Below are 57,671 nucleotides of genomic sequence, written 5' to 3'. Positions count from 1 at the left end.
GCGGCGTGGCCGGCACCACCGAAACCGGCAACGTAGACCCCCTGGACGCCATGGCCGACATCGCCCGGGAATTCGGCGCCCACTTCCACGTGGACGCCGCCTGGGGCGGGCCAACCCTGTTCTCCCGCACCTACAAACACCTGCTGCGCGGCATCGAGAAGGCCGATTCCGTCACCTTCGACGCCCACAAACAGCTCTACGTCCCAATGGGCGTGGGCCTGGTGGTCTTCCGCGACCCGAGCCTCGCTAGCGCGGTGGAACACCACGCCCAGTACATCATCCGTAAAGGTTCCCGGGATCTGGGCAGCACCACCCTCGAGGGCTCCCGGCCCGGCATGTCCATGCTGATCCACTCCGGCCTGAAAATCCTGGCCCGGGAAGGCTACGAAATCCTGATCGACCAGGGCATCGACAAGGCCAAAACCTTCGCGGACATGATCGAGGCAGAACCTGATTTCGAGCTGGTCACCAGGCCCGAACTGAACATCCTGACCTACCGCTACTGCCCGGAAAACGTCCAGGAAGCCCTTGCCATCGCCGATCCCCTGCAGGCGGAAAAGCTCAACACCTGCCTGAACCGGATTACCAAGTTCATCCAGAAAACCCAGCGGGAACGGGGCAAGGCATTCGTCTCACGGACCCGACTGGAGCCGGCCCGTTACTTCAATTTCCCGTGCATCGTGTTCCGGGTGGTACTGGCCAATCCGCTGACCACCAAAGAAATCCTGGCAGACATCCTTTCGGAACAGAGAGAGTTGTCACGGGACGAGGGTATCGAGGATGAGATCAGCATCCTGCACCAGATGGCAGATGCGGTATTGAAGCAGGCGACGCCAAACGCCAGACAGGCTTGAGTACGGCGGCAAACGCTGGAGCCTGAAGAGTCGGCTGGGGGGACGTTTCAAAAACTGTGCGGAGCCAGGGATGGCGGAGCCAAGCGTACAGGGACGTATTCACAGCGTGTTTTTGAAACGTCCCGCCAGCCGGCTCCTCCCCGAGCTTTCAGGCCATGAACCTGGAGTAGATCAGTAAAGCGCCTCTTCATCATCCAGAACATCATGGATGATATCCAGAAACATCTTGTCCGCCTCACTCCAGTTCTCCGGAATCCGGATATTGGTGCTGGCACTGATCTCCCGTGCAATCAGCTCCTCGGCATTCGGCTGACCGCGATGCTTCCGAGCGATCTCCATGGATTTGACGGCAATGGTCGGATCGCTCAGAACCTTCTTGATAAAGGTCCTCAGCTCATCAATCATCTTCGCCTGACGGCTTTCAACGGATGAACTCATACTTCACTCCATGGACAAATAGGCTTGAGGGGTGAGACACCCCTTTTGAAAGATAGTATGACCAAACTCGGTTTATACAACCAGCCCGGTCAGATCAACAAGCCCCGGAGCGTAAAGAACAGGATGGCGGCCATGATGGCAGACGCCGGCACCGTGATGATCCAGGCAGCCGCAATGCGCACCAGATGCGAACGCTTCACCATTTCTTCCCGATAGATCTTCTTCAGGCGCTTGCGCTCTGACTTGGACAGAGGCACCTGCTTTTTCTTCTTGGCCTGCTTGAGCAGATTTTCCATCTCCTCAACCGAGGCATTGCGGAAATCATCCAGGAAAGGTTTCAGGCGCTCCTGCTCGGCCGGATCATGGTGCTCCATGATCTTGTGCAGTTGGGTTGCGTAGTTGGACTTCAGGTACTCCCTGAGGAAGCCAACACCGAAAACACCGCCAATGGCGATATGGGTGGAGCTGACCGGCAGGCCCAGTTGAGACGCAAGGATTACCGTCAGCGCCGCGGACAGGGCAATACAGAAGGCCCGGGTCTTATCCAGCTCGGTGATTTCACTGCCAACGGTCTTGATCAGGCGGGGCCCGAACAACATCAGGCCAACGGCCAGACCCAGGGCGCCCACCATCATCACCCACATCGGTATGCTCGCCGACATGACAACCGAATCAGCAGAAAGGGCGTCATTGATAGCAGCCAGCGGACCAATGGCGTTAGCCACGTCGTTGGCGCCATGAGCAAAACTCAACAGCGCGGCAGCAAAAATCAGCGGCCAGGTGAACAGGGAATTCACCCCCGCCGAGCTGTTCTCCATGGTCGATGCCATGCGGCCCACCAGGGTGCGCATAATGAAAAAGACGACGGCAGCGGCGGCAAGACCGATCAGTGTGGCCTCAAGAAAATCGACTTTGACGATTTTCTTGACGCCCTTGATCATCAGATAGGTTCCGAAAGCCCAGGCCATGATGGCCACCAGCCAGGGAACAAAGGTCCTGGCCGCAGGAATGACCTCTTTGCGATACAACACGGTCTTCTTGATCGCGAACAGGAACAGGGCTGCCAGGGCACCACCGAGAACCGGCGAGATTACCCAGCTGGCCGCAATCTTGCCCATCACTGCCCAGTCAGCGATACCCCAGCCACCGGCGGCGATACCGGCACCAAGAACGCCACCAACAATGGAGTGGGTGGTAGACACTGGCGCGCCCATCCAGGTAGCAAGGTTGAGCCAGAGCGCGCCAGCGAGCAAGGCGGCAGTCATCAACCAGACGAAAGCCCGACCATCTTCCAGGCTGGAAGGGTCGATGATGCCGCCCTTGATGGTGGAAACCACATCACCACCGGCGATGATCGCACCGCCAGCTTCGAAGATAGCGGCAATAATGACGGCCGCACCCAGCGACAAGGCCCCGGAACCCACCGCTGGGCCGACGTTATTGGCAACGTCATTGGCACCGATATTGATTGCCATGTAACCGCCAATAACCGCAGCGGCCATCAACAGCATACTGTTGGGCAATCCCTGGCTGAATGATCCGACAGTCAGCCATACACCAAGTAAGAAAAGCAGGCTGATGCCGACCCTGTATCGTTCCGTGGTAGGGCTGGTGAGAAGGGTATCCAGTAATCCGCTCGAACGGGCCATAACAGCTCAGGTCTCGTTTAGTCTGTGAGGATTGAGGGCGAACTCTGCCGCGCGGCAACTATAAAATTTTTGACATGAAAATGAAATAAAACGGTTACATTTCGCACAGAGTAAACACATCACAGACGGGACTGCAAAAATTCACTAACTTGACTCATAATTCCGACTAAAAGCGTCAAAATTACAAAAACAGCAAACAAGGTCTCCATGCCTCATTCAACTTCCTCCGGGCAGCTCGCTGCCGGCGAACGGGAAGAAGTCCAGGTCTCGCGACTGCTCACCTGGCTCTCGGCAACCGCTATCGCGTTTCTGATTGGCATCGGCGCCAAGGCCTGGTTCGCCGAGCACACGACCCATGCCTGGGTACTGTGGTCTTTTATCGGCCTGATTGCCCTGAACATGCTGTACTTTGCAATTACCGGCAACCGTGCCCGCCAGAAAGCCGGCATGATTGTTGTTGTCGGACTGCTTTTCACTTACCTGATTGCTTCCGGCGGGGAGAGCAACACCGGGCCACTCTGGTTCTACGTCTTTCCACCGTTGCTGTTCTACCTGACCGATCTGAAAACCGGCACAGCCGTTCTGCTGTTCTGCTACCTGATTGCAGTGGTGGTATTCCAGTTTCCCGGCCTCCCGCTGGTCTCTGCGGAGTACAGCATGGATTTCAAGATCCGTTTTTTCGCCGCCCTGACCTTCGAATCGATTTTCTGTTTCGTGCTTGAAGCCAGCCGCCTGAAGGCGCGCAATGAACTTCTGGCCCTTGCGGAAACCCATGAGCATGCGGCACGGACGGACGAACTCACCGGGCTTGCCAACCGTCGTGAAATGCAAAGCCGCCTGAACATGGAGTTTGCCCGCTACCAGCGCTCCGGGCATCACTTTTCCATTGCCCTGATCGATCTGGACCTTTTCAAACAGATCAACGACCGGTTCGGACACGATGCTGGCGACGATGTCCTGCGCGAGTTCGCTGGATTGATGAGAACAGTGATCCGCCAGGCCGATGTCGCGGCCCGATGGGGCGGCGAAGAATTTCTGGTCTTATTACCGGACACTTCCCTGCTGCAGGCCCTGACGCTTGCTGAAAGGTTGCGTTCTCAAGTTGCCAGGCATTCGTTCCGATTCAGGGATCAGGCGTTACCGGTGACCATCAGCGCCGGCGTCTGCTCAATTGCCAAGGCTCGCTCCCTGGATGACCTGCTCAAACAGGCCGACCTGAACCTCTACAATGCCAAGGAAGCCGGGCGCAACCGCATAGCTCCGCGGGTTCGAAGCCAGGAAACCGATGCCACCCCCACTCCCGCACCTTGAGGCAGGAAAGCACTCCCGCTATGATCTTGCGCCACCGGACAACCCTTCAATCATTGCCTCGGCAACGAGCAGGAAACCTATGACATCAATCAGAATCCTGGTGGGCAGCGTCTACGGTGGCGCGCTCCTGACAGCCAGAGCCATCAAAAAGGAACTGGAAGGCGAGGGTCACCATGTGACCGTGCTTGAAAACCCCGCTGTGGATGACATTACCTCCAGTAACGACCCTCTTCTGGTATGCACATCCACGACCGGGCAGGGTGAAGTGCCAGCGAATCTGCTGCCTTTCTATCTGGCACTGCGCGATCAGCTACCCCAACAACCGGGCCGGCCGTTTGGCATTATCGTCCTGGGCGACAGCTCCTACGGTGACACTTTCTGTGGTGCTGGCGACCTGCTTGAGGAAGCGCTTTACGAAACCGCTGCCCGAAAGGTTGGGGAAACCCTTCGGATTGATGCCCTCGAAACCATGGAGCCGGAAGTCGAAGCGGTGCCCTGGGTCCGGTCATGGCTGGAGCAGATCTGAGCCCCGGCTACAAAAATTTGCCAAACAGTGATTACCGCCGACTTGAGCCGTCAAAGGCGACACGCCATACTCGTTTGGAAAATGACAAGCAAACGGTTCAACGTGGCATCCAACTTCTGGCTTCGTTTTCTGATAACGCTTCTGCTGTTATCGGGCCTGACCACCCCGTCCCTCGGGGCTGAGGTGTCGTATGTTCCGCAGATCGAGTATCTGCGCGTCGCGCCGGATGAAAACCTGACAGCCAGTGAAGCGCTTGCCTCCGACGACTGGCAAACGCTCGAGGAAGAAAGTCCGAATTTCGGTTATATCCGGGATACCGTCTGGCTTCGGTTTCCGGTGGCACACCCTGAAACCATCAATCTGCTGGAAGTTCGCTACTCACAGCTGGACAAGCTCACCTTTCACCTGCTGGAAAACGGACGCATTGCCCGGCGCGTAGCAACCGGGGATCACGTTCCTTTCGATCAACGACCAATACTCCACCGGCACTTTCTTTTTCCGTTTGAGCAGAGTATTGCCAGCCAGTACCGGATCCTGCTCGAAGTACGTACGGAAGGGGCGATGCAGATACCCGTCAAACTGTGGAACGCCCAGGCATTCTTCGAGCATTCCTCCACAGAGGACCAGATGCATGCCGTCTACTACGGCATCCTGATCACGGTCATCTTCTTTAACCTGTTTATCTTTGCCGCGCTGAGGGAACCGGTTTATCTGCTCTATGTGCTGTCAACGCTGGGTTACCTGCTGCTCATCGGCGCGTTGAACGGTGCCACATATCAGTTCCTCTGGCCACAAAACCCCGGCATCCAGAACCAGATCATGTTGATGGCAGTGCCTCTGGCGGTTCTGTTCACCCTGCTGTTCTCGCGCTCGTTCCTGAAGCTGCCTCGAACCGGCCCAACGCTCAACCGGCTGGTTGTTTTCGCAATATCCCTGAACGCAGCCGTTGCCGTGATGACCTTCTTCGTCGATTACAGCACCGGCAGCCGGCTGACCGTGGCCCTGGCCATTCCCAGCTGCCTGCTGCTCACCATCCTCGGACCGATTCAATGGTGGAAAGGAAATCCGCAGGCCGGTTACTACACGGTGGCCTGGGCGGCACTAACCCTCGGCAGTGCAATAACGGGTGCCAACAAGTACGGCTTGCTGCCCAACAATTTTGTGACCACTTACGGCATGCAGATCGGGTCAGCACTGGAGGCCATTCTGCTTACGCTGGCCCTGGCCGCGCGGCTTTACCAGGAAAGACAGGACAAGGTTGACGCCCGGGAAGCGGAGCTGAATGCTTTGGCAGCGCGGCGGTCGGCAGAGCTGAAGCTGATGGATCACGCCCTGCATAACCCCCTCACCGGCCTCCCCAATCGGGGCAGCCTGGAGATGATGCTCAACGATCTGATGCTGCGAAGCCCCGAGCGGCGTTACGGCGTCGCGGTCATCCACCTGAACAACCTGCAGTCGGTCACCAAGACTCTGGGGCACCGCAACAGTGACCGGATTCTGGAACTGGCGTCCAAGCACTACAATGCAGTGGTTCGCGAGCTACCGGGCGCTATGCCTGTGGAGCAGAGTGACCGGAGAAATTTCTACCTGGCATCACTGGACCCGCAGACGTTCGCCTTTGTGGTCGATGCCGATGCCACGGGCTCCGTTCCACGGGCGATACTGAAGTCACTGGAGGGCATACGCTATCCGATCGACTATCTGGGCATGCAGATTCCCCTGGACCCAAGACTCGGAGTGGCCATCTTCCCGGAGCACGGCACCGATGCCAACACCTTGATACGCCGGGCGGTGATCGCCGAAGGTTCGGATTCGGCCCGGGAGCGCGGCATCGCCTACTACAAATCCAAGAAGGACTCCTACAGCGCCGACCGGTTGACCATCGTGTCGGAGTTGCGACACGCCCTGAACACCAACGAGCTTGCTCTGTTCATGCAGCCCAAGCAAAGCCTGAAAACAGGCCGTATCGTCGGGATTGAGGTTCTGATCCGGTGGCCCGGCCGGGCGAAACCGATCCGCGCCGATGAGATTGTCATGCTCGCGGAACAGACCGGGCTGATCAAACCACTGACCCGATGGGTAATCGAGCAGTCACTGGAATTACGCTCACGGCTTTTGGAGCGCGGCTGGCCACTGAACATTTCCATCAATATTTCGCCCAATAACCTGAGGGAGCCGGACTTTCCCATCTTTGTCCAGCGCCTGATGAACAGCTATCACAGTCACCAGGGCAGCATTATTTTTGAGGTGACGGAAACCTCCATGATGCAGGACCCGGCGAACTCCCTTCGGGCGTTGAACTCACTCAGCGCTACCGGTATCCCGGTATCGATCGATGACTTTGGTTCCGGCTATTCATCGCTGTCCTACATCAAGCAGCTACCTGCCAGCGAGGTCAAGATTGATCGTTCACTGGTCACGGAGCTGACCACCGAGGCAGAAGACCGGGTGATTGTGCAGACCACCATTGATATGTGCCACAGCCTTGGCTATCGGGTGGTGGCGGAAGGTGTGGAGGATGAGGTAACCGCCAACCTGCTCAGGGACATGGGCTGCGACATGATTCAGGGTTACCTGCTGACACCGCCATTACCCTTCGATGAACTGATGACCTGGCTGGACCAGAATAACGTTCAGCCGGACCAAAGGAGACTGGGCTAGCCGGCTAGGACCTCTGACGAATCAGGGCTTCCTGGGTGGTGGATGCCACCAGCACGCCGTCCTGATTGAAGAAGTTGCCGCGATTAAATCCCCTTCCTGCCGAAGCGCTGGGGCTGTCCTTGTCGTACAGCAGCCATTCGTCCATGCGAAAATCCCGGTGGAACCAGATGGCGTGGTCCAGGCTGGCCACCTGCAGCCCCTTGCTCATGAAGGTCAGGCCGTGCGGGTTCAGCGACGTACCGAGAAACTGGAAATCCGAGGCGTAAGTCAGCAGGCAGCGGTGCAGCACGGGATCGTCCGGCAGATGCCCCTGGGCCCGGAACCAGCTTTGCTTGTGAGGCGGGCGCTTCTCCGGCTTCAGGGGATTGACCGGGTTCACCGGCCGTATCTCGATCGGGCGGTCGCGGGTCAGGATCGGCCGCATCTTCTCCGGCACCTGGGGCGCCAGCATTTCACCCCATTCCTGTTCCGAGCGCAGTGTTTCCGGGTCCGGCGCATCCGGCATGGCCAGTTGATGCTCGAACCCCCCCTCGGCCACCTGAAACGACATGGAACCGGTCAGGATTTCCTTGCCGTCCTGACGGGCAATCACCCGACGTACCGAGAAACTGCCGCCATCCCTGACGCGCTGGACCTCGTAGTCGATAGGCATACTCTGGTTACCCGGGCGCAGAAAATAGGCATGGAGGGAGTGACACAGGCGCCCTTCAACGGTTCGGCTGGCCGCCATCAACGCCTGGCCAAGAACCTGCCCGCCAAACACATTGGGAAAGCCCAGATCCTCGCTGTCACCCTGGAAATGGTCGTCACCGATGGGTGAAAGATCCAGCAACTCCACCAGTTTCTTGGTTACCTCAAGCATGCCTGCTCCTGTGATTTCGTTAGCACACGACGGAGTTTTCTACCGCAAGCGGCGAAGTTTCGCAACGAAAAGCCGTCGCCGGCTGAAAGAAAACAGCCCCGCGTTACCGGGGCTGTGGGAAGGGAGTCGGATTAATCAGCCGTGTATCGGCGGCACTTCTTTGGACAAGGCCTGCTTCTCCATGGCAAAGCTGCCGGTTACCGCAAACCCAAGGACATCGCCTGAGGGGCTCTTGAACAGCGCCTTGACGCTGGTGCCATCCTGCTCGGTTTCCCAACTGCCCTCGGCTTCGGACGGTGGTGGGCAGACAGCGGTAGGGCAACAAGGCGTCTTGATCATCACCGGCATCGTGCCGTAGCTCACCTCGGTTCGCTCACCAAGCAATGTTTTTGCGAGCGCGCGGGAACAGGCCATTAGCGGCAGGACGTAAAGCAGGACGTGGCCGTCCACTTCAGCGCAATCACCAAGTGCATAGACATCCGGCGCCGACGTCTCCAGCGCACGATTCACCACAATGCCTCTGGCTGTCTCAATGCCCGCAGCCTTTGCCAAATCGGTTCTCGGGCGCAGGCCGACAGCCGACAACACCAGATCGGCCTCCAGGGTCTCGCCATTGGAGAGGGTCAGGCTGACGCCGCCACCCTTGCGGTCGACCCGATTGACAACAGTGCCGAGATGAAAACCAACCCCCAGATTCTCCAGTTCCTGCTGGACGGCATTGGCGGCCGTCTCTGGTAGCAATCCAGGCATCACCTCCTCGGAGGGCGCGATGACATCAACCTCGTAACCGCCATTGCGAAGGTCGTTGGCAAACTCACACCCAATCAGACCGGCCCCCATGATCGCCACCCGTTTGCCATCGCCCAGGGCATTACGGAAGGCGCGGTAATCCATCAGGTCATTGATCGAAAACACATGCTCCTGACCATCACCATCGAGGCTAAGCCGGATCACATCGGCGCCCCAGGCCAGGACCAGCTTGCTGTAGGCAAGGCGTTCATCACCGAGAATCAGTTCGTGGGCGTCGGCATCAATGCCGGTGACCGTGGCAAAGGTCCGGATCTGGACATTCAACTGCTCCGCCATGGCGTCGGTACCGCCCTGGGCCAGCCCGTCGGCATCCTTACCCTTGGTAAAGCCGGTGGACAACATGGGTTTGGAGTAACTCACGCCATCGTCGGCGGTCACCATCAGAACCGGAGTATCCTTGTCCTGCTTCCGGATTTCCCGTGCCAGGGAATAGCCGGATAAACCGGAGCCAACGATAACGATGGGGGCTTGTTCAGTCATAACCGCGTTCCTGTACTTGACTAACCTTGGCGGGGGTCAACCTGCCGTGCCGGGTAATATCAGCCGATCTCGATCATCTCGAAGTCTTCCTTGCCGACACCGCAATCGGGGCAGACCCAGTCTTCCGGAACGTCTTCCCACTTGGTGCCCGGCTCAATGCCGTCCTCGGGCCAGCCTTCAGCTTCATCGTAAATCAGACCACAAACCACGCACTGCCACTTCTTCATAGGTTTTCTCCCAAAATCATACGGGCGCAATAGTAATTGTCGGACAATCATGCGCGCAAGTGTTTCGTTCGCATTACAGATACGAACGACTGTCGAATCAGGCCATCATACCCATCGCTCCGGAATTGACCAATGCCATTGCCGACGCCCCGGTTCCGGGTTTTCTGCCAATAGCCACAATTACAGATCTGACAGCAGGGATGGCCCCTCCCTTCTGCCGCCCCTCTCCGGTATAATCGCCGGTTTTACGACAGGACCGACCGATATGACCGATACCGTCGCCGAAATGAACCAGGTAATGGCCGAAGCCGACTGCCTGGTCGATGAACAGCAGGTACAGACTGCAATCGGCAACCTGGCCGACGATATTACCGCCCGACTGAAAGACCGTAACCCCCTGTTATTCTGCGTGATGAACGGCGGACTCATCCTCACCGGACAGTTGTTACCCCGGCTCCGGTTTCCGGTCCAGGCCGAATACCTGCACGCTACCCGCTACCGCCAGGAGACCACCGGCGGTATCCTCGAGTGGAAACTGCAGCCCGAAGCGGATATGAACGGCCGCACCGTTCTGATTATCGATGACATCCTGGATGAGGGCACCACCCTGTGCGCCATCGCCGACTACTGCCGAGCCCACGGTGCCAGTGAGGTACTGACGGCCGTACTTGTCGACAAGCAGCACGACCGCAAAGCCCGCCCGGATCTGAAAGCCGATTTCACCGGCCTGAACGTGGAGGACCGGTTCCTGTTCGGCTACGGCATGGACTACAAGGGCTACTGGCGCAATGCCCCTGGCATCTATGCAGTCAAGGGTCTCTGATATCGACAGCCGCCTGACCATCCCCCCGACGGACTGGTACCAATCGCTGACGGCCGCCGGCCTTCGCAACCCGGAGGTTCATGGGCCTGCCCGATATTGGCTGCAGGTAGAGGGCTCGTTTACACGGGCCCTGCAAAAACAATGCAGCCGCTCCTTTCACGTTGAGGTCCGCCGCGAGGGTTTTGCAGCGCCCACGCAGGAGGAGGCCCGACATCTCGGCATCCCACACCGCCAGTTCGCGTGGATACGGGAAGTCAGCCTGTGTGGTGATAACCAGCCCTGGGTGTTGGCCAGAACGGTCATTCCCCTGAACTGCCTGGAAGGTGAGGGGCGACGACTGTTGCACCTCGGAAACCGGCCATTGGGCGCCTACCTGTTTACCAGCCCCCACTGGCAACGGGGACCGCTGGAAACCGGCCTCTGCAAACCGGTCACACCTGGCCAGCCAGAACTGGCCCGGCGCTCCCTGTTCAGCGGCCACAACAGCTCCCTGCTGGTTGGCGAATACCTGCTACCAGCGCTGTTTCAGCGGAACACGCTTTAACCGGCCTCCTGCGACTGGCTATAATCGCTGTTCTCATTCAATTCCCAGAACACCAGACGGACGCACGCCATGCTGCCTGACGCTGTGCCAGAACCTATCCAGCGCCGACTGGCCGATTATGCCAGCCTACTCAGAATAGACCGCCCGATCGGAACCCTGCTCCTGCTGTGGCCGACTTACTGGGCCCTCTGGCTCGCTGGCGATGGCAGCCCCGGTCTCGGCAATGTCATTGTTTTCACCCTGGGCGTCTTCTTCATGCGCGCGGCTGGCTGCGCTATAAATGATTTTGCCGACCGCGACTGGGACAAACACGTCAAACGCACCAGGGACCGCCCGCTCACCGCCGGTCGGGTTAAACCCTGGGAAGCGGTAGCGCTGTTCGCCGGTCTGTGTCTGGTTTCCTTCCTGATGGTGGTTCTGTTCACCAACCCGCTGACTCTGTACCTGTCCTTCGGCGGTGCAGTGCTGGCGTTCATTTACCCGTTCATGAAGCGTTACACCCACCTGCCACAGCTGTTCCTGGGTGCGGCCTTTTCCTGGGCCATCCCCATGGCCTGGGCGGCGGAAGCGGGTGAACTGAGCCAGCTCACCTGGCTCCTGTTCACGGCCAACGTGCTCTGGACCGTGGCCTACGACACCCTGTACGCCATGGTGGACCGGGACGACGACCTGAAAGTGGGCATCAAATCGACGGCCATCCTGTTCGGCGATGCTGACAAGGCGATCATTGGCATGCTGCAAGCCATGGTGGTGCTGATTCTGGTGATGGTGGGCCACCGCGCCGAACTGGGCACGTTCTATTATCTGGGTGTCGTGGCCATGGCATGCCTGTTCGTCTACCACCAGTACCTCGCCCGCGAACGTGAGCGGGATGGCTGTTTCAAGGCCTTCCTGAACAACAACTGGGCCGGCTTTGCGGTATTTGCGGGCCTGGTGATTGATCTGATAGTGGGCTGAACCTGTCATATACTTGTAATACTCGGACGTTGTAATAGGGCAGCAACAAATCAAGGTCTGAAACAGGTTAACGCCCATGAATGGAAAAACTGTCCTGATCGTCGATGACGAGGCCCCGATCCGCGAGATGATAGCGGTGGCGCTCGAAATGGCGGATTATGACTATCTGGAGGCAGCGGACGCCCGGGAAGCCCATGCCCTGATTGTCGACAAACACCCGGATCTCGTGCTCCTCGACTGGATGCTGCCCGGCACCAGCGGAGTGGAGCTGGCGCGTCGTCTCAAGAAAGAGGAAGCGACCGCCGACATTCCCATCATCATGCTCACCGCCAAAGTTGAAGAAGACAACAAAATCCAGGGTCTGGAAGTGGGTGCTGACGATTACATCACCAAACCGTTCAGCCCACGGGAACTGGTTGCCCGCCTGAAGGCGGTCCTGCGGCGTGCGACACCACCGGGCGTGGACAGCCCAATCGAAGTGGAAGGCCTGACTCTGGACCCGGTCGGTCATCGCGTCACCACCGAGGAGGGAGCCCTGACCATGGGTCCCACCGAATACCGATTGCTTCAGTTCTTCATGACGCACCAGGAACGGGTATATACTCGCTCCCAGCTCTTGGACCAGGTCTGGGGTGGCAACGTCTATGTTGAGGAACGAACCGTCGATGTTCACATCCGCCGGCTCCGCAAGGCTCTTGGCGACCAGTACGATCATCTGATCCAGACGGTACGGGGAACCGGCTACCGTTTCTCGACCAGAGCCGCGTAAGTAACTCCGGCCAGCTGAGCATCAGCCCCGGAACGGACACAAGGCAGTTTTTGATGCAGCACAACTGGTCACGATACCTGCGCTACATTATCGGTGGCCTGATTGGCTCCACCCTGGTTGGTCTTTACTTCGGAGAGCCCGTCTACGGCCTTACCTTCGGGCTGATTGTGTACCTGTGGTGGACGCTGGTTCAGGCCCGGCGCCTCTACCAGTGGCTGGCCAACCCGAGCGCTACCGACGAGGCGCCACAAAGCATCGGGCTCTGGGGGGATATCTTCGACAACCTCCACAAACTGCACCAGAATCACCTGAGAACCCAGGACCGGTTAAGGGCCCAGATCAACCGGGTGCAGGAGTCCACCAACGCCATGCGCGATGGTGTGATCATGACCGACTCCCGGGGTGCCATGGAATGGTGGAACGGCTCTGCCGAATACCTGCTGGGCTTTAGACGCAATACCGACCAGGGGCAGTACATCCACAACCTGATACGCACCCCGGCTTTCAAGACCTACTTCGATTCCCGGAATTACCGGGAGCCCCTGGAGATCCATTCCCCGGCCAAGCCCCACATTCACCTGCAGATCCAGATCAGCCTGTTCGGTGATGATGACCGCCTGATCGTCGCCAAGGATGTGACCCGGCTATACCAGCTCGAACAGATGCGCCGGGACTTTGTCGGCAACGTTTCCCACGAGATGCGCACGCCCCTTACGGTGATCAGCGGCTACCTGGAAACCCTGGTGGACAACGCCGGGGATCTTCCACCGAAGTGGCGCCGCGCCATTAACACCATGGCCGCCCAGTCATCCCGGATGGAAGCCCTGATCACTGACCTGATCCTGCTGTCACGCATCGAAACCGGGGAACAGACAGTCAACGACACGCTGACCGACGTAGACCAGCTGCTGGCTCAGATCTGCCACGACGCCCGCGCGCTCAGCGGCGAAAAACAGCACGAGATTACGGTTCACATCGGCGACCACCGGCTACTGAAAGGCGATGAGAGCCAGCTGCGCAGCGCATTCTCGAACCTGATCTTCAATGCGGTGAAATACACGCCGGCGAATGGCCAGATCCACGTAGCCTGGTCCACCAACCGTGAAGGTGCTCACCTGTCGGTGAAGGACACCGGCATCGGCATTGATCCGGTCCACATACCCCGCCTGACGGAGCGCTTCTACCGGGCCGATCCCAGCCGGCACAAGGATACCGGCGGTACCGGACTTGGCCTGGCAATCGTCAAACACGTGCTGCTCAACCACGATGGCAACCTGGAGATTCGCAGCCGGATTGGCGAGGGCAGTGAGTTCATCTGTCACTTCCCTCGGGAACGACTGGTCGAGCGGGTACCGGAAAAGGCAGAGAGTTAGCGCATCCCGGCGCGGAAGCGTGCGACAAACCTCGACAGGTCTTCGAGTTTTTTCGGATCTTCATCAACAAAACGGATGGTGACGCTGACAAAATCCGTGTCCTGGCGTTTGTCCACCGCCTGCAACTGGTGCACGTAGCCATTGAGGCGGGCCATCTGGCCCTCGCCGGTCTCGATGTCCACTACCGCCTGGTCGAGAATCCCCGGAAACACCTGATCCCGCTTCGCGATGACCCGCACCTCGGTCAGGTTGATATCCTTGACCACCGATTTCAGGGTGCTTTCCGCAAAGCGCACCGATGCCATACTCATCGGACCACGGGACGGGGCCTGTTTGGGAGTTGCGGCAGGAGCGGCCTGTGAGGGTGATGAAGGGGTTGAAGCGGCGGGGCTATCCGCCACAGTTTCCGGCTTGCGGGTAAGCAGATTGGCCGACTCCTTGAAGGCATCGGCCGGACTGGCCATGGACTTGCCGCTCCGATCCATGGCCTCTTTCAGTTTGCGGCCCATTACCTTGATGATCTTCTTGCTCAACCCCTCGGGGCTGAACGGTTTGCCCAGATATTCGGAAACACCCCCCTTGACCGCTTCGATCACATGATCCTTGTCACCCCGGCTGGTGATCATGATAAAGGGAACATTTTCGTACTGGGGCTGCTGACGCATCCATTGCAACAACTCCAGCCCTGACATCTCGGGCATTTCCCAGTCGCACAGGATCAGGTCAAACGCGGTACGGGACATCAGCGACTGGGCCCGCCGGCCATTCTGGGCATCGGTTGTTTCAATCACCGGAAAACGCTGGCGAACGGTTCGTTTGACCAGATCACGTACAAAGCTGGCGTCATCCACCACCAGCGCTTTCAGCATTGCCATAGTTCAGACCTTCCCCTATCCACAACCCGATTCTATGGACCAACTATAGAACAAACACCCACGCCAGGAACCTGTCGGCAACAAAAAGACGACAATCCGCCGTTCCCGGGAACCGTCAGGTTAAAGAATTGTCACTCCACCGGGCCCCGGACAGTGTTTCTCCGGCTGGAAAACGCGCTAACATGGGCTCAGGACTATTCCACCACCATCAGCCTGATAGAGGTTTTGTGTGCTGACCAGACCTGCAAGGATTCTTCACCAGGGCGGCCTTACCCGCGGCTTGTTGTTTTCCGGTTTTCTGTCACTACTGTCACTGCCTGCCTTCGCCCAGGACAACGCTGAGGTCGAGCCGGCGGGGTTCGCTGAATGCAAGGCCCGGCTTCAGGAACAGGCCATTGCCGCCGGGGTCAGCAGCAAGACAGCCAGCGAGGTGATGTCCGGAGTCCAGCATCTGGCACGGGTAATCGAGCTGGACCGTCGTCAACCGGAGTTTACCACCACCTTCGCTGACTACCTGAACCGGCGGGTTAACGACGCCCGCGTCAGCAAGGGCCGCGAACTGCTGAAGGAACACCAGGACCTGCTCGCCCGGGTCACCCGCGAAACCGGCGTGCCAGCACCCTATCTGGTATCGTTCTGGGGCCTGGAAACCAACTTCGGTAGCTATTTCGGCAAGATGCCGGTGCCCAGCTCCCTGACAACCCTGGCCTGCGACCCCCGCCGCAGCACCTTCTTTACCGAGCAGCTGATCGCGGCCCTGCGCATCATTGATGAGGGCGCCATACCGGCTGACCAGATGGAAGGGTCCTGGGCCGGTGCCATGGGCCACGTGCAGTTCATGCCCACCGTTTTCCTGAAGCACGCTGTCGATGCCGATGGCGATGGTCGACGGGATCTGTGGAACAGCCTGCCGGATGCCATGATGTCTGCGGGCCGGTTCCTGGAATCCATGAACTGGAACGGCGACTATCGCTGGGGGCGCGAGGTGCTGCTGCCCGACAATTTCGATTATTCCCTGGCCGACGGGCGCCGCCTGCCGCTGGAAGAATGGCGAAACATGGGGATCACCGATGCCTTCGGCAATGCCCTGGCCCGCGAACCGATTGATGCCGCTCTGGTGGTGCCCGCAGGCCACCGTGGCCCGGCGTTTCTCGCCTATCACAATTTCCGTGTGATCATGGGCTGGAACCGCTCCGAGTTCTACGCCATCGCGGTGGGCCACCTGGCGGACCGGATTGCCGGTGCAGGCAAGTTGCAGAACCCACCACCGGAGGATGCGCCGGCACTGTCCCGCGACAACATCATCAGTCTTCAGCAAGCGCTTCAGCAACGGGGCTATGAGCCCGGCAAGCCCGATGGCATCATGGGCCCGGCCACCCGGTCAGCCATCCGGCAGTTCCAAACCGCCAACAACCTGGTGGCCGATGGTTATCCTGGTGAATCGGTTCTGTCGGAGCTCGGGGTACCTGCAAGCCAGTGATCCATTGCAGTGTCGGCGGCCTACTATTGCTGGTAACGAATTTGAAGCGAGACTGATCTGACATGGATTCCATCACCCAGGCCGCCCTGGGCGCCTCCCTGGCCGGCGCCGTAGCCGGCAAGACCCTAGGCCGCTCGGTTTTGCTGACGGGTGCCGTGCTGGGCACCCTGCCGGATCTGGATGTGGTGATCGACTACGGGACGGCGGTGGCCAACTTCACCCAGCACCGTGGGTTCAGCCACTCTCTGTTCATTCTGGCCCCACTGGCGGTGGCCCTTGCATGGCTACTCTGGCGCTGGAAACCGCAACTGAGTTTCCAGCGATGGCTTGCCCTGACGGGCCTGATCCTGATCACTCACCCGCTGCTGGACGCTTTTACCACCTATGGTACCCAGCTTTTCTGGCCCATCGGGCCACCGGTGGCCATCAGCAGCATCTTTATAATCGACCCGTTCTATACCCTGCCCCTGCTGGCCGGCTGTCTGTTTTTCCTTGCCCGGCCGCCGGCCAAGTCCGCAGTGATTGCGGGACTGGCTGTGTCCACCCTGTACCTGGGCTGGAGTGTCCTGGCCCAACAGGTCATTACCCAGCGAGTACAACCCGCGCTCGCGGAAGCGGGACTTGAAAGCCCCGACCTGCTGGTTCAACCCATGCCGTTCAACACCCTGTTGTGGCGTGCCACGGCTCTGCAGGGGGATCAGCGGGTGGAAATTGTCACTGGCTTCCTCGACGGTGATGCACCGTTGAATCTTGAATATTTCCCGCGCCGCCCCGATCTGGCGAAGGCAGTGTCGGACCTGCCCGAGGCTCAGCGTCTGGAATGGTTTACCCGGGGCTTTCTGGATTACGATCAGGTCGGCGACCGCATCACCGCCACCGACATCCGACTGGGCATCCCTGGCGCTCACCCTTTTACCTTCGTTCTCGCAACCCGCAATGGCAGCGGCATAGAACCTACGGCAAGCTTCCGGACTCCCCGACCCGATGTGAACACCGAAGCGCTGGGCGTACTCTGGTCCCGGATGACGGGAGAAACCCCGGTGCTCTGCCTGGCCAGCCTGAGCTCACCGGCACCGGGCAAACATTGCTGAATACCATGCGACTGGACCAGTTTATTGCCAACAGTACCGAACTCTCCCGAAAAGACGCCAAGCGTTCGATCAGCCGCGGGGAGGTGACGGTAAATGAACAAACCTGCAAGAGCGCCAACACACAATTAACCGGCGGTGAGCGGGTGGCATTGGCGGGAGCCCTGCTGGCTCTGCCGGGCGACCGCTACCTGATGATGCACAAACCGGCAGGCGTGGTAAGCGCGACAACCGACAGCGACCACCCCACCGCGCTCGACCTGTTGCCTGCAGACATCGCCCGGAACCTCCACATTGCCGGCCGCCTGGACGCAGACACCACCGGGTTACTGTTGCTCACCACCGATGGCCAGTGGTCCCACCGGGTTACCTCACCGCGGACCGATTGTCCCAAGACTTACAGGGTAACGCTGAGCGAACCACTGACCGACGCGGCGGCACAAAAACTGGAACTTGGGGTGGATTTGCACAACGACCCCAAGCCAACGCGACCGGCCCGGGTGAAGCTTCTGGAAGACCGGATCATTGAGCTTACGATTTCGGAAGGGCGCTACCATCAGGTCAAGCGCATGCTTGCAGCCGTTGGCAACCACGTTGAGGCACTGCATCGACTGCGGATCGGGCAGGTTGAACTGGATAAAACGTTGAGACCCGGTGAATACCGGGAGCTGACCAACGAAGAAAAAGACAGCCTGGCGTGACGTTCAGGTGCGTTCGAACCGCTGCGCCTTGAGATTCTTGCGCACTGCACCAGCCTCGAACACCTCACCATTCATGGCTATGTAGACTCCCGGCGGCAACAACTGCACCGCGGCCCAGGCAAACCCGACATTGAACACCGCATCGGTGCGGCGCATGCGGGCCGGCTGCATGGCGCCGGTCAACACGATGGTCTTGTCCTTGAGGCTGGCCAATACCGCAGCCGTATCTGCCATGGTATCGGTACCATGGGTAATAACGATTCGGTTACAGTCACATTCCCTGGCCGCCGCCAGTACCTGCTGGCGATCCTCATCATTCATCTCCAGACTGTCCTTGCGCATCAACTCCCGCAGTCGATAGCCCTCGTGGATATTCGACTCGGACAGCAACTCCGGCAGCAGGCTGTGCCCCACCTCGAATTCGCTGTTGGCATCGAAGTACACCTTGTCGATGGTGCCACCGGTGGTGAAAATCTGGATCATGGCGGGATTCCTTTCAGGGTCAGTTCACACTGACTGTGCTGTTACCTGCGGTCGCGTAGGCCGCGTTCTTTTCCTGTTCGTAGCGCCGGGCCGCAGCCGCCACGGAACCGCGGGCTCCGGTATCAAGCCAGCGCTTGATACGCCCGGCATCGCCAAGGGGCGAGCGGGTACCCAGCGAATCCAGCAGTACAGTCACCACTTCCTTGCCGTTCATCTTCGAAATCATCACCAGACAACGGCCGGCTTCGGACAGATAGCCGGTTTTGCTCAGCCCTACGCCCCAGCTATCGCGATGCACCAGGGCATTGGTGTTGCCAAACGACAGGCTGTAGCGGGGCTGGCGGAACTGCCCACGGAAATAACCCGTGGTGGAGTATTCCCGGATTTCCGGATAGTCAGCTGCGGCGTTTACCAGCTTCACGAGGTCCGCCGCTGTTGACAGATTTTCCGACGACAGCCCGGTTGGATCAACAAACCGGGTGCCAGTCATTCCCAAGGCCACGGCCTTGGCATTCATTGCCTTGATAAAGGCATCGAATCCGCCCGGGTGGCTGCGGGCCAGGGTGTAGGCGGCAAAATTCTCGGAGGACATCAGCGCAATGCGCAGTACATCTTTACGACGCATTTCCGAGTCGATGCGGATCCGACTGTAAGCGTTGGCGGCGGCGGGCGTATGCCGCTTCTTGAAGGTCAGCCATTCGTCCAGTGGCTCTCCGGATTCCAGAACAACCAGAGCAGTCATCACTTTTGTAACAGAGGCAATGGGTACGGACCGGTCGGCATTCTTGCCGAAAATCAGCTCGTTATCGCCAGCCATGGCAACCGCAGCATTCACTGATGCCAGGTTTGGACCAGCCTCTTTCGACGACGCTGAAGCGTTGATCGATGCCTCCTGCTGGTGAGCCTGGGACACCCCGGGCAGCAGCGCCAGCAAAAACACCCACCCGATGGTCAAACTCCGGATACCCATGCTTCAAAGCCCCTTCACTTGTTAACTGTCCGGGCAATCAGTGCCCCGTCAGCGGCGAATTATAGCAGCGATTGCCCGGCGCCATCGGATCATGGCAGATCGGTAATGGCCCCGTTGGAGGCAGAGCCCACGGTGCGAGCGTATTTTGCCAGAACGCCGCGAGTGAAGCGGGGCTTGGGCGCCTGCCAGGCCTGGCGCCGACGTTCCAGCTCTTCATCGGAGACATCCAGCTCGATCTGGTTACTGACGGCATCAATGGTAATGGTGTCGCCATCCTCGACCAGCGCAATCGGGCCGCCCTCAGCCGCCTCCGGCGTGATGTGACCAACCACAAACCCGTGGCTGCCCCCCGAGAACCGGCCATCGGTAATCAACGCGACATCACTGCCCAGGCCCTTGCCCATAATCGCGGAGGTGGGGCTGAGCATCTCCCGCATGCCCGGCCCGCCTTTGGGGCCCTCGTAGCGGATGACCAGCACGTCGCCGGCCACCACCGTGCCGTCGAGGATCCGCTCCTGGGCTTCCTCTTCCGAATGGAATACCCGGGCACGGCCGGTAAAGTGCGTACCTTCCTTGCCGGTAATCTTCGCCACCGCACCCGTTGGTGCGAGATTGCCGAACAGGATACGCAGATGGCTGTCGGCCTTGATCGGGTTATCGAAGGCATGAATGATGTCCTGCCCTTCCGGATAGGGCGCCACGTCGGCCAGGTTCTCCGCCAGAGTCTGGCCGGTTACGGTCAGACAGTCGCCATGGAGCAGCCCGCGGTCCAGCAGCATTTTCATCAGCGGCTGGATACCCCCGATGGCGACCAGTTCCGACATCATGTAATGGCCACTGGGGCGAAGATCCGCCAGCACCGGCACCCGCTTGCCAATCTCGACAAAATCTTCCAGCTCCAGGTCCACACCGACGGTGCTGGCCATGGCCAGCAGGTGCAGCACCGCATTGGTGGAGCCGCCCAGGGCGATCACCACGGTGATTGCATTCTCGAAGGCTTTCCGGGTCATGATGTCGCTGGGTTTGATGTCTTTCTCCAGCAGATTCAGCACGGCAGCCCCGGCACCACGACAGTCCGCAGCTTTAGTGTCTGATATAGCATTCTGGGCGGAGCTGCCCGGCAGGCTCATGCCCATGGCTTCAATGGCCGACGCCATGGTGTTGGCGGTATACATGCCGCCACAGGAGCCCGGGCCCGGAATCGCGGTTTCCTCGATCTGCTTCACTTCGATCAGATCCAGGTCACCACGGGCATGCGCACCCACGGCCTCGAAAACAGAAATGATATCGGTGTGGTTCTCACCGGGCATAATGGTGCCGCCGTAGACAAACACCGACGGCCGGTTCAGGCGCGCCAACCCCATCATGCATCCGGGCATGTTCTTGTCACAGCCACCGATCGCCACCAGGCCATCGAATCCCTCACAGCCGGCAACCGTTTCAATGGAATCGGCGATCACTTCCCGGGATACCAGCGAATACTTCATGCCCTCGGTCCCGTTGGCAATGCCATCCGATATGGTAATGGTATTGAAGATCAGCGACTTGCCGCCGGCCTCATCGGCACCGGCCGCCGACTCCTCGGCCAGTTGATTGATGTGCATATTGCAGGGCGTGAGGTTACTCCAGGTAGACGCAATGCCGATCTGTGGCTTTCTGAAATCCTCGTCAGTAAACCCGACTGCCCGAAGCATGGCGCGACTGGCTGATTTGCCAATGCCATCAACAACGGGGGCCGAATATTTCCGGCGCTTGTCCTGATTCTTGTCTTGCGTCATGAGAGTCTCCTTTTCAGATGCCTTATCCGACCAGACTCTCAGAAACCATGGCATTCGGCAACGTGCACGCAAGCGGTTGGGTGGAAGGCCTTGCCAAAATACGCTGTAAATACGTCCCTGTAAGCTCGGCTCCGCCATCCATGGCTTCGCACGATTTTGGCAAGGCCTTCCACCCAACCGCTTACCCCAAAATGGCTCACGGAAATATGCAGTTTCGACTGACCTGCATCAATGGCAGTGAACAGCAGTGGCTTTAAAATTCCGGGACACACTGACGCCATGGAGGCATCTAATGCCATTACCCATTCAAACAGCAGCGGTTAATCACGCCGCTTCGGACTGCCCGGATTTCCGGCGCTGGTGCGATGGTTATGGCGTCATCCAGCACAGTGAAGCCACGCAACATCAGGTCAGCGTACTGGCCGAGCACCTGGTTGCTGCCGGCCATCAGCCCGATGCTGCCACGGTCTATCGCAAGCTCGCCGACCTGGACAGGCTGACCAGTGCCGGTCTCTGGCTGGTGGTTCATATGACTTACGCCCGCAAGGTCGATGTATCCGGTCAGCCACTGGCATCCCAGGACTTCAAGACCAATCCGGAAGGCCACACCGGCGGCGCGCTGAACATGGTGCCGGCCTATGCCGGCTATCTGGCACTGAACAATCTGACCGGGCGCACCAGGAGCTGGCTGATGGGCCAGGGGCATTGTGTGGCAGCGGTGGATGCCCTGAATGTGCTCACCGGGAACCTTCACCCGGAGCAGGCTGAACGTTATCGGGGGCCTGACGGGCTCTCTACTCTGGTTTCCGATTTTTACAGTTACCGGCAGAAGCCGGACGGGACCATGGCCGCGCCCCTCGGTAGCCATGTCAATCCGCACACCGCAGGAGGCATTCTTGAAGGCGGTTACCTGGGTTTTGCCGAACTCCAGTATGCCCACATGCCCTTGCCCGGCGAGTCTCTGGTCGCCTTCCTCTCTGACGGAGCCTCCGAGGAACAGCGCGGGAGCGACTGGATCCCTCGCTGGTGGCGCGCCGAGGATTGCGGAGCCGTCATGCCGGTCATGATTGCCAACGGCCGGCGTATTGAACAGCGAACAGAGCTGGGCACCCGCGAAGGTCTCGAGCGTTTCGAAGCACACCTTGAGCATCGGGGATTTGTGCCCTTCCGTTTTGATGGCCGCGATCCTGCGGCCTTCGTCTGTGCCCTCTATGAAATGGAGCAGGCGCTTGTCACCAATGGCGAGGCGGCACTGCGGGGTGAAAGCAGCTATCCCGTTCGGGTGCCTTATGGCATTGCGGAAGCCCCCAAAGGGTATGGTTTCTACGGCGCCAGCAGCAATGCGGCCCACAACCTGCCACTGCCCGGGAACCCGCGCATGCACGCCCGCGCGAGGGAGCTGTTCAATGAACATGCAGCCAGGCTGTGGGTGGCTCCAAACGAGCTCCAGAACTGTGTCGCTCAGCTTAACCAGCACGCCAGGCAATCACGCCCCCTTGAGAGGGACCATGCCCTTGCAACCCGTAATCCGCCGGATCCGGTGATCCCCAGGTTACCGGCCAATCCGGACAGCTCTTCGCCAATGAAGGCAGTGGATGACTTTTTCCGGGCACTGGTGGCTGAAAATCCCGGGCTCAGGCCACGCGTGGGCAATCCGGACGAGCTGGCCAGCAATCGTCTCGCGGGTGTCCTTGAAGATCTGAAGCACCGGGTAAACGATCCCGAAAACGACCAGGAATCGGTTCACGGCAAGATCATCACCGCGCTCAACGAGGAAGCCGTGGTATCGGCCTGCCTGGCCAACAAGGCGGGCCTGAACCTGGTCGCCAGCTATGAGGCTTTCTGCGTGAAGATGCTTGGCGCCATTCGCCAGGAGCTGATTTTTGCCCGGCACCAGAAAGAAGTGGGCCGCCCCGCCCGCTGGCTTGGGCTTCCGGTTATTGCTACCTCACACACCTGGGAGAACGGCAAGAACGAGCAGTCCCACCAGGACACCACCTTCTGCGAGAGCATGCTGGCCGAGATGAACGACGTGTCCCGCGTCCTGTTTCCGGCGGACTACAACAGCACCCTGGCGGCACTGCCCTCGGTGTTCAGTGAAAGAGGCAAGATTACCTGCATGGTGGTTCCGAAACGGGAGCGCCCCTGTGTCTTTGACAAAGGGGAAGCGGAGCTCTTGGCCCGCCATGGCGCGCTCGTAGTAGACGAAGACACCTCCGCAGGCGAGCCTTTGCTGCTCATGGCCAACGGCGCCTATCAGTTATCCGAAGCCATACGGGCGTGCGAACGTCTGCGGGAGACCGGCACACCCTTCCGGCTGGTTTATATCCAGGAACCCGGCAGATTCCGCCAGCCAAGGGACACGATGGAGGCCCAGGCATGCCTTTCGGAATTCGAGAGGGAGCGACTTTTCCCCCATCGCATTCACCGACGGGTTGCCTTAACACACATGCGCCCTGAGATATTCCGGGGCCATCTCTACCCACTGTTCCCGGAACCATCACAGGCCCGGGTTCTGGGTTACATCAACCGCGGCGGCACCCTGAATGAGGCCGGCATGCTGTTCGCCAACGGTTGTTCCTGGGGCCATGCCCTGGCCGCTTGCGCCAGCGTCATGGACAAGCCACCCGGACAATGGCTCTCCAGTGCCGAACTGGCAGCGGTGGAGGGCAGGGGCGATCCCGCTGTCATTACCCGGGGGCTGCCCTGAGCAGGCGTCTTCTCAACGCCGTCTCGACTTCCAGAATCACCAGCACAGCCACCCCTGCTGCAGCTGCGAATCCCAGCATTTCAAGGCTAAGTGCCTGGGTGCCAAAGGTATCGTTAAACCAGGGCATATAGGTAAACAGCAGCTGTAACGCGATCACCATGGCAACTGCCAACAGCACGATCGGCGTGCCGAGCACCCCGCGCAGCGTGATCGATGCCGAATCCAGGTAACGCACCGCAAACAGATAGAACATTTCCATCGCAACCAGTGTATTGACCGCCAGCGTTCGGGCCGTGCTCTCATCGCCGTAGTGGTGGATGGCCCAGTACCAGGCGGCAAAGATCCCCATCAGAAACAGCAGGGACACAAACACCACGCGCCAGACAACAAACCCTTTCAACAGTGACTCCTCCCGGGCTCTGGGCATGCGTTTCATCACATCCGGTTCCGCGGGCTCAAATGCCAGCGTCATCGCCAGAACCACCGAACTCACCATATTGACCCAGAGAATCTGCAAGGCGGAAATTGGCAACGTAAGCCCCAACAACAGGGCCGTGATCAGGCTAATGGATTCGCCACCATTTATCGGCAGCATGAAGGCTATGCCTTTTTTCAGGTTGGTGTAGACCGTTCTGCCCTCACGTACGGCTGCGGCGATACTGGCAAAATTGTCATCCAGCAACACCACGGAAGACGCCTCCCGGGCCGCTTCCGAGCCCTTCACCCCCATGGCGATCCCGACATCTGCCCGCTTCAGTGCCGGGGCATCATTCACCCCGTCACCGGTCATGGCCACCACCCCGTGCAATGCCTGAAGTGCGGTCACCAGCCGCAACTTGTGTTCCGGGCTGGTCCGGGCAAAAACATCCACCTCGCCAACGAGATCGCGGAGCTGGTCATCATCCAACTGGTCCAGTTCCTTGCCAGTCAGCACCTGTTCGGTATTTTTCAGGCCCAGCTTGCGGGCAATAGCGCCAGCTGTAATGCCATGATCACCGGTAATCATTTTGACCCGGATTCCGGCATCGTGGCACTCTGCAATCGCCCGGATGGCTTCCTGCCGGGGCGGATCCAAAAGCCCGACCAGGCCAAGCAGCTCGGCGCCCTGTTCCAGATCCTCAATGGCCAATTCGCTGGTGCCCCGCTCTGCCGGTTTCCGGGCCAGGGCCAGCACTCTGAGACCATCCGATGCCATTTCTGTGATGACCTGCTCCCAGAAATCCCGGCGCAGCTCCCGGGCTTCTCCGGATTCGGCAACCTCGCCGACACACATATCCAGGATTCTCTCCGGCGCCCCCTTCAGGTAGACCAAGCTATGCCCGTGGTGATCATGGTTCAGGGTGGCCATGAAGCGATTTTCAGTATCAAAAGGAATTTCATCTTTCCGGGGCCAGTCGGCGGCACTGTTTTCAACATCAAAACCTGCTTTACGGGCGAACACGGACAGCGCCGCCTCCATAGGATCGCCAGCAATCCTGACCCTGCCTGAATCATGGTGTACGTGGGCGTCGTTACACAGGGCCGCCGCCCGGGCAAATTCGTCCAGCAGCGCACAGTCCGACGGCTGTCCCTGTTCGTCGTTCACCGCACCATCAAAGCTGTAGCCCTCGCCGGTCACCTCCAGCCGGGTCCCGGACAACACCGCCCGGGTGACCATCATTTCGTTCCTGGTGAGGGTTCCGGTTTTATCCGAACAGATCACCGACACCGCACCCAGGGTTTCGATAACCGGCATTCGCCGAACCACGGCCTGACGACGGGCCATCTGGCGCACACCAATCGCCAGGGTAATGGTGAGAATCGCTGGCAACCCCTCGGGAATGGCTGCAACCGTAAGGCCAACCACAGCCATGAAAAGTTCACGGAATGGCAGTCCGCTGAACACAGAGCCGCCAACAAAAATGGCAATGCCAGCAATAATAACGACGATCGACAGAATGCGAGCGAACCTGTCCATCTGTTCCAGCAAGGGGGTTTTCAGTGAGGTTGTCTGGGCAAGCAGGCCAGAAATCCGACCGATCTCAGTCCGGGCGCCTGTACGAACCACCACGCCGCGGCCAGTGCCGGTCGCAACCATGGTGCCGGAGAACGCCATCCCGGCCTGGTCCCCCAGGGGGGAATCGGAAGTCACCGCCTCTGTCGATTTTTCAACAGCCTCGGACTCACCCGTGAGAATGGCTTCATCGATTTTCAGGTTGTGGGATTTCTCCAGACGAAGATCGGCAGGCACCCGGTCGCCCGGTTCCAGCAATACCGTATCACCCGGTACCAGGTTCGCAGCGTCTATCTGATGCTGGCCATCGGACCGCACCACCCTGGCTTTGGGGGCAAGCATGTGGCGAATGGCCGACAGAGCCTGCTCGGCCTTTCCTTCCTGGATAAAGCCCACCAGGGTCTGGATAACAACGACGGCAATAATAACGCCCGCATCCACCCAATGGCCCAGGCTCGCGGTAATGACAGCAGCCGCTGCCAACACATAAATCAGGAAATTTTTGAGTTGCCGGCCCAACCTCGCCAAGGGCCCTTTTGCCCGGGCCTCCGGCAATGCGTTGGGGCCGTGACCGGCAAGACGCTGGCGAACCTCGTCATCAGACAGAGGCTCCTTTGCCTTCAGCCTTTGCCGGGCATCAGCAGGCTGAAGCACATGCCATTCAGGCTCCAGCTGCTGGTGTTCGCTGCCTTTCAGTTCCACCGATCCGGACATACCCCAAGAGCTCCCTGCCTCTCCAACAATGCCATTTAACCCCGGAAATCGCCGGGAATGACTTGCGCTGCATCAAGGACAGGATAGCTAATGGCCGGTCCGTCACCCTACACGGCGGTTACGGGCTCCACAGTGCGATTGCCCTGCCCGGGCAACACCTTGCGGGAGGCAGTGCGGGCCGCATCGATCTGGTAATCCTTTGACTTGATGGTGTCAACGAAATACCAGTCTGCTCTCGCCTCTTCCGGAGTGAAGGTAACCAGCATGTAGCCACGTTGATTCACATTCAGGTAGTCAAGATCATCCACCAGCAGACCGATGGCTTGTTCCGCACCCTGAATCATCTCATCCGGAATGCCCAGATACTCCTCCAGACCGGGTGATGTCACCGAGGCCGTGGCGAATTCCACGCCAATCTGGTCTCCATTAATGTCTTTCAGATTGTTGGCCCAGGCGTTATGGGTATCCCCCGCCAGCACCACGAGGTTCTTGTTCAGCGCCTTGGCAGTCCCCAGAACCACTTCCCGTTCGTACTGGTAGCCATCCCAGGCATCCAGGTTGTAGGGGGCAACAGTGTTGATGCGTGCCAGTTCCTCGTCAGTCAGGGACGGATCCCCCTGGAGCGCCCGGCCTTTGAGCTGGGCCAGTTCCGCCAGCTTTGCCGGCAGCCCGTCGAACTGCTCATTAGCAATCGCCACCAACAGCTCCGCGGGCAGATTCATTCGGCCCATCAGTACCTGTTGCCCCAGCACCTGCCAGGTCGCAGTGGAGAAGTTCAGGGAAGACTGCAGCCAGAGCAGCTGCTCCGCGCCCAGCAGCGTGCGGTTCTGACTGCCGACATCCGCAGTAAAGCGGGCGGCATCGAGGCCTTCTCCCGTGAAATAGTCCATGTAGTCCAGTTGCTGGTCACGCCCGATAATACGGGTATCCAGCATGTGCAGGTCCACCAGATTGCCGAACCGGAAGGTCCGGAAAATGGCTTCGTCGCTGCCCTCGATTACCGGGCGGATAGGCATCCACTCGAAATAGGCCTTGAGGGCATTGAGCTTGCGTTCTGTGAAATCGCCTTCGCCGTCATTATGATTTTCGGCGCCCTCCTCCCAGGTGTCGTTGGCCACCTCATGGTCGTCCCACACCACGATAAATGGCACTCTGGCATGGAGTGACTGGAGATCCGGGTCTGCCCGGTAAGCAGCGTAACGCCTGCGATAATCCACCAGCTCAATCAGCTCAAGGTTGTTGTTCTCCGGGAAGGTGCGGCCCAGCCCCTGTGCATCCTCTGCCGCATAGCTGCTGCTGTCGGAGCTGTATTCGTAGATGTAATCCCCCAGGTGCACCACGGCATCCAGATCGGTTTGGTTACTGATTTCCCGGTAGACGTTGAAGTAACCGGCCGGGTAGTTCGAACAGGACACCACGGCCAGTCTGACCGCATCAATACTGCCCTCCGGCAGTGTCCGGGTTACGCCTACCGGTGACTGACGATCGGTCGTCTGGAAGCGGTAATAGTAGGTTTGCCCCGGCGCCAGCCCACGCACATCCACCTTGACGGTGAAATCATGGGCTTCCGCGGCCTCCGCCGTGCCGGAATGCACCAGGTTTTCGAAATCTTCATCCGTCGACACCTCCCAGGCCACGCCCACAGGAGCGCCACCGTTCGCCGGCGCTGCCCTGGTCCAGAGCATGACACCGTCGGCAAGTGGATCACCACTGGCCACACCGTGAGTGAAGCTGATTGTTCGCTCGTCGGAGCTATCCAGCACACAACCTGCCAGGCCGGTGGAGACCACCACCGCGCCCATACCCATGGCTGATGCCTTCAGAAAATCCCGCCGTGTCAATCGTTTCATTGTTATGTCTTCCCCTGCGTTCATCCTTTGTAGCCTCGGCGTCCCGCAACCTTTGCCGCTACTACTCCAACTGAAGAACCTAGTCGGGCTTCGTTAAGAACGCATTGCCAAATTGCGACAGAGGGATGGCAAATCACGACAAGCGCCCGGTAATTGCCAGAATTCATAAAAAAGGGGAGCTCGTGGCTCCCCCTTGGCAGTCCGTTTGGTTTCGACCTATCCGCTTATAAATACAGGCCCGACGCCAAAGTTCCAGAGAATGACCGAGCCGACACGTGTGGATACCAGAATCACCAGAGCGACCGTCAGCAACGCCCCGGCGTACATGACAGCCCGTTCTTTCTCGATACCCATGACAATGGGCAGCCCGTCATACATGAGGTATGCCCCGTAACAGGCCGCCACCAGAAAGACGACGGCATTGAACCAGGGTACCGGATACAGCAGGGCGAAGCCCGCCAGGAAAAGAGGCGTGCAAGAGTATGCGGCCAAGGCAATGCCGTTTGAGGGCACATGCTCTTCCTTCGCGCCATAGGTTTTCGCCATCCAGTTAATGGCATAGCCCAGTGCGAAGACGCCGACCAGCATCGCCAGGTAGGTGAGCACGCTCAGCTGCATTGCACTGATCTCGGTTAACTTGATCAGCCTCTCATTGCCGACCGTCCAGCCAAAATAAGCCGTCGATATGTAAGCGCAGACAGGTGCAATGGCCGCCAGAATCAGGACATAGGCGACATAGACCCGGCGTGGTGTTTCATGTTCTTTTCGTATGGAAGCCCACTCTTCATCAGGATGGGTGAAGAGACCGAACGCATGTGACAGGAGCATGGACAACCCCCTTATTTGCTGTTGTTGGTATTGTGAAATACGGGATCCGGTGACTGTCAGATCAGCAACCGTTCCTTACACTTAACTATAGTCAAGAACAGCGATCAGGAAAGGGAAATTGATCAAAATCCAGTCCGACCTTTGAGGAGCCCAGTCACAGATCCTGGAAATCAGCGATTGACGGCAAGGCATCGAAAGCTCCGAACCGGGTTGCAGCAATGGCACCACACCGGGCTGCGAACTTCAGTGCCCGGTCGAGACTGGCCGGCTGGGCAAGCCACGTGTTGAGCCGTTCAGCCGTCACCCCATGACGGGCCAACTGAAAAAGAAGGCCGGCCACAAAGGCATCACCGGCGGCGGTAGTATCCACCGCCCGCACCTGCGGTGGAACGATTGTGAGCCGTCGTTGCTGCGTCCAGGCCTGAAGAGCGCCAGGGCCGTCAGAAACCAGGACCAACTGAACACCCTGATCACAAAGCTCTTCAACGAGGGCATCCTCCTGGTCACCGTAGAGCGCTGTCAGCTCTTCCCGGCTGAACTTGACGAGGTCCGCCTCCAGGGCAAGGGCCCGAATCTGCTCCGGTGCGCGTTCCGGATCCGGCCAGAGTGGTTTTCGGTAATTGACATCAAAACTCACCAGGCAGCCCGCCCCTCGCGCCCGCGCCACCAGGGCCAGGGTCGTTTCCGCAATGACCGGCTCAGTCAGGGTATTTGAACAGATGTGAAAGATGGGCTGGCCGGCGAGAGCACTGTCCGGCAGTTGTTCCGGCTCATACAGCAGATCCGCCGTGGCATTCCGGTAGAAGGAAAAGCTGCGTTCGCCGGCTTCATCCAGGGCGACCATGGCCAGCGCCGTATTGGCACTCTGGGTTTGCAGCAGTAGCGACGTGTCCACCCCGAACCCGGACAGGGAGCGAAGAATCTGGTTGCCAAAAAGGTCGGCACCGACCTGACCGGCGAACCCGGACCTGCCACCAAGCCGGGCCACACCGACAGCAACATTAGCAGGGGCGCCACCGGGCTGGGGAACAAAACGGAGTTGCCCGTCGACGTCTTCACCACGCATGTCGATCAGGGCTTCACCGAAGCAGAGTACGTCAAATGGCATCATGGCAGGCTCTTGTTCTGTATGGAGTGAGCGGATATCAGGGGCAGCTTTCACGTACCAGCAAACAGGTGGGCAGCAACACGTTGGCATCTTCCTGCTCACCCAGGAAAATCCGGGCGGCAATACGTCCCTTCTCGGCACTCTGCTGATAGACCGTAGTCAGCGACGGATGGATGTTGGCGCCCTCGGGAATACCATCGAAACCGACGATCCGGACGTCCTCTGGCACTCTCAGCCCCATCTGCAGTGCGGCCTGAATGGCGGCCAGTGCGATCCGGTCACTCATGCACAGCAACAAGTCCGGCCTGGGGCTGCTGGTCAGCGCTTCCCGGGCGGCCTGGTAGGCGTCCTCGTGGGTATTGGTGGGCGTGGACCAGATGCGTTCGGCGGGTACCTGGTATCCGGCGGCCTCCAGGGCATCGGTGTAGCCATGAAGCCGGCGCACGGAAATCGCCCTTGCCTCGTTGAACAGTTCCCGGTCGCGGATCCGGCAAACACGGTCGGTATCCACCAGACGAAGACCCAGAATAGCAATGTTTTCAGGGGGCTGCCGGAGCGCATGCTCGGCGCTTCGGCGGGCACCCTCATAGTTGTCAATGTTGACCCAGGTGCAGCCTTCGAGATCAAAATCCACCGCGACCATGGGCTTACCATGCTGGAGCAGGCGCTCGTAGGTGCGTCCCTTCTTCAGCCAGCCATAAACAATGAAGCCGTCCACCATGGATTCCTGCAGTCGACTCCGGTGTTCATCGTCGTCCTGACTGGAAAGCAGCAGCATGTTCATGTGGCGACGATCGAGGACCTCCGCGAGGCCATGCAGGAACTCGCTGGCCACCGGGTCCGTCAAACTGTAGGCCAGGTTATCTGCCAGCATCACGCCAACGTTGCCGGTCCGGCCGGTGCGCAGGCTTCGGGCGGCAGCGTTGGGTCCCATGTAGCCCAGACGCTTGCACTCTTCCAGAATCCAGCGGCGACGGCCTTCGGACAGCTGATCCGGCCGATTGAAAGCATTGGAGATGGTGGCTGTGGAAACATTCAGTTTCTCCGCCATCAGCTTTACTGTCAGACGCCTGGGCTTCTCCGTCACACTCGCTTCTCCCGCCCCCGGTTCTCAGATTTCACTGGGTTGCAGCCAACCGTTCGGCCGACTCCGCTTCTGCCTTGAAAGGGCCCAGGGCCCGCCCGCTGGCATCGAACACATGCACCAGCTCCGGCTCGGTGGCCAGCGACACCCGCTGCCCGGTCTGAACCTCGCAGGGCACCGGCTGGCGCACCACCATGAGCTCTTGCATACCGGGCAGCTCGACATAGACATAGGCCTCGTTGCCGAGATACTCAACGTTTACCACTTCCAGCCCGTGATCGGGTCCCGACAACGCCAGGGTGAAGTGTTCCGGGCGAACACCCACGGTCACCGCATCGCCATCTTTCAGGCTAGAGGTTTCGCGGTTGACAGTCACTTTGCCCAAACCCCGAATATTGATGGCAGTTGTCGGTGCACCGACTTCTCCGTCAATGCTGCCAGGCATCAGATTCATTTTCGGAGATCCGATGAATCCTGCCACAAACAGACTGGCCGGGGTCTCGTAAAGCTCGTAGGGCGTACCGACCTGTTCGATATTGCCGCCGTTGAGTACCACTATCTTGTCGGCCAGGGTCATGGCTTCTACCTGATCGTGGGTCACGTAGATCATGGTGGACTGCAAGCGGTCGTGCAGCTTGGCGATTTCCGTGCGCATCTGAACCCGCAGGCTGGCATCCAGATTGGACAACGGCTCATCAAACAGCATGATCTTGGGTTCCCGGGCCATGGCCCGGCCAATGGCCACCCGCTGGCGTTGGCCACCGGATAACTCCCGGGGTTTACGATCCAGCAACTTCTCCAGTTGCAGGACTTCGGCGGTTTTTTCCACCCATTCGCGGATCTTGTTCTTCCTGGCCTTGCCCAGCTTGAGGCCAAAGGCGATGTTCTCATACACCGACATGTGGGGATACAGGGCATAGGACTGGAACACCATGCCCACACCACGCTCCTTTGGTGACTGATCGGTGACCACTTCGCCGTCGATCTCGATATCGCCACTGGTGGGGTCCTCCAGCCCGGCGATCAGCCGGAGCATGGTCGACTTACCACAACCCGAAGGGCCGACAAAAACCACAAATTCGCCGTCTTCGATGCGCAGGTTCACGCACGGCAGAATCTCAATCTGTCCAAAGGTCTTGTTTATATTTTTCAGTTCCACGCAAGCCATGGTGGAGACTCCTCTGTTAGTCGCCCGGTCAGGGCCGGGCGCCGCGACGTTTTACAACTCTGCAAATAAAGCCTGATAGGGCGGCAGGACCAGGTCGCCGCCATCGATATAACCGGTGAAACCGTGGCCGGTTGCAACCCGGTCAATATCACAGGGCACCGGAGTGCGAAGTTCCCGGCCGGTGACATTGAGCGCAACCAGCATGGACTGTTCCTCTGTCTTTCGGACCCAGCAAAGCGCATCGCCGGTGTTCTCGATCAGCTCCAGCTCGCCCTGCACCAGTGCCGGCTGGTTCTGACGCCAGCGGATCAGACGCCGACTGCTGTTCAGGGTGGAGTCCGGGTTGTCTTCCTGACTCTGCACCGACAGCTCAAGGTGGTGGCGGTCGACTGGAAGCCAGGGCGTCCCGGTGGTGAACCCTCCATTGGCTTCCGGGGTCCAGGGCATGGGAGTACGGCAACCATCCCGGCCCTTGAACTCCGGCCAGAACTCAATGCCGTAGGGGTCCTGCAGTGCCTCGAACGGCACCCAGGCTTCCGGCAGGCCAAGCTCCTCGCCCTGATAAATACACACGCTGCCGCGAAGCGAGAGCAGCAGTGCCATAAGAACCCGGGCGTAGGCGTGGGGATCCTCCGCATGCTCACCCCAACGCGACACCACCCGTACCACATCATGATTGCTCAGGGCCCAACAGGCCCAGCCATCACTGAGGCCATTCTGGAACCGGCGCACCACATCGCGAACCCAGTCCGGACCATGCTGGTCTGAGAGCAAGTCAAATGAGTAAGCCATATGCAGACGGTGGCTGCCGTGGGTGTACTCCGCCATGCGTTCCAGCGGCCGGTCGTCACCGATCTCACCCACCAGGGTGGTGTCAGGAAACTCATCCATCAGCGCGCGGAGGTCTTCGAGAAACGCCAGGTTCTCCGGCTGACTGAGATCGTAGACGTGGCGTTGATAGGTATAAGGGTTCACACCCTTGGCCACGAACGTCTTGTTCTCACCGGCGGGAACGGCCGGGTTATTCTCCAGCCCCTGGCTGTGGTAGTAGAAGTTCACCGTGTCCAGGCGGAACCCGTCCGCGCCCAGCTCCAGCCAGAACCGCATATTATCCAGTTGGGCCTGGCGCACCGCCGGGTTGTGGAAGTTCAAGTCCGGCTGGCTGGCCAGGAAGTTGTGCAGGTAGTACTGGCCCCGGCGACTGTCCCAGGCCCAGGCACTGCCACCAAAAATGGACAGCCAGTTGTTGGGCGGGGTGCCGTCAGGCTTCGGGTCGGCCCAGACAAACCAGTCGGCTTTGGCATTGTCCCGGCTGGACCGGCTTTCCTCGAACCAGGGATGGTTTTCAGCGGTGTGGCTTAGCACCTGGTCAATGATCACCTTCAGACCCAGACGATGGGCTTCGGCCACCAGCGCCCGATAGTCGTCCATGTCCCCGAAGATCGGGTCGACCCCGCGGTAGTCAGAGACGTCGTAGCCGAAGTCTTTCATGGGCGAGGTGAAGAACGGAGACAGCCAGATAGCGTCCACGCCCAGGGAGGCGACGTAGGGCAGTTTCCGGGTAACGCCCTTGAGATCGCCAATTCCATCCCCGTTGCTGTCCAGAAAGCTGCGGGGATAGATCTGGTAGATAATGCCACCCTTCCACCAGGGCTGTGACTGGGTCATAAATACTCCTTGGTTAACCTTTCACCGCACCCGCCGTGAGGCCAGATACGATACGACGTTGGAAAATCAGCACCAGCAACACCAGCGGCACCGTAACGATGACCGACGCCGCCATCAGGTTGCCCCAGGGCAGCTCGTACTGTGAGCCACCGGTCAGCAGGGCAATGGCGACAGGCACGGTCCGCTGGTCATCGGTGAGAGTGAAGGTGAGTGCAAACAGGAACTCGTTCCAGGCGGCGATAAACGCCAGCAGGCCTGTTGTGGCCATGGCCGGCCACATCAGCGGGATAAACACCTTGAAAAGCGTGGTCATGGGCGAGGCACCGTCGACAATGGCGGCCTCCTCCAATTCCTTCGGCAGCTGCCGCATGAAGGTAGTCAGAATCCAGACCGTGAACGGCAGCGTGAAGATGGTGTAGGAGAAGATCAGCGCCAGCGGGTTGTTGTACAGGTCCAGCGCCCGGATCACCTCGAACAGCCCGGAAAGCACCGCCACCTGGGGAAACATCGAGACCCCGAGCACAATCATCAGTACCGCACTTCGGCCCCGGAACTGCACCCTGCCAAGGGCGTAGGCGGCGGTCAGGCCAAAGGCCATGGCAATGATTACCGTGGCGAAGGACACCAGTACCGAATTCCAGATGCTGCCCACGAAGGAGCCGTCACCGATTACCGACGCATAGTTGGAGAAATCAAAGGCGCTTACCCACCAGGTCACATCGAACAGCTCGGAACCGCTCTTGAACGAGGTCACGATCGCGTAATAGAACGGGAACACCGTAAACAACAGGATCCCTGCCAGCAGGATAGCGAAACCGGTTTTCGCGGCGATTTTCTTCAGCAGTTTGCGGTTCATGCCTCACCCCCGATCTGTTTGCGGCCGAGATAGAGATAGCTGATGGTCAGCAAAGCAATGATGAGGAACAGCACCGTGGAAGCCGCCGAGCCGTATCCGACATCCTGGAATTCCACCAGCTGCTGACGGGCGTACACTGACATGGACATGGTGTCCGCACTGTTGGATGTCAGCACGTAGATCACATCGAATACCCGCAGCGCATCAAGCACCCGGAAAATGATCGCGACCATCAAGGCTGGCAGGATCAGCGGCAGGGTCACCTTAAAGAACACCCGTACCGGATGAATACCGTCCACCTTTGCCGCCTCATAGCAGTCCGAGGGCAGCATCTGCAGGGCTGCCAGCGTTAGCAGTGCCATGAAGGGCGTGGTTTTCCAGACATCGACCATAATGACGGCCCACATGGACAGGTCGGCATTGGCCGTCCAGTTCAGTGGTTCGGCAATCAGGCCGAGGCCCATCAGCATTTCGTTGATGATCCCGAACTGATCGTGGAGCATCCATCCCCACATCTTGGCGGAGACGATGGTCGGCACCGCCCAGGGAATCAGGGTGGCGGCCCGGACCCAGCCCCGGCCACGGAACTGGGCGTTCAGGGTCAGCGCGATGATCAGACCCAGAACGGTTTCCATACCCACCGACACCACCGTGAAGAACAGCGTGTTCCAAACCGCATTCCACCAGGTCGGATCTGCCAATACGCCGTACCAGGCGCCATTGTCGTAGACCAGGTAGTTCTCGAAACCCACCAGGCCGTACTCGCTGATATTGGCGAAACTGGCATCGGTGAAGCTGAACCAGATGGTTCGCATCAGTGGCCAGCCCGCCACGGCAGCCAGCACCACCAGCATGGGGATCAGGAACAACCATGCTGCCCGCAGGCGCTGGCGGCGCACCCGGCTGGCTTGCCGTTTGGCGGGCATTGCACGGGCCGGCGAGTTGCCGCCCGCGGCCGTTTCTGCAGGTGCCGGTGTGGTATGAGCCATGGCCAGTTACCAGCCCCGGCGGCCAAGACGCTGAAGCTGACGCTCCAGAGCGTTCAACGCCTGCTCCGGCTCCGCCTCGCCAGAGAGCACCTGATGGGTGGCATTGAAGAACGCATTACTGACTCGACCGTAGCTTTCACCGGTCACAGAGGATGGCCTGGGCACGCCGTTCTTGAAGGTTTCGAACAGCTCACCAAAGAAGGGTACCGCCGCCAGCACATCCTCATCTTCATAGAGGTCGGGAATCGTGGGGTTATAGCTACCCTGAATCGCCCGGCGTTTCTGCTCCTCGTAGCTGGTCAGGAACCGGACCAGATCTGCCGCCTCGTCCTTATTGGCCGAGTAACGGGAGACAGCCAGTTGCCAGCCTCCCAGGGTTCCGGCATGGGTGCCCTGCTCGCCACCCCTGGGCAGCGCTACAACGCCGACCTTGTCCTTGACCGGGCTGTCATCGCTTTGCGCCAGGCTCCAGGCGTAAGGCCAGTTACGCATGTACAGCGCATTGCCGGACTGGAATACGCCCCGGGCCTCTTCCTCGGTGTAGTTCAGAACGCTGCGGGGGGAAATATCGTCAATCCAGGTACTGGCCAGCGCGAGCGCTTCCCGGGCCTGGGGATTGTTGATGGTGACATTGCCTTCGCCATCGACCACCGTGCCACCGTTATGGGAGGCAACCCACTCAAGTGCGTTGCAGGTGAGACCTTCATAAGCCCTGCCCTGCCAGACAAAGCCCCAGAAGCGGTCATTGCCCGCTTCACGCTCACCGGCCATCACCACGCGAGCGGAATCGGTCAATTGCTGCCAGGTTTTCGGAACATTCTGGTCATATTTATCCAGGAGATCCTTGCGGTAATAGAGCACGCCCGCATCGGTAAACCAGGGCATGGCCACCAGCCGGCCATCCACTGTGTTGTTCTGGACCAGGGATTCAAAATGGCTATCCTCGGCACCATTGGTGTACTCCGCAAGGTCCACCAGATGCTGGGCCAGCATGCCCGGCCAGACCACGTCAATCTGGAAGATATCAACGTCTTCGGACTGGGCAGCCAGCAGCTGTTGGTAGAGCGAAAGGCGTTCAGTCGCCGAGTTGGGCGTGGAAACCACTTTTACCTCATGACCGGTCTGATCCGCCCAGGCCTGGGTGCCTTCCTCACAAAGCTGCTTCTCGGCACCCACGGCGCCGCAGGAGATGGTGATGGTCTTGGCCTGCACGGTGCCGGCAAAAGCAAAAGCCGCCAGGCTGCCGGCCATCCACAGGTTACGATTGAATCTGGACATGTTAATCACCTCGGTTTGTTATTGTCGGTCTCAGAACCAGATTTCCATTTGCGTACCAAAGGTCCATTGACCACTGGTAAAGTCTGTTTCCGCATCACCCAGTGCGTCACCGCTGGCATAGCCATCGAGTTCGTCATCCCAGGTGGAGTAGCTGGCGAACACCCGGATCTCCGGTCGGTTCCAGAAGCCGCCAACCTGGGGTTTGAAGGTGGGGGCTACGGTAAACCGGGAATAGTCACCATCGACCGCATTGCGACCGGCATAGCCCAGCGGCGTGATATCCATGGTCTGCCAGGAAGCCTCGTACTGCATCTCGAAGTTGCTGCCGATCTCGTGGGCCAGCCGGGTATTGAACGTCAGCCACTGATACTCATCACCCTTGATGTAGCGGTCTTCGCTGGTTTCCGCCAGGATCGCGGGGGCAATGCGCCAGTTCTCGCTCAGGTAGGTCGTGCCGTAAATCCCGACTCGGGTACTGACCGCATCCTCATGCAAATCACCGTCGGCACCGATGTTCTTGGCCTCGGCGCCCAGGCCCTGGCCATGCATCACGGCTACTTTGAAGTTGCCGTCAGAAAGGCCGAAGAAGTCACCGCCATGGTAGGCCAGCATGGTATGAAAACCTGTGTCTGCTGCTTCCTGTACGCCACCCACAACACGGGTCTCGTTATCCTGGGCGTTGATACCGTTGAGCATCAGCTGGACATTGCCGAAATAGTTGTTGGCGGTAAGGATCAGGCTGTCAGTACTTGAGGTTTCAGTGGCTGTCTGCGGGTCGGACGGGAAGTCAATGAAGCTTCTGCCATAAAGCGAGAAATTGGATTTCACCGATTCGGTGAACTTCACATCGTAAACACCCGCACCAAGGCCAGCGAGAAAGATAAAGTCGCTGTCGAGCCAATGGATATCGAAGTTATCGCGATCAAACCGCTTACCGGCCCAGATGGCCGAATCCCGGAAGATCCCGGAAAAACCGGCAACATCGCTGAATTCTACATAGGCCTGGCGCACATTCAGGGCACCGTCACCGGCGGTCCAGTCGTTGCTGGAGGTGGTGGAGTCGGCAATCATCAGGCGGTAATGGGATTTGGTACCGTTTTCGGCTTCCTGCTTGTAGTTGAGTATTGCCTCAAGATAGGTGTCTGGCTCATTGCCAAGGCGACCCACTGCACCACCAACGGAACCGGCAGGTGTGAGGTAGGGTCCGCCCGGGGCACTCTGAAGGTCGCCATTCAGCAGCAGACCGGAGCGTGCGTAGGTGTTGAAAGAGAACCCCTCGGCACCTGTTGCCTGGGGCTCGACTTCGGCGAGTTTTTCTTCCAGCGCGGCAAGGCGTTCTTCCACACTGTCCTGGGCCTGTGCAGCCAGGGGCATCGAGGCCAGCAGGCCCAGAGAGACTGCAGCGGCCAGGGGATTACGGATTAGTGTCTTACCAGAATTCATCTGTCGGAACCTCGTATTGTTTTTGTAAGGTCTGTTTTTGATGCAAATTATCTGAAACTTAATGCATTAAGACAGCAACTCAAAAAAAATCGGACCTGGGTCCGGAAAGAGTACTTAAATGATTAAGTAGTGACCAAAGATAAAAGCACAGAATAGCTTCTGCAACCTTTCAGAAGACTTAATTTCAACTTAATTTACGAGGTTGGCGGCCGGCGGTTGCCGGCCGCCCGGAATCAGGAGTTGCGGGGATCAGTCTCGGCAACCCAGGGGTAATCCCTGCGGCTGTCACGATATGACAGAAGGCTTTCCACACCCGAGAAGTCCACCAGATCCCTGAAGTCCAGCCAGTCCACGAGACAGTACAGACAGATCGCCGGGTAATTCCAGGTTTCAAACTGAGCGTCCTCCACCATCGCCGCCAGGGTACGCAAGGTGGTCATGATCCGCTCACGCTGAAGGTTATAGAACATCCGGTCCTCACCGGTATCAATACCCGACTTCTCCGAGAGCAGCATGGTGACCGCCGAGTCATTGGCGCCATCAACCATCGTAAGCTGGTTTTCCTGGTCCCAGGTCAGCGGATCCCGGCCCTGCTTGGCACTGATGTAACGGGCGATGATCCGGGAGTCATAGATCTCCTGGCCGCCGTCTTCGAGCACGGGAATTTTCAGGGTCGGATTGTTGCGCCGCAGTTCATCCCGACCTTCACCATAGATATTGAGGTTGACGAACTCATAAGGCTCTTCATCCAGCAGGATACGAATGCGCCGAACGTAAGGTGAAGTGGTGGATCCAATCAGTTTCATGGTTTCTCCGAGGGTTTCACACTCAGGATCCCAGCAGGGATTCAGGGTTTGTGTATGGGTGCCCGGTTGCTTCTGCCACTTCCCTGTAGGTCACCTTGCCGGCAGCCACGTTAAGCCCGGCCCTGAGGTGTGGATCTTCCTTCATCGCACGGTCAGGCCCCTTATTGGCCAGGGCCGCCACAAACGGCAAAGTAACGTTATTCAACGCCAGTGTCGACGTACGTGCCACCGCACCCGGCATGTTCGCCACGCAGTAATGTACCACACCATCCACAATATACGTGGGGTCGTCATGAGTTGTGGCCCGGGAGGTCTCCGCACAGCCACCCTGATCAATGGCAACGTCTACAATCACACTTCCCTCCGGCATCCGGCGGATCATGTCTCGGGTAATCAGTTTGGGGGCCGAAGCTCCGGGAATGAGCACGCTACCGACAACCAGATCCGACTCTGTCACCGCCTGATCAAGGGTCTGGGCGGTAGAAAACAGTGTGGTGATGCGGTTGCCATAAAGATGGTCCAGCTGCCGCAATACGTCCATGTTGCGGTCCAGCACCGTTACCTGGGCGCCAAGACCCACCGCCATGGCAACGGCGTTCTGGCCAACAACCCCACCGCCAACCACCGCGACCCGGGCCGGGCTGACACCGGGCACACCGCCCAGGAGGACGCCGCGCCCACCCATGGCTTTCTCAAGACAGTGGGCACCAGCCTGGATCGACATACGCCCCGCCACTTCCGACATCGGCGCCAACAGGGGTAAGTGGCCCGCACGATCAGTGACCGTTTCATAGGCTATACAGGTGGCGCCAGACTTCACCAGATCATCGGTCTGCGCCTTGTCCGGAGCGAGATGCAGATAGGTGAAGAGTGTGTGTTCCGGCTTCAGCAGTGCCCGTTCCTCGGCCTGGGGCTCCTTGACCTTGACGATAAGCTCGGCAGTGTCGAAAACCTCCCTCGCAGTATCAAGAATGCTGGCCCCGGCCTGGCGATAGTCTTCATCGGAAAACCCGATGGCAACGCCTGCCCCGGTTTCCACGAAAACCTCATGATTGTGACCACACAGCTCGTGAACGGCAGCCGGCGTCATGCCTACACGGTATTCGCGGTTCTTGATTTCCCTGGGCACGCCGATTTTCATAGACAACCTCCAAGACAGTCCGGATTCATGAGTCATTGGATGTAGTGTAGTCAAAAGGTCCTATACTGGATTGGCAACTGATTGCATCGGTTTACCGGTTCCGGGCGTAGATTTCCGGACAAAAAGACAATCCGACCCAAAAGGAGCAGGACAGATTATGACAACCCTGAAAGCAACAGCGGCCGCAGCCACCCTCTCACTCACTCTGGCAAGCACGCAGGTAATGGCAGAAATGCAAACCAAGACCGTCGAATACAAGGTCGGTGAAACCACCTTCACCGGTTACATGGCCTGGGATGATGAGTTTGAAGAGAAACGTCCGGGCGTTCTGGTGGTTCATGAGTGGTGGGGCCACAATGAATTCGCCCGGGATCAGGCAGAGCGGCTGGCCGCTTCCGGCTACACGGCGTTTGCCCTGGACATGTATGGCTCCGGCAAGCAGGCGGACCATCCCGATACCGCCCAGAAGTTCATGCAGGAAGCGACCAAGGATATGGATCAGGTCAAGGCACGCTTCCTGAAGGCGATGGAAATCCTGCAGAATCATGAAAGTGTCGATGCTTCCCGCATTGCTGCACAAGGCTACTGCTTTGGCGGTGCGGTGGTCCTGAATATGGCACGTATGGGCGTGGACCTGGACGGCGTGGTCAGTTACCACGGCGCGCTCGGCAGCCCCATTACCGCGGAAGCCGGAACCGTTAAGGCCCGGGTCCAGGTATACACCGGTGGTGCCGACAAGATGGTTCCCTCAGACCAGGTCGCAGGCCTGGTGAAAGAGATGCAGGACGCGGAAGTCGACCTCACGCTGGTCAGTTTCCCGGGAGTGCTGCACTCATTTACCAATCCCGGTGCTGACAAGGTCGCCGAGGAGTTCGGTATGCCGATTGGCTATGACGAAGAAGCCGCAAACCGTTCCTGGGAGGGCACCATGCGTTTCTACGAGGCCATTTTCGCCGAATAAAACAGACAGCAGCCCTGAGTCACAGACCCGGCCTGACCGCCGGGTTTTTCTTTTTCAGAGGGAAGACGCGATGCTGTTCCGAACGTCCGTCATCAAATCGTCCAGCGGCAAAGCACCGGAAGCCATCGGAGGATGGATGACGATTTCAATCTCACCAGGGCTGAACGCCGCACTGCCCTTGGGCAAGCGCTGGTGAGAACCACAGATAGTTACGGGAAGAATGGGAAGCTGACCATCCTGGGCAATGACAAAGCCACCCTTCTTGAAGGGTAACAGCTTGCCATCCCACGAACGGGTACCTTCAGGGAAAATCAGTATGCTGGTGCCATCCGGAAGCTGGTCAACACCTCGCTTGATGCTCTCCAGCGCGTCGCTGCCCTTTGCCCGGTCAATAAAAAGGTTCCGGGAAGTCTCCAGAGCCAATCCGAACAGGGGCACCTTGCGCAACTCCTTCTTGATCACCCAGCGATATTGCAAACCAAGGGCAAGCACCAGCGCGGGCGGATCAAAATAGGAAGCATGATTGCTCAGAATCACATAACGTTGGCCCGGCGTGATATTTTCCTTACCACGCACTCTCAGACGGATGCCGCAGACTTTCAGGATGATCCAGGCGTAGATCTTGGTACCGTAAAATGCGGCGTCCCCCCGCTTTCCAAGCAGCGCAGCAATCACAATCGGGAAAAACAGAATCAGGGTGAGCAGTATGGCCCAGAACAGGATCCAGGCAGCTTTCAGCAGTCGGAGCATGTAATGATTCCTGGAGATCTCGACGTCAGGTTAAACGAGCAGCAGGCCGGTAAAGATTACACAAAGAGGGGATAATGACAAAAGCGGAGCATCATCCGATGCTTTTTCAGGCATTAAAAAAGGCAGCCGAAGCTGCCTTTTTGGCGGTTATTGCCGAATCCATCAGGGATTACAGGGCAACAACGTTCTCCGCCTGGGGACCTTTCTGGCCCTGGGTAACGGTGAACTCGACCTGCTGGCCTTCAGCCAGAGTCTTGAAACCGCTGCCCTGAATAGCGCTGTAGTGAACAAAAACGTCCGGGCCGCCTTCACGAGTGATAAAGCCAAAGCCTTTTGCTTCGTTGAAGAACTTAACAGTACCGGTAGTAGTAGACATACTTAAACTTCCTGAAATCAATCATATTATCTGCCGCCCGCACCTTCATGGTGTCAGGTCAGCGTTTTGCGGAAATACAGAACTCGCGGAATCAAAAACAGGACGGTCACTACTAACTGCGGAGGTACGTCTTATTCATGAAATGCTTTACTGAATCTTTCCTACGCCCTTCACTCTACTCCTGAATCCGAAGCTTGCCAAGGGTAATTTCGAGAATTTATGTAGGTAGTGGTACCCATCATCCCCGCACCAGGCCGAAGGTATAAATTCCCAGTGCAGTCATGAGGATGGAGCCGACAACGTGAGCCAGAATACCGGTGATCGCCATGGCCCATTTGCCTTCCTGGATTGCAGCAAACATCTCGAGGGAGAATGTCGAAAAGGTGGTCAGGGCACCGCACAATCCGGTTATGGCAAAGAGCCGCCATTCCGGTGCCAGCGTGGTGCCATGGCTGAAATAGCCGATCAGCAGTCCGACAAGCCAACCACCACTGAGGTTGGCAACCAGCGTCCCATAGGGAACGGCATGGTAGGTGGTGTTCAGCCACAAACCCAGGGCCCAACGCAGGTTGGCGCCGATCACGGCGCCAACGCTGACTGCTACAAAGGACAACCACATTTCAGGACAGTTCCCTGTCAGGCGGGGTTGTGATCAATCACAGACTCCTTGTTCAGGGCAAAGGCATTAAAGGCAAAGTCATCGACCGTCAGCATTTCCAGCACCACGTTTTCGTACTGGCGCATGAAATCGGCCTCTTCCTTGGTGTAAACACCGGCCTCGAGCGCGGCCTCGAAACGCTCTTCCGGATGCAATGCGGTCATCGGCAGCTCGCCCTTGGCGTAGGCCTTGGTTACCTTACGGTACAACTGCTCCGCCTTGTCGTAGTCTTTCAGCAGACCGTTGTAGCGGGCCACCGGATTCTCCACGGTACCCTCTCCGTCGGTGGTCCATACACTGGCGATCAGCTTGTTGCGAATCGGTGTGTCAGTAGAGATCGCACGGGCCAGCTTACGGGCCAAATCGTCATGGGGGCTGTCCCAACGGCGACCCAATGGCATGGTCACACCGCGCAGAACCAGTGCGACAGCACGGTTTGGCAGGTTCTGCAGGAATTCATCCAGTGCGTTCTCTGTACGATGCAGCAACAGGCTCAGGCTGTATTCCATCACTTCCTTCTCGCCCTCTACCGGCTGGGTCTCGTGCCAGTTCTTCAGCACCATGGAAGCAAGATACAGGTTAGACAGCATATCCCCCAACCGCGCGGAGATCAGCTCTCGCATTTTCAGCTCGCTGCCGAGCGTGGTCATCGCAGCATCAGAGCACAGACCAAAGGCCGCGCTGAAGCGGGCGACAGCCTGGGCATACCTGCGGCTGGCACTGTCGAAAGGCACGTCGGCCCGACCAAGCCCCAGGGCCTGGGTAAAGGCCCGGGCGGCATTACCAAAGATCAGTCCGGCATGGCCGAAGAAGGCATCGTCAAAAGCCTTGATGTCATCGTTATCCTTGGCCGCCAGCTCTTTGAGCACATAGGGATGACAGCGGATCGCACCCTGACCGAAGATCATCAGGCTGCGGGTCATGATGTTGGCACCCTCAACCGTGATCGAAACCGCCGCGCCGCTGTAGCCAATGCCCAGATAGTTGCGCGGGCCGAGTGTCACCGTCTTGCCACCGTGAACATCCATGGCATCGGTCAGCACGCCGCGCTGGAACTCGGTCAGGTGGTACTTCAGGATGGCCGATGGAACGGCAGGCTTCTCACCTTTGTCAATCATGTTGGCCGTGTGGTTGACGGCCGCCTGAGCGATATAGGTCTTGGCGCCGATCCGGGCCAGAGGCTCCTGCACGCCTTCCATGTCCGCAACCGGGGTATTGAACTGGCGGCGGATGCGGGTAAAGCCACCGGCGGTGCCAACGGAGTAGGCAGCTGCGCCGGCCGCGCCTGAAGGCAGCGTGATGCAGCGCCCCACGGACAGGCACTCAACCAGCATGCGCCAGCCTTGGCCGGCCATATCGACACCACCAATAATGTAATCCAGAGGAATAAAGACGTCTTTGCCCTTGATCGGACCGTTCAAAAACGGACTGCCAATCGGGCAGTGTCGACGGCCGATTTCCATGCCTTTGGTGTCCCGCGGGATGAGGGCACAGGTGATGCCGTAATCTTCGGTGTCACCCAACAGCTTGTCCGGATCGAACATCCGGAAGGCCAGGCCCACTACGGTGGCAATGGGCGCCAGGGTTATCCAGCGCTTCTCGAAGTTGAGCCGGATACCGACTACTTCCTTGCCATCCACCTTCTGTTTGCACACGATCCCGGTGTCTGGCAGCGAGGTTGCATCGGAACCGGCGCGAGGCCCGGTCAGCCCGAAACACGGGATCTCACGACCATCCGCCAGACGAGGCAGGTAATGGTTCTTCTGGTCTTCGGTACCATATTTGACCAGAAGCTCACCCGGGCCGAGTGAGTTGGGCACACCGACAGACACCATCAGTGATTCATTGGCAGCCAGTTTCTGCAGCACCGCGGTCTGGGCCTTGGCAGAAAACTCCAGGCCACCGTATTCCTTCGGGATAATCATGCCGAAGAACTTCTCTTTCTTCAGGAAGTCCCAAAGCTCTTTTGGAAGGTCCGCCCGCTCAACGGCAACGTCCCAGGCGTTGCACATGGAGATTGCCTGGGTGCACTGATTGTCCACGAAAGCCTGTTCTTCTTCGCTCAGGCCGGTATTGCGATTAATGAGCAGGTTATGCCAGTCCGGGCGACCGGTAAACAGTTCGCCATCCCAGCCAACAGTGCCCGCTTCCAACGCAACTTTCTCAGTATCCGAAACCTTGGGAGCGACTTTCTTGAACATCGAAAAGACGCGGGGAGTCAGCCAGCTCTGGCGGAAGCCCGGAAGCCCCGCAGCTGCCGTGACTGCGGCACCAATAAAGAGCAGCAGAGCCAGCCAGCCGGAGGCAAAGATCAGGGACAGCAGCCCGGTGACGGCCATTACGCCAATGGCGGAGGCGGCACCTGACTCGCGCCGCATCACAATCAGCAAGCCAGCCAGTGCCACTACAAACAGAATGAAAGTCATCATAGGTTCTCTCTGTCATCCATGGTTCGGAAAATTCGAAGACTACAATTCGTTACGTTTACGGTACCGCATCAGATGAGGGCTGACCAGCAAATGCCGCACAGTCAGCCAGTTACGACCATCACACCTTGTGTTATGCGGTCACGATCACACGAATGCCTTCCAGAGCCAGGCTGGCATGATCGATGGCCTCTTTCGCTGCCTTGAACTGATCGCGGAAGAAATCGATTTCTTCCTCACGAATCGCGGGGTTCACTTTCTGCAACGCTTCCAGCCTACGGATCTCCGGTTCAAAACTCGCCTTTAGCTGCTCAAGCGCCTGGACCCTCAAGGGCTCCAGGTGAGGCGCTGAAAGCCGCTCCGCGTGATCCACCATGGTTTCGACCTGCGGACGGATCTGCGGAACGATGGCCTGGGCCGTACGCCGGCGGATATTCGAGCACATCTCATTCAGCCGGTCGTGAGGAAGAGCACCCGACAGCTCCTTGCCATTGACGTCCACCAATAGACGCAACGGGGAGACCGGCAGGAAGCGGGTAAGCTGCAGGGCTTCCGGCGCCGGGCAGTGCACGGTGAACAGGGCCTCCATCAACAGCGTTCCGGCAGGCAGCGCCTTCACCGAGAGGCTGGCCAGCGCAGCCTTGCCAAGACCGGAACTGGTGACCGAGTCCATCACCCCGGTAACCATCGGATGCTCCCAGCTCATGAACGCCAGATCCTCCCGCTCCAGGGCATTGTTCCGATCCCAGGTAACGGTTATGCCGTCTTCCGGCAATTCGGCGACATGTCCGGCCTGATATTGTTCGCCGGGCCTCAGAATGTCGGAGTGATCGGCATGGTCTTCGACATCCACGCCCAGGATGTCAAAAGCTTCCATCATGTAATCCCGAACCCGGGCCTCGGCCTCTTCGTCTTCAATGGCGGCAATCAGGTTCTCTGCCACGTCCGGGCGACAGGAATTCAGTTCGATCAGGGCATCACGGCCGTTTTGCAGCAGCGTTTTCAGGCGCTTCGATTCGTCTGCGGAGGCTGTAACCAGCTCATCAGCCACATCAAGGTCGCCATCAATGGCCTGCTGCCACTGGGCCTGCAAAGTTTCCTGAACCGCGACACCTACGGCGCAGCTTTCGGCAAAGGCATTCAGGCCCTCGTGGAACCAGCGGAACTGCACCTCCTGACTGGTGCCACACAGGTAGGGAATATGAATATCAATGGCTTCTGTCTGACCGATCCGGTCCAGCCGTCCGATACGCTGCTCGAGCAGGTCCGGGTTGGCGGGCAGATCGAAGAGCACAAGGTGATGGGCAAACTGGAAATTACGGCCCTCGCTGCCAATTTCAGAACAGATCAGTGCCTGGGCACCCTGCTCAGTGTCGGCAAAGTAGGCGGCAGCCCTGTCTCGCTCGATCAGGCTCAGATGTTCATGAAAGGCGGCACTGCGAATACCTGCACGCAGCTGGAGATAATGCTCCAGGGCCATAGCGGTCTGGGCACTGGCACAGATAACAACGACCTTTGCTGGACGCAGGCCCACCAGCTTTTTCTCAAGCCACTCCACCCTCGGATCGTCCGCCAGCCACTGCTCCTCGGGCACCAGTTGCTCAGGGGTCAACCCCTGAATACCCGAGGCATGCCCTTGGTACATGGCCGGGCAAGGTAACGGCTCGGGTTCGGGACGGCGTTCGGGAAATCCCTGGATAGCCGCCCGGGTATTACGGAACAGCACGCGACCGGTACCGTGCCGATCCAGCAGAGCATCGATCACCGATTGCCGTGGGTTATCTCCGGCCAGCAACTGGTCCAGCTCTTCGCCCAACCATTCTCGCAACAGTTTCCGGTCTTCGGCGCTGATGTCGGATTTCTCGTCCAGGAGCCGACGGACCACAGCGTTGATCGTCTCGTACTGCTGCTCCTCTTCCCGGAAGGCATCCAGATCATGGAATCGGGCCGGGTCCAGCAGCCGCAAGCGGGCGAAGTGACTGGCAACACCCACCTGCTCCGGCGTCGCCGTCAACAACAGCAGGCCCCGGCTGACCGCCGACAGTTCCTCAACGATCCGGTATTCCCGACTGGCTTCCTCCGGGCTCCACTCAAGGTGGTGGGCCTCGTCCACGATCATCAGGTCCCACTCGGCCTTTCGGGCATCGTCCTGCGCCTTCCGGCTGTTCTTGAGGAAATCGAGACTGCAGAGCACCAGCTGCTCGCTCTCGAAGGGATTGACTGCATCCTCGTCGCCAAAAATATGGTTGACCAGGGCATCAACATCGCTTTCCTCATCTTTCAGGGCATCGTAGCGACCCTGATCCACAATCGAGAAACGCAGGTTAAAGCGGCGAAGCATTTCCACCAGCCATTGATGGGTGAGGGAGTCCGGCACCACGATGAGCGCGCGCCTTGCGCGCCCGGTGTGCAGCTGATAGTGCAGGATCAGCCCCGCCTCAATGGTTTTGCCCAGGCCGACTTCATCGGCCAGAAGTACACGGGGCGCATGACGCCGGGCAACCTCATGGGCAATATAGATCTGGTGCGGCAGGTGTTGGGTGCGAGCGCCGATCAGTCCCTGTGCAGGGGACGCCCGCAGGCGATTCATGTGCTGGAGGGTGGCATACCTCAGACGAAAGGCACCGTTGCGATCGAACTGGCCTGCGAACAGCCGCTGGTGCGGTGCGGAAAAGTTCACCGAGCCTGCGAGTTTCACCTCGGAAATTTCATGTAGATCGGTGCCATCGTCTGCGTGGTACATGAGCACACCACCAAGATCCTCGACCGCGCGAACGATGTACCGCTTGCCATCGAAGGTCTCGATCTCCTCGCCCAGTTGATAGATGATTCGGGACAGAGGTGCGTTATCAATCGCGTAGGTGCGCTCCTCATCGGCGGCGGGAAACCCGAGGGTCACCCGGCGCCCGGAGATGTCCGTGACGATCCCAAGCCCCAGGCCAGTATCACTGTGGCTGACCCAACGCTGACCAATACCAAATTCCGATGTATCCAAGAAACCTCCAGACAAATTACGTTCTTGTGGCGCCGTTCTCACGCACCCAGTAAGCCGTTGCACCGCAAACCGCTGCCGGCACCACAATCAGATTCAGCACGGGAACCATGGCGGCCAACGCCACCGGCAGACCAAAGCCGAACGCGGACAACCTCGTGTCACCGAGCAACCGACGCAAGGCCGGAAAACTGACCTTGTGGTTGTCAGCCGGATAGTCCACGTACTGCAGGGCCATCATCCAGCTGTTGAAAAGAAACCACAGAACAGCAGCAACCAGGTTAACAACCGGTATCAGGCCGATAATCAGCAGGCCGATGGCCCGGGGCAGGTAATACAGGATTTTCTGAACCTCACGCCAGAGCGCGCGGGGTATGTCCTTGATAATGGAAGCCCAGCTGTCGTCAGTGTTTACCTCCTGGCCGGTCAGGTGCTTTTCGGTCAGTTCGGCAAGGTAGCCGTAGAATGGAGAGCCAATGAGGTTGGCAACGATGACAAAGCCATAGGCGAGCATCAACACGATGACCGCACCGTAGAGAATCCAGAACAGCCAATCCAGCGCCTGGAGCCAGGCCCAGTCCGGCAGCCAGGCCATGGCGGCGGCGATCAGGCCGGCAAAGAGTTCCCCCAGGAAGAAGAACAGCAATCCGAAGAGCAGAATATTGATAACCAGTGGAATAATGACAAACAGCCGCAGACCGGGCTGACGAATCAGGCGGAACCCCTCACCCAGATAGCCCAGTCCACGAAAAAAATTTCCCTTGAGCATCGCTGGCAGGTCCTCCGCTTCAATGACAATGACGGGGCGCAAAGCATATCATGTTGATAACATTCCCACAGCCCGAGAACGCTCAGGGACTTCCCCGATGGATTCACTGAAACAACAACTGACCAGCCTGATGCAGTATCGCCCCCTCTGGCGAACAGCTTTTGTAGTTTCGGTGCTGGCGATCGGATTTCTTGCGACAACCGATAACCCTTACCCCATCCCTTCTTCTTCCAGCGACAAGGTAAACCACGTGCTTGCCTTTGTTGAGCTCACCATCCTGACCCGACTGGCCTGGCCGGACCTGCGGGCGATCTGGTTTGCGCCGGCACTGTTGGGTTTTGGCTTGGGCATCGAACTCATCCAGGCAAACCTGCCCTACCGGGAATTTTCCATGGCGGATCTGGCTGCAGACGGCATAGGCATTGCCATTGGTCTCCTTCCGTGGCCCGGCGTTCGCAAAATCGGCAAACCGGATCTGAGAAATTCGCCAGGATCTCTGTGAGATATCTCTTACAACAGCGTGAGATCTTGCGGTGATATCACGTGCGCATGGGTGCGAAACCCCCTTAGAAAAAACCTAACTCGCTGATAATTATATTTTATTGGGAAAGCCGACACTGACATCAAACGCAACGCGTGCACAGTTCACACGTTTGTCAGAATCCAATTGGTATAGTGTTTACATCAAGGATGACAGGGAAAGGGACGACGCACTGGATGCACCCCGGCATGGAATGCAGGGAGAGGCAAGGATACAGGGACGCCTCGCTTAAGGGATAACTATTCGGATAGCCGGCTCGGATGCCGGCACCACGGAGTGGCTCAAGGATCTCGCAACATGGCTGTTGCCCAATGCGCAAGGATGCGCCGACCTGTTCCGAGAAAGGGTAACCGTCTGGTTGCCCTTTATTTTTTTATAACCATCTCGCTCACCTCCCAGTCCTTTACTGGCCTCCTTCAGCCAGATAGATACGCACCTTGTTGAACTCCTCGAATTCGTTCAGATCCGGCCAGGTCCTGGCTTCAATCGTTGCCTGCCTCTGATAGGTGCTGTCACCCAACACTTTCATCCGGGAGTCGGCAAGCAAAACCCGCGGTGCCGCCTGTCGGAACACTTTGAGCAGCGGCCGGTTCTCGGGGTCATAGAGCACGTCTGCCGCTGTTACCACGTCCAGATCTTTCGGGCGATCTGCCCAGTCATGGCAAAGGCCAACGGACACACCGTTAAGGGCCGCGTTGGCACTCGCTGCATCCAGGGCCGCCGGGTCAATGTCACAGGCAATGGCTTCCCGAGCGCCGGCCATCGCCGCCGCCACGGCCACTATCCCGGATCCGGAACCAAAGTCCAGGACCCGCCTGCCCTCTACGTACCTGGGGTTGTCCAGGATCCAGCTGGCGAGCACCTGGCCGCTGGCCCAGCAAAAGGACCAGTATGCCGGCTCGGCAACCACCGCCTGAGCCTCCTCGTGGGATAACGGCCCCTCAAGCACCGTCGGATCAAACAGGTACAGGGCAATGCGTTTACAGCCGGCAGGACGGGAAACGGCCACCCGCCCCCTGGCCAGGGTTTTGCTCAGGTTCTTATTCAGGTAGTCCGCTGACATGGGTTATCCAGACTCTAATTTCGCGAAGGCGCCATTGTACCCCTGACCAACCCGGGAAACAGGCGAAGGTAAGCAGAAAAACCCCATTTCCGCTATACTGCCGCCTCCATCTGACAACTGGTTTAGCGTTGAAATGGCAAGCAGACCCGACACCGACGACTACCTTTCCCTGTTCCTGAACGATGTTCCGCTGATGGACGTCCGGGCACCGGTGGAGTTCAGCCGTGGCAGCTTCCCGAATACTGAAAATGCGCCACTGATGAACGATGAGGAACGCCACCGGGTCGGCATCTGTTACAAGGAAAAAGGCCAGGACAAGGCCATTGAACTGGGCCATCAGTTGGTGTCTGGCGACATCAAGGCCCAGCGCATCGAAGCCTGGAAGCGCTTTGTTGCCCGGCATCCCGAAGGTTATCTGTTCTGCTTCCGCGGTGGCCTGCGGTCCCGGCTTACCCAGCAGTGGATTCGCGACGCCGGCATTGACTACCCGCTGGTCAAAGGCGGCTACAAGGCACTGCGCCGGTTTCTGATCGATAGCCTCGAAGCGCAGATCGAATCCGGCGAATTCCGTATTCTCAGCGGTCGCACCGGTACCGGCAAAACACGTGTTCTGAAACGGCTCCCCAATCCCGTGGATCTTGAGGGCCTGGCTAACCACCGGGGCTCCAGTTTCGGGCGCCAGGTAACACCCCAACCCTCACAGATCGATTTCGAGAACCGGCTGGCCGTCGCCATGCTCAAAGCCCGTCATTTGAACGATGGCCCGGTATATCTGGAAGATGAAAGCCGCCTTGTAGGGCGTTGCGCCCTGCCCGAGTCGCTCAAGAATCGCATGGCCGAGTCGCCGCTGCTGATTCTGGAGCAACCCATGGAAGAGCGTGTGGCCATTATCCGGGAAGACTATGTTGAGGGCATGTTTGCGGATTATGTAAGCCGCGACGGAACCGACGCAGGCTGGCTGAATTTCCGGGACTATCTGCTCAGCGCCATTGACCGCATCCGAAAACGCCTCGGCGGTGAACGCCACAAGCAACTCCGCAGGCTGATGGAAGAGGCGCTCGAGCAGCAGGAGACCACCGGACGAACCGGCGCTCACGACGCGTGGATCCAGGCGCTGCTCGAAGACTATTACGACCCCATGTACGACTACCAGCTTAGCCAGAAAGAGGGCCGGATTCTTGTCCGTGGAGGCCCTGGAACCATTCTCGATTGGGCCAGTGAACGCTCAGTTGCGTAAACGACTGTCGGAATATTTTTCCTGCAATACACACCCCTGACATTTGTCTGCTATATAGAGAAGTAGACGAATCACGTTGTTGCAGGATTTTGTCCGTTAATCCGATACTTATGAAAAATACCAACGAACAAGGAGTCCTTTATGGAAGACCTATTTGGCGCTGAGGGCGGTGCCTCGGAACTCATGAATCAGGCCATGGCCCTGATCATGACATACGCACCGAAAGTCGTGCTGGCCATTGTCACATTGATCGTGGGCATGTGGCTGATCAATCGTTTTGTCGGAGTCCTCGACAACAAGCTGGGCAAGAAAGATCCCACCCTGAACAAGTTCCTCTGCGGCCTGATCAGTGCAATTCTCAAAATCCTGCTTCTGATCTCCGTTGCTTCCATGGTTGGCATCGCAACCACGTCCTTCATTGCCATTATCGGTGCGGCCGGTCTGGCCGTCGGCCTGGCACTGCAGGGCAGCCTGGCCAACTTTGCCGGCGGCGTGCTGATCCTGATTTTCAAACCGTTCAAGGTCGGCGACGTCATCGACGCCCAGGGCTACCTTGGCTCTGTCCGGGAAATCTCCATTCTCTACACCATTGTCGACACCTTCGATAACCGCCGGATCGTGATTCCTAACGGTCAGTTGGCTAACGCCAGCCTCACCAACCTGAGCGCCTATGAAACCCGGCGTTGCGACATGAGCTTCGGGATTGGCTACGGCGATGACATCGACAAGGCCAAGGCCGTCTGCAAGCGACTCATTGAGGAAGACGAGCGCGCGCTGAAAGATCCCGAGCCTCTTATCGTTGTTGGTGCGCTGGGTGAAAGTTCCGTTGATCTGACCGTTCGGGCCTGGACCAAGTCCGCTGACCTGTGGCCCTTCTACTGGGACATGCACGAGAAGGTGAAGAAGGCATTCGACGCCGAGGGCATCAGCATTCCGTTCCCCCAGCGCGATGTGCATATGTATAAAACCGACTGAGATTCGCGATCGGTTTCTCATTGATACATCCGGTTACTCGCAAACTGCGTAACCTCAACTAAGCTGACCATTAATGGCGGGGTTTAGCGACCCCGCCAAGCCATCGGGGCCAGGTAATCTGTCCTACACAGGCTCCGGAACGCTGTCATTGCTGGTAGGAGGTTGTCACTATGCCGGTACAGCAGTTGAAGGAATTCCTCGATGAGGCAGGTGTGGAATACATGTGCCTTTCTCACCCCCCTGCGTTTACCGCCCAGGAACTGGCCCACCACGTCAAGATTGCCGGCGACCGCGTCGTAAAAACGGTGATCATCGAACTGGATGGCAAAATGGCGATGCTGGTGATGCCGGCAACCTGGCGAATCCGCTGGGACAGACTGTCCCGCATTCTGGACACTGACTTTATTGACCTCGCGGATGAACAGGAATTCAAGGACCGCTTTCCGGATTGTGAAGTAGGCGCCATGCCTCCCTTCGGTAATCTGTTCGGCATGACGGTGTATTGCGCGGAGGCACTGACCGAACAGCCCGAGCTGGCCTTCGCCGCGGGCAGTCACAGCGAATCTGTCCACATGAAGACCGCCGATTTCCTGACCCTGGTCCAGCCGATGGTACTGAACCAGGGCTTCAACAAACCCGGGGCCCAGAAACCCGCCTGGCTGGTTAAGGGCCGTCGCCGGCCGGACGAGACCACCGAGCCTCGGATATCCGGAATGGCAGGGTACTAAGGGTTTTCCTGCTGGCTTGATCCCGGTCTCTTGTCTGGTTGCCGTCATCGCGTAAACTGGGGGCATCAGACAGGAAACCGATATGACTCAAGCCTTTGATATTGTGGTAGTTGGTGCCGGCATGGTCGGCGCTGCCCTGGCCACTGGCCTCGGCCAGAATGGCTTTCGCGTTGCCCTCGTTGACCGGGCCCCGCCGCCTGTATTCGACCCCGACAGCGCACCGGACATCCGGGTCTCTGCTCTGAGCGCCGGCAGCGAGCGCTACCTCCAGAGCCTGGGTGCCTGGGACCACATTCTCGGGATGCGCGCCACGCCCTATAAACGACTGGCCGTGTGGGATGAAACCCGCTACCCATTACAGAACCTGGTGCCCCGGAAACTGGCCGAAGTTCAATTCGACGCCAACGAACTTGGCGCCCCCCATCTGGGACACATCGTCGAAAACTCGGTCACCCAGCAAGCCCTCTGGCAAACTGCCGAAGCCTGCCCCCAGGTGACCCTCCTTCACGGCCAGGGTGTTGCCTCGCTGGCCCAGTCCGGCGACACAGCCACCGTCACCCTCGACGACGGTCACGAACTGGAAGCAACCCTCGTCGTCGGGGCCGACGGCGCCCACTCCCGAATCCGCGACCTCGCAGGCATCGGCACCACCCGTAACCAGTACGACCAGCAGGCAATGGTTGTCTCGGTTCGATATCAGGGTCCGGTTGAAGACATTACCTGGCAGGGTTTTCATCCTTCCGGCCCCCGCGCTTTTTTGCCCCTGCACAGCGCTGGCCCGCAACACCCCGGCGAAAGCTGGGGCTCGCTGGTCTGGTACGATTCACCCGAGGAACTCGCTCGACTGAAATCGCTGGACGACAACACGCTGATGAGCGAGATCCAGTCGTCTTTCCCTGCGAGCCTGCCACTGCTGACCCACATCGACAGCAAGGCATCGTTCCCCATTGCCCGGCAACATGCCAAACACTACCATTCCGGGCGCGTGGTTTTGGCCGGCGATTCCGCCCACACCATCAACCCACTGGCTGGACAGGGCGTAAATCTCGGCTTCCAGGATGCACAGGCCCTGCAATCAGCCCTTAAAGAGGCCAAGCGAGCAGGTGACGATCTGGCCGCCCCGAAATGGCTAAACCTGTATGAACAACAACGCCGCCCGGCGAACCGCAGAATGATGCTGACCATGGATGTGTTCTACCATCTGTTCAGCAACCGGATCCCGCCGGTTCATCTGCTGCGCAACCTCGGCCTGGGCGCCGCCCGCGCCCTGCCCTTCGCCCGCAACCGGGTGGCCCGCTATGCCATGGGCATCGACGAGGAACTGCCGGCCGCAGTCAGGCAGATAACATCCCGGATTCCGGGCCTGAATCAGCTTTAACACCGAACAACAATCCCAAGGACAATCCAGAAGGAGTCACCATGTCAGAGACGATTTTCACCAAGATCATCAACCGCGAAATCCCCGCGGATATCCTCTACGAAGACGACCTCGCCCTGGCGTTCAGTGACATCAACCCGCAGGCGCCGGTGCATTTCCTCGTCATCCCGAAAAAGGCCATTGCCACGATCAACGACATCACCGAAGGCGATCGGGAGCTGGTTGGGCATCTGTATCTGGTGGCAGCGAAGATTGCCAAGGAGAAGGGGTTTGCCGACGACGGCTACCGGGTTGTCATGAACTGCGGGGAAAACTCCGGGCAGACTGTGTTCCACATCCACCTTCACGTGCTCGCTGGCAAGCCGCTGGGCTGGCCTCCGTATACCGACAAAATGAAGCAGGCCTGATTTTTAGACTTGGGTGGAGGGCCGGCATGTGGTGGGGCTTTCCGGGACCCGCTCGAGCCGTCCCTGGTCGCTTGACTTTCGCCATCCATGGCGAAAGACAGTCCCGGAAAGCCCCACCACACGCCGTCCGGCCAGAGTCTCACTACGCCTGCAAGCAAACACCAAAGATTACTGAGGCGAACTGGAGAGCAGCACCCAGCTTCGGGCAAGTGGGCTGGTAGTGCTGTTTGGGACTATCTTTCGCCATGGATGGCGAAAGCTAAGCGCGCATGGATGCCTTGAGCGTGTCCCAAACAGCACTACCAGCCCGCTTGCTTCCTCCCAAGCAAAAATCAGCGGCCAACGACTTTCTCAGCTTCCTCCACCGGCGTATGACGAACGTCCTCGCCTTTGACCATGAAGATCACGTTCTCGGCAATGTTGCACGCGTGGTCACCTACCCGCTCCAGGGCACGGAGCACCCACATCACGGACATGCACCTTGAAATGTTGCGGGTATCTTCCATCATGAAGGTCAACAGGGTACGGGCGGCGGCCTGATATTCCTCATCGACGCGCTTGTCTTCCTTCATGATCCGCAGGGCCTGCTCGGAGTCCAGGCGCGCAAAGGCATCCAGGGCATCGTGCAGCATGCTAAGCACATGGGTGCCGATGTGGCGGACTTCCACATAGCCGCGCGGAGCCTGGCCTTCTTCCTGCAGTTTGATGGCCAGTTTGGCGATTTTCTTGGCCTCGTCACCCACACGCTCCAGATCGGCGACCATCTTGATGACCGAAATAACCAGACGCAGATCCCGGGCCGTCGGCTGCCGACGGGCGATGATCAGGGTGGCTTCCTCGTCGATCTCCACTTCCATCTTGTCGACTTTCTTGTCGTTGGCGCGGATCTCGTCGGCCAGATGGCCATCGCCATCCACCAGCGCCTGAATGGCGTTCTCGACCTGGGCTTCTACCATACCGCCCATTTTCAGGAACTCGGTCTTGAGCTCCATCAGTTCATCATTGAACTTGTGGGAAATGTGATCCCCGTAAACGTCATCCTTCTTTGTAGGCATACTGTTCTTCTCCAAAATTCCTCAGGTCCGGAATCAGCCGAAACGGCCGGTGATGTAGGA

General features: G+C 58.7%; 50 protein-coding genes (1 of these 50 running past the window's edge). 20 read left to right on the top strand and 30 right to left on the bottom strand.

The window, feature by feature from the left end; genetic code table 11:
- On the top strand, positions 1 to 854 hold the 3' portion of the coding sequence (gene panP, locus QZ534_RS10640; protein WP_296934339.1) for a pyridoxal-dependent aspartate 1-decarboxylase PanP. It extends 823 nt beyond the left edge of the window; the window shows 854 of its 1,677 coding nt (coding positions 824-1,677); the start codon falls outside the window, past its left edge; it ends in the stop codon at positions 852 to 854.
- A gap of 171 nt (positions 855 to 1,025) precedes the next feature.
- Here panP and QZ534_RS10635 read toward each other — a convergent pair whose 3' ends face one another.
- Both QZ534_RS10635 and QZ534_RS10630 read right to left on the bottom strand, forming a co-directional pair.
- Positions 1,026 to 1,292: a hypothetical protein gene (locus QZ534_RS10635; RefSeq protein ID WP_296934337.1), complete on the bottom strand. Its 267-nt coding sequence runs from the start codon at positions 1,290 to 1,292 to the stop codon at positions 1,026 to 1,028.
- An 89-nt stretch (positions 1,293 to 1,381) separates the two neighbouring features.
- The gene (locus tag QZ534_RS10630) at positions 1,382 to 2,941 is read right to left on the bottom strand and encodes an inorganic phosphate transporter (RefSeq protein WP_296934335.1); all 1,560 of its coding nucleotides are present in this window, start codon (positions 2,939 to 2,941) and stop codon (positions 1,382 to 1,384) included.
- A 207-nt stretch (positions 2,942 to 3,148) separates the two neighbouring features.
- Between QZ534_RS10630 and QZ534_RS10625 the strand changes: the two genes are divergently transcribed.
- The 3 genes from QZ534_RS10625 to QZ534_RS10615 all read left to right on the top strand — a co-directional run bounded on the left by QZ534_RS10625 (position 3,149) and on the right by QZ534_RS10615 (position 7,439).
- Positions 3,149 to 4,252: a GGDEF domain-containing protein gene (locus QZ534_RS10625; protein WP_296934333.1), complete on the top strand. Its 1,104-nt coding sequence runs from the start codon at positions 3,149 to 3,151 to the stop codon at positions 4,250 to 4,252.
- Positions 4,253 to 4,331: 79 nt separating this feature from the next.
- Complete coding sequence (locus QZ534_RS10620) at positions 4,332 to 4,778, top strand: flavodoxin (RefSeq protein WP_296934332.1); 447 nt, start codon at positions 4,332 to 4,334, stop codon at positions 4,776 to 4,778.
- Between the two features lie 102 nt (positions 4,779 to 4,880).
- Positions 4,881 to 7,439, top strand: coding sequence for an EAL domain-containing protein (locus QZ534_RS10615; RefSeq protein ID WP_366935817.1), 2,559 nt, complete (start codon positions 4,881 to 4,883; stop codon positions 7,437 to 7,439).
- A gap of 4 nt (positions 7,440 to 7,443) precedes the next feature.
- Here the strand turns inward: QZ534_RS10615 and QZ534_RS10610 are convergent, their stop codons facing one another.
- From QZ534_RS10610 to QZ534_RS10600, 3 genes are all read right to left on the bottom strand, one after another.
- Positions 7,444 to 8,301 (bottom strand): acyl-CoA thioesterase II, encoded by an 858-nt coding sequence (locus QZ534_RS10610; RefSeq protein ID WP_296934328.1) that lies wholly within the window; start codon positions 8,299 to 8,301, stop codon positions 7,444 to 7,446.
- Positions 8,302 to 8,436: 135 nt separating this feature from the next.
- Positions 8,437 to 9,591: an FAD-dependent oxidoreductase gene (locus QZ534_RS10605; RefSeq protein ID WP_296934326.1), complete on the bottom strand. Its 1,155-nt coding sequence runs from the start codon at positions 9,589 to 9,591 to the stop codon at positions 8,437 to 8,439.
- Between the two features lie 59 nt (positions 9,592 to 9,650).
- Positions 9,651 to 9,818, bottom strand: coding sequence for a rubredoxin (locus QZ534_RS10600; protein ID WP_008173532.1), 168 nt, complete (start codon positions 9,816 to 9,818; stop codon positions 9,651 to 9,653).
- Between the two features lie 265 nt (positions 9,819 to 10,083).
- On the opposite strand from QZ534_RS10600, the gene QZ534_RS10595 reads away from it, so the two are divergent.
- From QZ534_RS10595 to phoR, 5 genes are all read left to right on the top strand, one after another.
- Positions 10,084 to 10,641, top strand: coding sequence for a hypoxanthine-guanine phosphoribosyltransferase (locus tag QZ534_RS10595; protein WP_296934324.1), 558 nt, complete (start codon positions 10,084 to 10,086; stop codon positions 10,639 to 10,641).
- Complete coding sequence (locus QZ534_RS10590) at positions 10,622 to 11,185, top strand: chorismate lyase (protein WP_296934398.1); 564 nt, start codon at positions 10,622 to 10,624, stop codon at positions 11,183 to 11,185. The genes QZ534_RS10595 and QZ534_RS10590 overlap by 20 nt, the downstream gene beginning before the upstream one ends.
- 69 nt (positions 11,186 to 11,254) lie before the next feature.
- Complete coding sequence (ubiA, locus tag QZ534_RS10585) at positions 11,255 to 12,142, top strand: 4-hydroxybenzoate octaprenyltransferase (protein ID WP_296934322.1); 888 nt, start codon at positions 11,255 to 11,257, stop codon at positions 12,140 to 12,142.
- 76 nt (positions 12,143 to 12,218) lie between these two features.
- The gene (phoB, locus tag QZ534_RS10580) at positions 12,219 to 12,911 is read left to right on the top strand and encodes a phosphate regulon transcriptional regulator PhoB (protein ID WP_296934320.1); all 693 of its coding nucleotides are present in this window, start codon (positions 12,219 to 12,221) and stop codon (positions 12,909 to 12,911) included.
- 53 nt (positions 12,912 to 12,964) lie between these two features.
- A complete protein-coding gene (gene phoR, locus QZ534_RS10575) occupies positions 12,965 to 14,284 on the top strand; it encodes a phosphate regulon sensor histidine kinase PhoR (protein ID WP_296934318.1) in 1,320 nt (439 codons plus the stop codon).
- Here phoR and QZ534_RS10570 read toward each other — a convergent pair.
- On the bottom strand, positions 14,281 to 15,159 hold the full coding sequence (locus tag QZ534_RS10570) for a response regulator (protein ID WP_296934316.1): 879 nt from the start codon (positions 15,157 to 15,159) through the stop codon (positions 14,281 to 14,283). The genes phoR and QZ534_RS10570 overlap by 4 nt on opposite strands.
- Before the next feature lie 229 nt (positions 15,160 to 15,388).
- On the opposite strand from QZ534_RS10570, the gene QZ534_RS10565 reads away from it, so the two are divergent.
- The 3 genes from QZ534_RS10565 (at position 15,389) to rsuA (ending at position 18,428) form a co-directional block, all read left to right on the top strand.
- Positions 15,389 to 16,639, top strand: a complete 1,251-nt coding sequence (locus QZ534_RS10565) for a lytic murein transglycosylase (protein WP_296934315.1) — start codon at positions 15,389 to 15,391, stop codon at positions 16,637 to 16,639.
- Positions 16,640 to 16,701: 62 nt separating this feature from the next.
- Positions 16,702 to 17,730 (top strand): metal-dependent hydrolase, encoded by a 1,029-nt coding sequence (locus QZ534_RS10560; protein ID WP_296934313.1) that lies wholly within the window; start codon positions 16,702 to 16,704, stop codon positions 17,728 to 17,730.
- Between the two features lie 5 nt (positions 17,731 to 17,735).
- Positions 17,736 to 18,428 (top strand): 16S rRNA pseudouridine(516) synthase RsuA, encoded by a 693-nt coding sequence (gene rsuA, locus QZ534_RS10555; protein WP_296934396.1) that lies wholly within the window; start codon positions 17,736 to 17,738, stop codon positions 18,426 to 18,428.
- A 3-nt stretch (positions 18,429 to 18,431) separates the two neighbouring features.
- Here the strand turns inward: rsuA and QZ534_RS10550 are convergent, their stop codons facing one another.
- The 3 genes from QZ534_RS10550 to ilvD form a co-directional block, all read right to left on the bottom strand.
- Entirely contained in the window at positions 18,432 to 18,911 is a 480-nt protein-coding gene (locus QZ534_RS10550; protein WP_296934311.1) for an asparaginase domain-containing protein, read from the bottom strand.
- Positions 18,912 to 18,930: 19 nt separating this feature from the next.
- On the bottom strand, positions 18,931 to 19,881 hold the full coding sequence (gene pbpG, locus QZ534_RS10545) for a D-alanyl-D-alanine endopeptidase (RefSeq protein ID WP_296934310.1): 951 nt from the start codon (positions 19,879 to 19,881) through the stop codon (positions 18,931 to 18,933).
- Positions 19,882 to 19,970: 89 nt separating this feature from the next.
- A complete protein-coding gene (ilvD, locus tag QZ534_RS10540; protein WP_296934308.1) occupies positions 19,971 to 21,659 on the bottom strand; it encodes a dihydroxy-acid dehydratase in 1,689 nt (562 codons plus the stop codon).
- 292 nt (positions 21,660 to 21,951) lie between these two features.
- Here ilvD and QZ534_RS10535 point away from each other — a divergent pair, with 292 nt between their 5' ends.
- Positions 21,952 to 24,369 (top strand): xylulose 5-phosphate 3-epimerase, encoded by a 2,418-nt coding sequence (locus tag QZ534_RS10535; protein WP_296934306.1) that lies wholly within the window; start codon positions 21,952 to 21,954, stop codon positions 24,367 to 24,369.
- On the opposite strand, the gene QZ534_RS10530 is transcribed toward QZ534_RS10535, so the two are convergent.
- From QZ534_RS10530 to ald, 13 genes are all read right to left on the bottom strand, one after another.
- A complete protein-coding gene (locus QZ534_RS10530) occupies positions 24,350 to 27,076 on the bottom strand; it encodes an HAD-IC family P-type ATPase (RefSeq protein WP_296934304.1) in 2,727 nt (908 codons plus the stop codon). The genes QZ534_RS10535 and QZ534_RS10530 overlap by 20 nt on opposite strands.
- A 107-nt stretch (positions 27,077 to 27,183) precedes the next feature.
- Positions 27,184 to 28,926, bottom strand: a complete 1,743-nt coding sequence (locus tag QZ534_RS10525; protein WP_296934302.1) for an alkaline phosphatase D family protein — start codon at positions 28,924 to 28,926, stop codon at positions 27,184 to 27,186.
- 216 nt (positions 28,927 to 29,142) lie between these two features.
- Positions 29,143 to 29,754: a Yip1 family protein gene (locus tag QZ534_RS10520; RefSeq protein ID WP_296934301.1), complete on the bottom strand. Its 612-nt coding sequence runs from the start codon at positions 29,752 to 29,754 to the stop codon at positions 29,143 to 29,145.
- 154 nt (positions 29,755 to 29,908) lie between these two features.
- Positions 29,909 to 30,865, bottom strand: a complete 957-nt coding sequence (locus QZ534_RS10515) for a carbohydrate kinase (protein ID WP_296934299.1) — start codon at positions 30,863 to 30,865, stop codon at positions 29,909 to 29,911.
- A gap of 34 nt (positions 30,866 to 30,899) precedes the next feature.
- Positions 30,900 to 31,949 carry a LacI family DNA-binding transcriptional regulator gene (locus tag QZ534_RS10510; protein ID WP_296934297.1) on the bottom strand — a complete coding sequence of 350 codons (1,050 nt, stop codon included), beginning with the start codon at positions 31,947 to 31,949 and terminating at the stop codon, positions 30,900 to 30,902.
- Between the two features lie 31 nt (positions 31,950 to 31,980).
- Entirely contained in the window at positions 31,981 to 33,114 is a 1,134-nt protein-coding gene (ugpC, locus tag QZ534_RS10505) for a sn-glycerol-3-phosphate ABC transporter ATP-binding protein UgpC (RefSeq protein WP_296934295.1), read from the bottom strand.
- A 51-nt stretch (positions 33,115 to 33,165) separates the two neighbouring features.
- Entirely contained in the window at positions 33,166 to 34,782 is a 1,617-nt protein-coding gene (locus tag QZ534_RS10500) for an alpha-amylase family glycosyl hydrolase (protein ID WP_296934294.1), read from the bottom strand.
- Positions 34,783 to 34,795: 13 nt separating this feature from the next.
- Entirely contained in the window at positions 34,796 to 35,638 is an 843-nt protein-coding gene (locus tag QZ534_RS10495) for a carbohydrate ABC transporter permease (RefSeq protein WP_296934292.1), read from the bottom strand.
- On the bottom strand, positions 35,635 to 36,564 hold the full coding sequence (locus QZ534_RS10490) for a carbohydrate ABC transporter permease (RefSeq protein WP_296934393.1): 930 nt from the start codon (positions 36,562 to 36,564) through the stop codon (positions 35,635 to 35,637). Before QZ534_RS10490 ends, QZ534_RS10495 begins: the two co-directional genes overlap by 4 nt.
- Before the next feature lie 69 nt (positions 36,565 to 36,633).
- Positions 36,634 to 37,878, bottom strand: a complete 1,245-nt coding sequence (locus tag QZ534_RS10485) for an ABC transporter substrate-binding protein (protein WP_366935818.1) — start codon at positions 37,876 to 37,878, stop codon at positions 36,634 to 36,636.
- 57 nt (positions 37,879 to 37,935) lie between these two features.
- Positions 37,936 to 39,348 carry a carbohydrate porin gene (locus QZ534_RS10480; RefSeq protein ID WP_296934290.1) on the bottom strand — a complete coding sequence of 471 codons (1,413 nt, stop codon included), beginning with the start codon at positions 39,346 to 39,348 and terminating at the stop codon, positions 37,936 to 37,938.
- A gap of 233 nt (positions 39,349 to 39,581) precedes the next feature.
- Entirely contained in the window at positions 39,582 to 40,154 is a 573-nt protein-coding gene (locus QZ534_RS10475; protein ID WP_296934288.1) for a glutathione S-transferase N-terminal domain-containing protein, read from the bottom strand.
- A gap of 22 nt (positions 40,155 to 40,176) precedes the next feature.
- Positions 40,177 to 41,295 (bottom strand): alanine dehydrogenase, encoded by a 1,119-nt coding sequence (gene ald, locus QZ534_RS10470; protein WP_296934287.1) that lies wholly within the window; start codon positions 41,293 to 41,295, stop codon positions 40,177 to 40,179.
- Between the two features lie 157 nt (positions 41,296 to 41,452).
- Here ald and QZ534_RS10465 point away from each other — a divergent pair, with 157 nt between their 5' ends.
- Entirely contained in the window at positions 41,453 to 42,256 is an 804-nt protein-coding gene (locus QZ534_RS10465) for a dienelactone hydrolase family protein (protein WP_296934285.1), read from the top strand.
- Between the two features lie 54 nt (positions 42,257 to 42,310).
- On the opposite strand, the gene QZ534_RS10460 is transcribed toward QZ534_RS10465, so the two are convergent.
- The 6 genes from QZ534_RS10460 to cysZ all read right to left on the bottom strand — a co-directional run bounded on the left by QZ534_RS10460 (position 42,311) and on the right by cysZ (position 50,227).
- Entirely contained in the window at positions 42,311 to 43,006 is a 696-nt protein-coding gene (locus tag QZ534_RS10460; protein ID WP_296934283.1) for a lysophospholipid acyltransferase family protein, read from the bottom strand.
- Between the two features lie 169 nt (positions 43,007 to 43,175).
- Positions 43,176 to 43,382, bottom strand: coding sequence for a cold-shock protein (locus QZ534_RS10455; RefSeq protein WP_008172950.1), 207 nt, complete (start codon positions 43,380 to 43,382; stop codon positions 43,176 to 43,178).
- Positions 43,383 to 43,620: 238 nt separating this feature from the next.
- Positions 43,621 to 44,001 (bottom strand): fluoride efflux transporter CrcB, encoded by a 381-nt coding sequence (crcB, locus tag QZ534_RS10450; protein WP_296934281.1) that lies wholly within the window; start codon positions 43,999 to 44,001, stop codon positions 43,621 to 43,623.
- Between the two features lie 17 nt (positions 44,002 to 44,018).
- Positions 44,019 to 46,469: an acyl-CoA dehydrogenase gene (locus tag QZ534_RS10445; protein WP_296934279.1), complete on the bottom strand. Its 2,451-nt coding sequence runs from the start codon at positions 46,467 to 46,469 to the stop codon at positions 44,019 to 44,021.
- Positions 46,470 to 46,599: 130 nt separating this feature from the next.
- Positions 46,600 to 49,461: an RNA polymerase-associated protein RapA gene (gene rapA / locus QZ534_RS10440; protein ID WP_296934277.1), complete on the bottom strand. Its 2,862-nt coding sequence runs from the start codon at positions 49,459 to 49,461 to the stop codon at positions 46,600 to 46,602.
- A 16-nt stretch (positions 49,462 to 49,477) separates the two neighbouring features.
- The gene (gene cysZ, locus QZ534_RS10435) at positions 49,478 to 50,227 is read right to left on the bottom strand and encodes a sulfate transporter CysZ (RefSeq protein WP_296934276.1); all 750 of its coding nucleotides are present in this window, start codon (positions 50,225 to 50,227) and stop codon (positions 49,478 to 49,480) included.
- A gap of 97 nt (positions 50,228 to 50,324) precedes the next feature.
- Here cysZ and QZ534_RS10430 point away from each other — a divergent pair, with 97 nt between their 5' ends.
- Positions 50,325 to 50,729 (top strand): VanZ family protein, encoded by a 405-nt coding sequence (locus tag QZ534_RS10430; protein WP_296934274.1) that lies wholly within the window; start codon positions 50,325 to 50,327, stop codon positions 50,727 to 50,729.
- 442 nt (positions 50,730 to 51,171) lie between these two features.
- Here the strand turns inward: QZ534_RS10430 and QZ534_RS10425 are convergent, their stop codons facing one another.
- Positions 51,172 to 51,831 carry a methyltransferase gene (locus QZ534_RS10425; protein ID WP_296934272.1) on the bottom strand — a complete coding sequence of 220 codons (660 nt, stop codon included), beginning with the start codon at positions 51,829 to 51,831 and terminating at the stop codon, positions 51,172 to 51,174.
- 133 nt (positions 51,832 to 51,964) lie between these two features.
- On the opposite strand from QZ534_RS10425, the gene mnmH reads away from it, so the two are divergent.
- The 5 genes from mnmH to QZ534_RS10400 all read left to right on the top strand — a co-directional run bounded on the left by mnmH (position 51,965) and on the right by QZ534_RS10400 (position 56,556).
- Complete coding sequence (mnmH, locus tag QZ534_RS10420) at positions 51,965 to 53,068, top strand: tRNA 2-selenouridine(34) synthase MnmH (RefSeq protein ID WP_296934271.1); 1,104 nt, start codon at positions 51,965 to 51,967, stop codon at positions 53,066 to 53,068.
- A gap of 141 nt (positions 53,069 to 53,209) precedes the next feature.
- Positions 53,210 to 54,043: a mechanosensitive ion channel domain-containing protein gene (locus tag QZ534_RS10415; protein ID WP_296934270.1), complete on the top strand. Its 834-nt coding sequence runs from the start codon at positions 53,210 to 53,212 to the stop codon at positions 54,041 to 54,043.
- Between the two features lie 170 nt (positions 54,044 to 54,213).
- Complete coding sequence (locus tag QZ534_RS10410) at positions 54,214 to 54,771, top strand: aminoacyl-tRNA deacylase (protein ID WP_296934268.1); 558 nt, start codon at positions 54,214 to 54,216, stop codon at positions 54,769 to 54,771.
- 82 nt (positions 54,772 to 54,853) lie between these two features.
- Positions 54,854 to 56,149 carry an FAD-dependent monooxygenase gene (locus QZ534_RS10405; RefSeq protein WP_296934267.1) on the top strand — a complete coding sequence of 432 codons (1,296 nt, stop codon included), beginning with the start codon at positions 54,854 to 54,856 and terminating at the stop codon, positions 56,147 to 56,149.
- A gap of 41 nt (positions 56,150 to 56,190) precedes the next feature.
- Positions 56,191 to 56,556 (top strand): histidine triad nucleotide-binding protein, encoded by a 366-nt coding sequence (locus tag QZ534_RS10400; protein ID WP_296934265.1) that lies wholly within the window; start codon positions 56,191 to 56,193, stop codon positions 56,554 to 56,556.
- 332 nt (positions 56,557 to 56,888) lie between these two features.
- Here QZ534_RS10400 and phoU read toward each other — a convergent pair whose 3' ends face one another.
- On the bottom strand, positions 56,889 to 57,611 hold the full coding sequence (gene phoU / locus QZ534_RS10395) for a phosphate signaling complex protein PhoU (RefSeq protein ID WP_064229722.1): 723 nt from the start codon (positions 57,609 to 57,611) through the stop codon (positions 56,889 to 56,891).
- Positions 57,612 to 57,671 lie beyond the last annotated feature (60 nt).

This window comes from uncultured Marinobacter sp., assembly GCF_913055835.1.
In the GTDB taxonomy this organism is placed as follows: domain Bacteria; phylum Pseudomonadota; class Gammaproteobacteria; order Pseudomonadales; family Oleiphilaceae; genus Marinobacter.
The sequence above is the reverse complement of the archived record's forward strand: the minus strand, read 5'-3'. Positions and strand labels throughout refer to the sequence as shown.

Bases quoted from the DNA above. Each gene is read 5' to 3' on its own strand.
- QZ534_RS10635 (WP_296934337.1), bottom strand. From the start codon at position 1,292: ATGAGTTCATCCGTTGAAAGCCGTCAGGCGAAGATGATTGATGAGCTG.
- QZ534_RS10630 (WP_296934335.1), bottom strand. From the start codon at position 2,941: ATGGCCCGTTCGAGCGGATTACTGGATACCCTTCTCACCAGCCCTACC.
- QZ534_RS10625 (WP_296934333.1), top strand. From the start codon at position 3,149: ATGCCTCATTCAACTTCCTCCGGGCAGCTCGCTGCCGGCGAACGGGAA.
- QZ534_RS10620 (WP_296934332.1), top strand. From the start codon at position 4,332: ATGACATCAATCAGAATCCTGGTGGGCAGCGTCTACGGTGGCGCGCTC.
- QZ534_RS10610 (WP_296934328.1), bottom strand. From the start codon at position 8,301: ATGCTTGAGGTAACCAAGAAACTGGTGGAGTTGCTGGATCTTTCACCC.
- QZ534_RS10605 (WP_296934326.1), bottom strand. From the start codon at position 9,591: ATGACTGAACAAGCCCCCATCGTTATCGTTGGCTCCGGTTTATCCGGC.
- QZ534_RS10600 (WP_008173532.1), bottom strand. From the start codon at position 9,818: ATGAAGAAGTGGCAGTGCGTGGTTTGTGGTCTGATTTACGATGAAGCT.
- QZ534_RS10595 (WP_296934324.1), top strand. From the start codon at position 10,084: ATGACCGATACCGTCGCCGAAATGAACCAGGTAATGGCCGAAGCCGAC.
- QZ534_RS10590 (WP_296934398.1), top strand. From the start codon at position 10,622: ATGCAGTCAAGGGTCTCTGATATCGACAGCCGCCTGACCATCCCCCCG.
- ubiA (WP_296934322.1), top strand. From the start codon at position 11,255: ATGCTGCCTGACGCTGTGCCAGAACCTATCCAGCGCCGACTGGCCGAT.
- phoB (WP_296934320.1), top strand. From the start codon at position 12,219: ATGAATGGAAAAACTGTCCTGATCGTCGATGACGAGGCCCCGATCCGC.
- phoR (WP_296934318.1), top strand. From the start codon at position 12,965: ATGCAGCACAACTGGTCACGATACCTGCGCTACATTATCGGTGGCCTG.
- QZ534_RS10570 (WP_296934316.1), bottom strand. From the start codon at position 15,159: ATGGCAATGCTGAAAGCGCTGGTGGTGGATGACGCCAGCTTTGTACGT.
- QZ534_RS10560 (WP_296934313.1), top strand. From the start codon at position 16,702: ATGGATTCCATCACCCAGGCCGCCCTGGGCGCCTCCCTGGCCGGCGCC.
- rsuA (WP_296934396.1), top strand. From the start codon at position 17,736: ATGCGACTGGACCAGTTTATTGCCAACAGTACCGAACTCTCCCGAAAA.
- QZ534_RS10550 (WP_296934311.1), bottom strand. From the start codon at position 18,911: ATGATCCAGATTTTCACCACCGGTGGCACCATCGACAAGGTGTACTTC.
- pbpG (WP_296934310.1), bottom strand. From the start codon at position 19,881: ATGGGTATCCGGAGTTTGACCATCGGGTGGGTGTTTTTGCTGGCGCTG.
- ilvD (WP_296934308.1), bottom strand. From the start codon at position 21,659: ATGACGCAAGACAAGAATCAGGACAAGCGCCGGAAATATTCGGCCCCC.
- QZ534_RS10535 (WP_296934306.1), top strand. From the start codon at position 21,952: ATGCCATTACCCATTCAAACAGCAGCGGTTAATCACGCCGCTTCGGAC.
- QZ534_RS10530 (WP_296934304.1), bottom strand. From the start codon at position 27,076: ATGTCCGGATCGGTGGAACTGAAAGGCAGCGAACACCAGCAGCTGGAG.
- QZ534_RS10525 (WP_296934302.1), bottom strand. From the start codon at position 28,926: ATGAAACGATTGACACGGCGGGATTTTCTGAAGGCATCAGCCATGGGT.
- QZ534_RS10520 (WP_296934301.1), bottom strand. From the start codon at position 29,754: ATGCTCCTGTCACATGCGTTCGGTCTCTTCACCCATCCTGATGAAGAG.
- QZ534_RS10515 (WP_296934299.1), bottom strand. From the start codon at position 30,865: ATGATGCCATTTGACGTACTCTGCTTCGGTGAAGCCCTGATCGACATG.
- ugpC (WP_296934295.1), bottom strand. From the start codon at position 33,114: ATGGCTTGCGTGGAACTGAAAAATATAAACAAGACCTTTGGACAGATT.
- QZ534_RS10500 (WP_296934294.1), bottom strand. From the start codon at position 34,782: ATGACCCAGTCACAGCCCTGGTGGAAGGGTGGCATTATCTACCAGATC.
- QZ534_RS10495 (WP_296934292.1), bottom strand. From the start codon at position 35,638: ATGAACCGCAAACTGCTGAAGAAAATCGCCGCGAAAACCGGTTTCGCT.
- QZ534_RS10490 (WP_296934393.1), bottom strand. From the start codon at position 36,564: ATGCCCGCCAAACGGCAAGCCAGCCGGGTGCGCCGCCAGCGCCTGCGG.
- QZ534_RS10485 (WP_366935818.1), bottom strand. From the start codon at position 37,878: ATGGCCGGCAGCCTGGCGGCTTTTGCTTTTGCCGGCACCGTGCAGGCC.
- QZ534_RS10480 (WP_296934290.1), bottom strand. From the start codon at position 39,348: ATGAATTCTGGTAAGACACTAATCCGTAATCCCCTGGCCGCTGCAGTC.
- QZ534_RS10475 (WP_296934288.1), bottom strand. From the start codon at position 40,154: ATGAAACTGATTGGATCCACCACTTCACCTTACGTTCGGCGCATTCGT.
- ald (WP_296934287.1), bottom strand. From the start codon at position 41,295: ATGAAAATCGGCGTGCCCAGGGAAATCAAGAACCGCGAATACCGTGTA.
- QZ534_RS10465 (WP_296934285.1), top strand. From the start codon at position 41,453: ATGACAACCCTGAAAGCAACAGCGGCCGCAGCCACCCTCTCACTCACT.
- QZ534_RS10460 (WP_296934283.1), bottom strand. From the start codon at position 43,006: ATGCTCCGACTGCTGAAAGCTGCCTGGATCCTGTTCTGGGCCATACTG.
- QZ534_RS10455 (WP_008172950.1), bottom strand. From the start codon at position 43,382: ATGTCTACTACTACCGGTACTGTTAAGTTCTTCAACGAAGCAAAAGGC.
- crcB (WP_296934281.1), bottom strand. From the start codon at position 44,001: ATGTGGTTGTCCTTTGTAGCAGTCAGCGTTGGCGCCGTGATCGGCGCC.
- QZ534_RS10445 (WP_296934279.1), bottom strand. From the start codon at position 46,469: ATGATGACTTTCATTCTGTTTGTAGTGGCACTGGCTGGCTTGCTGATT.
- cysZ (WP_296934276.1), bottom strand. From the start codon at position 50,227: ATGCTCAAGGGAAATTTTTTTCGTGGACTGGGCTATCTGGGTGAGGGG.
- QZ534_RS10430 (WP_296934274.1), top strand. From the start codon at position 50,325: ATGGATTCACTGAAACAACAACTGACCAGCCTGATGCAGTATCGCCCC.
- QZ534_RS10425 (WP_296934272.1), bottom strand. From the start codon at position 51,831: ATGTCAGCGGACTACCTGAATAAGAACCTGAGCAAAACCCTGGCCAGG.
- mnmH (WP_296934271.1), top strand. From the start codon at position 51,965: ATGGCAAGCAGACCCGACACCGACGACTACCTTTCCCTGTTCCTGAAC.
- QZ534_RS10415 (WP_296934270.1), top strand. From the start codon at position 53,210: ATGGAAGACCTATTTGGCGCTGAGGGCGGTGCCTCGGAACTCATGAAT.
- QZ534_RS10410 (WP_296934268.1), top strand. From the start codon at position 54,214: ATGCCGGTACAGCAGTTGAAGGAATTCCTCGATGAGGCAGGTGTGGAA.
- QZ534_RS10405 (WP_296934267.1), top strand. From the start codon at position 54,854: ATGACTCAAGCCTTTGATATTGTGGTAGTTGGTGCCGGCATGGTCGGC.
- QZ534_RS10400 (WP_296934265.1), top strand. From the start codon at position 56,191: ATGTCAGAGACGATTTTCACCAAGATCATCAACCGCGAAATCCCCGCG.
- phoU (WP_064229722.1), bottom strand. From the start codon at position 57,611: ATGCCTACAAAGAAGGATGACGTTTACGGGGATCACATTTCCCACAAG.